Below are 56,432 nucleotides of genomic sequence, written 5' to 3'. Positions count from 1 at the left end.
TATCACCCAGGCGGTGATGAAACTCCTGCACAGTTGCGCCAGCGTATCGCTAAGACGACAACAGTTTTACCACCCCTAAGCGAAGATTCTTTCTTGTGTGCTTTCAGCCATATCTTTGAAGGTGGCTATGCAGCAGGCTATTACAGCTACAAGTGGGCTGAGGTACTCAGTGCTGATGCTTTCGCCGCTTTTGAAGAAGCCGGTTTAGAAAATGAAGAAGCAGTCCAAGCCACAGGTAAACTTTATCGGGATACGGTGTTGGCACTTGGTGGTAGTAAGCACCCAATGGAGATATTCAGAGCCTTCCGGGGACGCGAACCGAGTACAGAGGCTTTGCTGCGGCATAATGGTTTGTTAAATACAGCAGCTTAAGAAGCTTGTAAATAAGTTTTAGATTGGGATACCCGATTTCTTCAAAGAAGTTGGGTATCTTATTATCAAGTATCAAAGACTCGTCCACGAGTATTAAAGACTCTCGCGCGAGTATCAAAGACTCGTCCGCGAGTATCAAACACTCGTCCACGAGTATCAAACACTCGCCCACGAGTATCAAAGACTCTCGCGCGAGTGCTTCAAGGAGTGAGAACCAGAGTTAGTAGTGCGAATTTTGGAAAATTATTGCAGAGTTTATGAAAGAAAAGGCGATCGCTTAGAATGGAGGTAGTTGTGAGCGATCGTAGGCAGAAGCAACTATGATTGAATCAGTCTTACTAACCTAATTCGCGTCAAAGATGACAGATATTTCTCAAACCTCTCGACTTCAACAGGCGATCGATGTTGCGGAAGCCTTATCGTTAGAAGAACAGCAATTATTGCTAGAAATTCTATCAAAACGCTTGCATAAGAAACAACGTCAGCAGCTTCTAGAAGAAGTCCAAGAAATTCGCCAAGAAGTTGCAGAGGGCAGAATCAAATATGGTTCTGTGAAAGACTTCTTAGCCCAGTTAGATACTTGAGAGAAATTGCTTGGAGTCCAATCTAAGTCTGCTTGTTTAATTGGCTGTACTGCTGACATATTTATTAAATTTCCACTGACAATTCTGGATTAAAGTAATTATTTGGTTCATCTGGATAACCACGGGGATTGCAAATAACGCGAGTTAATCCAATTTGATAATCTAATTGATTGTGAATGTGACCATGAATCCATAATAATGCTCCAGATTCATCAACTAAAGTATCAAGACTTGAAGCATAAGCAGCACTTAAAATATCTTCCTGATATTCAAAAGGTATAGACTTTATACTAGGAGCATGATGACTAATAATTACACTTTTACCAGACAAGCCAGGTAATGTATTTTTTAACCAACTTACTGATTTTTTACAAATTAGGGCTGTGTCAAGAGTTCTTAACCGTGAGTATTGGGGACTTAATCTGATTTTCTTGTAATCATTCATGACTTGACTAGCTTCTACACCTGCCATCCGTGGCTCACCAAATAGTTTAAAATCAGTCCATAAAGTACAACCTAAGAAATTTACACCTTCAATGGTAACTAAATCGTTTTCTAGAACATGAACATTAGTTCCTAATGAATATTCTTTCAGCTTCTCTACAAGTCTTGGATAAGCACTTCCATAATATTCATGATTGCCTAACACGTATATAACTGGTCTATTATAAATATTTTGAATTGCCCATTTAATTCCTCTTTCTCTTAAATTAATATCTCCAGCCAAGACAACAATATCAGCATTTATATCAGGAATATTAAATGGCTGAAATTCCAGATGCAAATCACTTAATATGTGAATTTTCATACTACTGATTCTAACTACAACCCATTTCCAATCAAAATAAAAGCTGACCAATAATAAGGATGATTAAACTCACCATTCTTACCCGTTAACAAAGCAATTTGCGCCTTTTGCAAAGCCTCAGCTTTCGTAATTTTTCCAGATTTTAACGCTGCATAAAACTCATTCATTAATGCTTGTGTACCGCCATCAGATACAGCCCATAATGAAGCCATAGTTGCTTTAGCACCTGCGAGTTGCATCTGATATCCTAAACCCAGAATTTCTTGTCCATTAGCTGATTTTTCTCCTAAAGCAGTTTGGCAAGCACTCAACACCACTAAATCGACATTTGACAAAGACCAATTTTCAATGTCTCGTAAAGTTGCACGTTCGCCATCGCCAAACACAATAAATGAATCTTCTGGAGAACCATTTACAAGTTTGCCATGTGTCGCCAAATGCACAATTTTGTAATCATTCATTTGGGGAATTGTCATTTGCGGGTTGAAATCTTTGTCTAATACAACTTTGCTACCTGGCAGAATTTTTGCTACGTTTTCTACTTCGACTTTGGCAAATTCTAAACCACTAAACATCTCTTGCCGTTGACCGACTTTGACTGTATATTCACCTTTAGTGAAAGCAGCAGCTAAAGCATTAACAGAAGTTTGAGGTTGATTAACTAATTTTGTCAAACTGGCAGCAGTGATATTATTAACTACAAAGCGTTGCACTAACCAATTCTGCCCATCATATAATGCTGCTAAAGGCACATATCTCAGCTTGCCATCGGGAGCATAAATTATAGTTTTAGCATCAGCTTGTTTTAAGTCATTTTCTATAGGTTTAATCAGCCAGTTATATAACTTGTTAGCTGGTGCTTTACTATTTTTGTAAGGAACAAGTACTGCTTCTCTAAATTCATCAATTGCTTGGTTTAACTCGGCTGATTTCACTGGTACAGCGCGGTGAATTGGCGGCGCGTCAGCCGAGACTACAACTAATTCTAATCTGTCATCTAAAACTAAAGGATAAAGCAACACAGCTTTTTGATTTAACTGACGTAAGTTATCTCTTAAAGAATTGAGTTGACGTAAGTTTAAATTTTCCTGTCCCGATGTGGCGGATAATTGTTGCACTAACGCGACAATAGAGGGACTTTTAATAAACTTGTTAAACTCGGCGTTAGTATTTTGTTCGAGTTTCACCAATTCAGCGATGCGTTTTTCTTGAGTTGCGGTGCGTGTTTGCGACGGAATTTTTCTTAGGGTGGTGAGTTCTTTACCAAGTGCGATCGCTTGCTCTTGAATTGCACTATACTTCTGAGATATTTCCGCTTCTTGTGGTTTTAACGGTAATTGTGCTGCTTCGGCTTTGGCTACTACAGTTGTACTTCCCCGTTGATTATTTCTATTTGTGACTTTTGGTGTACTAGTACCGGGTTTACCAATATAGTCACTAACTTCCTGAATTTTCAGCAAATCTAAAACTTGTTGCGCTTCCGCCGGACGATTTTGTTTGAGTAATAAATCAGCTAAACGGCGATATCTTTCCGAGACAGTTTCGGTGTAAGATTTTTGGATATCACTAGGCACAACTCGTAAATTTTGCCGAATCGTTTCGGTTAAATTGACTGATTGTTTGTAAAATGCGATCGCTAGTGGTGGTTGATTCCGTACAGCTAGTACATCTCCTAAAAATTTCAGCGTTGCAGCTTCACTAACTTTATCTTCCACTTCTCGATGAATAGCTACTGCTTGCTGATATAGCCCTAAAGCTTTATCGTATTGATTTTGTTTTTGATACACTTGCCCTAAGTTACTAATTGTTACGCCTTCGCCAGTGCGATCGCCAACTTCCCGATAATTAGCTAAGGCTTGCTGATTAAATTCTAGAGCTTGGTTATAGTTACCCAAATTTTGGTAAACACGCCCAATATTATTTAGTGCTACGGCAACACCTAATTTATAGTTATTTCGTTTGTATATATCTAAAGCTTGTTGATATAACTTGAGTGCTTGCTCATACTTACCCAAACTAAAGTAAATCTGTCCGATATTATTAAGATTTAATGCTGCACCTTGAAATTGAAACGCGTCTTTACCAAAAGCATCGCCAACATTAGCACGGCTGGTAAGTTGTTGTAAAGCTTGAGCATTTTGACCGAGAGCATTATAGAGTAACTTTATGGCTTGCTCATCTGTACTTTTGTACTCCCCAGTGCCAAGTTTTTTATAAATATTTGTAGCTTTCTCGGCAAATTCTAACGATTTTTGATATTGTCCCAAGTTGAAATATACGCCTGAAATATTATTAAAAATTGCTGCTTGTGTACCATAAAATGCAGAACAGCATTCTTGTAAATCTTTTAATCCTTGCTGATAATTGTCAAGTGCTTGAGCATAGTTGCCCAAATTGAGATAAACTATACCAATGTTGTTTAAAGTTTGGGCAGTACCGCTTTTATCGCCGTTAGCTTTTTGAATTGTCAAACTTTGTTGATAAAACTCTAGAGATTTAGAATATTTACCTGTGCGGAAGTAAACTGCACCAATATCTGTTAATAAATTAGCTTCGCTATTTGCGTAACTATAACCTTTAGGGTTAGCTGCTTTTAATTCTTGCAGAACTTTCAAAGCTGGTTGATAAAATAAGAGTGATTTTTGATATTCTCCGAGATTTACATACACTTCTCCGATATAGGATAAGGGTATCCATTCGTTTTCTTTGTCGCGGAGTTGGCGGCGAATATCTAAGCCTGACTGAAAAAATTCTAGTGCTTTAGTATACTCTCCCTTTTTCAGATGAATGTATCCAATATTCACCAGGCTGTTAGCTTCTCCTGCTTTAGCACCATATTGTTTAAATATTGCTAACGACTTTTGAAATAGTTCTAAACCAGCTTGTAAATCATCTAAACCAACTAAATCTTTATAAACCAGCCCCTCACCTTGATTATTTAAAGTAATGGCTTCGGTGATGCGTTCTTCGGCTGTAGGTGTTGGTGCTTGAGCAATACTTTGTTGCGAATAATACAATACTAAAGCTGGAGATGCAAAAGTCAGCAGGATAGTTGTAGCTATTTGAGGAAATTGCATAAGCACAGATTTTTAGTCAGTTAAATAGTTGTAGTTTATTGTTCCCATAAACATAACTAAAGATATAATTGGAAATTTATTATCTGATAAAGCTAAATTTTTTTTAAGTGGGCGATCGCTCAAAAGAACAGTGGTATAATTGCGCTAATTTATGAGATATCTTTGCAATACTTAACTTGCCTCTAATGAACAAAAGTTAATATAGATTAAAAATAATAAATAACATCATATTTTATAAAGTTAACTGAGATAAATTGAGAGTAAGCTTAATTATTGAAGCCTAGTTCAAAGTTTAGAGATAGGTACAAATTAAGGGAAATTTACTTAGTATATTTAAGTAATAAATACTAGGAAATGAAAGTTGATTTGTACCCATTTACTTAACTAGTGCAGTTAGGCAGAAATAATTACAGTCTGACAAAAAATCAACTTTTAATGTGAATTTCTGCGTAGAGGCACTAGGTTATTGAGCAAGACGTTGACAATTCAACTGAGCCAATTACTAAGAGCAAACACTCTTCTCAACATTTACAACAAGAAGCGACAATGATAGAAAAAATTTTGCTAGCGGTTTCGGGCTTAGGTCATGCAGAAGAAATGCTCAAAACCTTGAAAGAAATCCCATCCATTCATCGTGCTAAAGTTACAGTTCTGCACGTTGTCCCTCCCCAAAGTACTGCTGCCGCCATGACAGATAAATGGGAAGAAGGTGGTAAAATCCTCGCTAATGCTATTCAGTCTTTGAATTTAAATCCTAGCGAAGTTTCTTCGATTTTACGGCAAGGCGATCCTAAAGATGTCGTTTGTCAAGTAGCCGATGAAATTGATGCTGACTTAGTCATCATGGGTTCACGCGGACTCAAGCGTTTGCAGTCAATTTTGTCAAACTCTGTGAGTCAGTATGTTTTCCAATTGTCTTCTCGCCCCATGTTGCTGGTTAAAGATGACATTTATGTTAAACGAATTAAGCGTGTAATGGTAGCACTAGACAACTCTGATGCAGCCAAACACTGTTTAGATTTAGCTTTATTCTTACTAAAAGATATTTCAGGTAGTCAATTAATTTTGACTCACGTTAATACAGATTTGCGCGGCAAAACCTCAGAAGTTAGTGAAATCGTCCCAGACAAAGATCCAGTTTTTGCACCAGCCTACGCCCAAGCCCAAAAATATGGTGTACAAACTCGCTGCTATACCAGCAGTGGTAAACCTGGTGAAGAAATTTGTCGCTTGGCAGAAGAATTGAACGTAGACTTGTTATTACTTGGTTCTCCAGATCGTCGTCCATCCGTAGCTAAGAGTTTTGTCGATTTAGACAGACTCATTGGTGCTTCTTTGTCTGATTATGTTCGAGTGAATGCGACTTGTCCAGTACTGTTGGCACGAACCACTGCATAGTGGTAAAAGGGGCTAGAGGTTAGAGGCTAGAGGCTAGGAATTTTTCTAGCTAAACCTACTTACCGACTTGTGGAAAAAACCCACAGCAAACATAAAAAATTTTCTTTTCTAACCCCTAGCCTCTCAATACGGTTCGGTTAAAGGGGAAAGGTAAAGGGGAAAGGGGAAGAAAAAACCTTTAACCCTTACCCTTTAATCTTTTCCCCAAACCAATTCTTAGTTCAAAATGCTTATCCGAACCGTATTGCCTAGCCTCTAGTCTCTAGTCTCTATTTGCTTAAATTTAGCGGTTGATAAATAAAAACCCCTGCACCAATGGTGTAGGGGTTCTTTATATAATGCACAAACTATTAACTATCTTTTTTACCTTCGCGGCTAGCGGTTTGAATGTACAGAATTATTAAAAATACAGAGGGAACGAGTACGAACAGAATGCTCGCCACGAACCCTAAGTCATTAGTTTGCATGGCAAAAAAGCCTCTCTATAATTTCCAGTCAACAATTTTAGAATAGCATCATCGATGCCCGTGTTAGCCTTATTTTTTTACTTCTTATGTCACTAGTTAAGGTTTAGTAACTACGCTGACAGGGCCATGTACTAAGGTTTGGCAAGCTAGGCGGTAATTATCTGGCTTTTTCTTTAATTTGCGGTTTTCAAAGTCTGTACGGGGTGAAAGATTTTCTAAGCCTTCAACTATCTCTACAACACAAGTACCACACTGACCATAACCGCCGCAATTGGTCATTTTGCCAATTAATTTGTATATATCTATGCCGTTTTCTACAGCTTTCAGCCGCAAGTTAGCACCATTTGCTGCTATTACTTCCTTGTCTTCTTTGACAAACTTGATGTTACCCATAGCTAGTTAATATCCTTGTTGACTGTACAACACTCGGTTGGCAAGGCTAAGTTTTAATTAGGCTGTATAAACTATATTACTTAACTTCTAGTTATTTGTTACAAATAATTAAGAAACATCAAGTATTAGTAATAAGTTATTGCAAAAAAAAATAGGACAGGTAAAACACCTGTCCTAGCAATTGAAAACTAGTTAACTTACCTAAATCCGACAGCTGCTTGCCACACAAAAGCAAGTAACAGGAAGAAAACAGGAATTACGGGGAGAACGTCTACCAGAGGATCGAAAATCTGGTAAGCTTCGGGCAATTTAGCTAATAATAATGCTGCTTCCATGTTCGTTTTAATCCACTCTATCCAACACAGCTTTCATAATTGAGATGTATCTTAACATGGTTTGGGCATTGGCAATTAGGCAATAGGCAATAGTCAATAGTCATTGGTTATTTGTGCTTCGGCTTCGTTTTCAGGGTTTAGCCAATGACCAAATTCTTCGACAAAGCGATCGCTTAATATTGCTTCACGAATTTTTTGGGTAAAGCGAATTAGTTCAGTAATGTTGTGAATGCTTAATAAGGTATAAGCTAAAATTTCTTGCGATCGCACTAAATGCGAAATATAAGCACGACTGAAATTTTGACAAGCATAACAAGGGCAAGTTTCATCCATTGGTGAAAAATCTTCACGGAACTTAGCATTTTTTAAATTCCAGCGTTCACCTTGCACGACGGCTGTACCATGTCTCGCCCAACGAGTCGGAATTACACAATCAAATAAATCTACACCAGAAGCGATCGCGATCGCCATTTCTCGGTAAGTTCCTACGCCCATCAAATAACGCGGCTTGTGTGCTGGTAACAACGGTGCTGTAGTTTGCACAATCTGAGCCATTAAATGAGTTGGTTCTCCCACACTCACACCCCCAATGGCGTATCCAGGCAAATCTAACTTAGCCAAGGACACCGCCGCCTGAGAACGCAAATCTAAATACACACCGCCTTGCACAATTCCAAATAAAGCCTGATCTTGACGTTGATGTGCATCTATACAGCGTTCTAGCCAACGATAAGTCCGTTCAGTTGCAGTTTCTACTTCTTGGCGAGTTGCAGGGTAAGGGGGACACTCATCAAAAGCCATGATCACATCTGCACCCAAAGTATTCTGAATCTCGATAGAACGCTCTGGGGTTAGCTTGATAATCTGACCATCGTGAGGTGAGCGAAATGTCACGCCTTCTTCCGTAATTTTCCGCATCTCGCTCAAGCTGAACACCTGAAACCCACCAGAATCAGTCAGCATCGGCCCGTTCCAGCCCATAAACTTGTGCAACCCACCGCCACCAGCCACAATCGCTTCTCCTGGTTGCAGGTGGAGATGATAGGTATTGGATAAGACCATCTGCGCGCCAGTCTCTTTTAACTGAGCAGGCGTTACGGTTTTGACATTAGCCAGCGTCCCCACTGGCATAAATCTTGGGGTTTCTACAGGGCCGTGGGGAGTGTAAAATACCCCGGCTCTAGCTTTTGTTTGGCTACAGCTAGCCAGGGATTGAAAAGAAAAATTATAGCTCAAGGTAAAACTAAGGCGATTTTAATAATTGATGGTCATTTGTTATTTTTCATATCATGTCTGGTTAATTAGTTATATTTCCCAGAATCATTCCACCCCACCCCCTCCCCGTAAACGGGGAGGGGAGACAAAGCGTAGCTGTGGCGGGGTGGGGTTTTTCGAGTTGAGTAAGTAATCAAGCGAACACGATATCATTTGTCCTTGATATTGCAATTTACCAGATTTTTTAGTCCATACAGGCGAACTTGGCTTATCTGCAAGATAAACAGCAAATTCTATTTGCTGGGGTTGAATTTTACAAATGAAAAATGACCAATGACAATTTTATTTCTCTAGGAGTAATACAAGAAATAAATGATCCAAAAGCTGAGATACTGAGACAAACAATTAGCTTGCCATATATTTCATGTTCCCAGAATCTCTCATCCAACTAACTGATGACCTGAAAAGCTTATATATAAAGACAGAGCAAAAACTCAAGGGAAGTTATCAAAGATAATTTATGGCACAGAGGATAGATTTTATTGATTTCATTACTGAAGTTTTGCTAAGTGCCGCTCCAGCTTTAATTGCTCTGGAAAAAATTACACCATTATTACCAGACGCAATGATACTAAAATTCCAAAAAATAAAAAATAACCAAGACAGTATTTGCGATTGGCCATTAAAGCAACTTAAAGCTGTAAAGTGTGCAGAATTTTCGTGTTCAGCACAAGAGATGTCTAATGGTGAAGTTGTTCCCTATAGCGCGTCATATAGGTTTGTTAGAAACCGACAAGTGCTGTTAAATTGCCATCCAAATTTGCTATTTCCTCGTCCAAATTTATAGAGGCTTTTACAATAGAACCATCTCTTTTTACAGCCCCGCAAGATAATATTGTAACATTTGAAACATTTACAGCACAATTTGTAACAGATGATGCAAAATTACCACCGTTATACCATACTAAAGCACCATCGTTGTTTATTATACTTTTACCTAAATCTATGGCACTTATTTTTAGTTGTCCTGTGCTGCTATAGCAGTAAGCTTGCAAAATAAGTCCACCATGCCTCTCACCTTGCAAATTGCCGATGACCAGGGAAACAGTAATATTTAGACACGACGCTGTAAAACCACCTCCTGCTAACGCGATATTTTGTTTGAAAAGGATTGGTGTTACGACTAGCGAAAGAATAAATATGTACTTGGTGAATTTAAACATTAGAGAAAATCCTTACTTTAGGCTGGTTTAAATGCCTTAATTTTCTTACTTCTATATGCAGCGATAATTATCGCCAAAAAGAATGCTGAGGATGATTTGAGGTATTTGCTAGAAAACAGTACCACAAAACCTACGCTGCTAACGGTAAACTGTGACAACATATGCAGCCTACATGAGTTGATGAATAATTCCAAGGATGAAGACTAATTAAAATATGCCTACACAAAAACAAATAAGAACTTTCTTCATTCTCTGCTATAGAAATACTAAATTGTATCTACCCATATATTGATTCTATAATCTCGACAATTAACAAATCGAAAAAAACTATAACCGCAAAGTTTGCTAGACAAGTAGTTTCTCAAGAGTTGTCAAGTAAGCTTGAGGATTGCGACTGCTGGACATTTTATTTTTTGGAACACCCTAGCTAGGACTTAATTTTACAAATGACCAATGACAATTCTAAAAACAATCAGAGCAGTCATCATCAATTTCTGCATCCCATTTCGCTGAGAGAACTTGCTCCATCATCGCTTCAATCGCACTGACATTGTAAGTCTTGTCTCTACGCTCTTGTAACGGCGTAGTGCGGGGAATGAGGCGTAAACACATTCCTTCTTGGATTAAATCAAAACAGCTTTCTTGTGGCGATAACTGTTTTAGTTCTATGTAATCAAAACTATAAACATTCAAGTAAAGCGCACTGTTCGCCACTAGTGTAGAACGTTGGGGATTGGCGAATACTTCCATCACATCCCCTTCACCCTCGCTCACTACCTTGTCTTCGTGGGTGTAGATGTAGTGGACTCGACCTAAATCAGCCAGTAATCGCTTCATGTCGAGCTTATTTACAATCACGCCCGTGTTAACAATGCACGGCGCAGGTATCCTGGTGTCGGGTAGATGATGACTCATAGGAATATTAGCGAGAGAACATAGGTGAGAACGTAGCTAAAAACCCATTTGAATAGCTTTTTAGTCCCCTACATTTAAAAAATATCAATTTTAGGGCGCGATCGCTTCAATACTCTAAATTAATTTTAGTAGCTAATGAATACAAAGCATTTCTATCTTAATCTTACCTTGATAAATTGATTATTTTATGTTAGGATCACGCCCTAAAAATTTATTTAGACGAAACCAGCATAACAAAATTTGAGCGAAGAGTCTCTAAATTAAAATCTATCTTAGCCAAAGTTTTAAACTTTCAGAGTTACGCTTTAGCAATAATTGTCTGGGTTATCCCCTAAATATCTACTTGATTATGACGAATTTTTTACAGAGTTGGAAATTATCTCTGTATAATTGCGTAGCTAGTATAATATTTTATACGGTTATTCCTGTACCTTATATAAATGGTTTAGATTTCAGAGGAGTGGCACATCTAGCCCCAGTAGTTGGGTTACTAATTGGGTGTATTTTAGGGTTATGTGATGCAGGCTTAAATTATTTAAATGTATCAGTATTAACTCGTAGTGCTTTATTAGTGTGCGCCTGGATTGCGATCACAGGAGGGTTACATTTAGATGGTGCAATGGATACTGCTGACGGTTTAGCAGTAGGAAATCCCGAAAAAAGATTGGAGGTCATGGCAGATAGTGCCACAGGTGCATTTGGAGCAATGGCCGCGATCGCCATATTATTGTTAAAAACAGCAGCCTTAACAGATATTGAATCTCACCGTTGGTTGGTATTAATGGCTGCTTGCGGTTGGGGACGTTGGGGACAGCAATTAGCAATACTTCGATATCCTTACCTCAAACTTACAGGTAAAGGTGCATTTCATAAACAAGCTATTCGTTCTTACAAAGATGTCATCCCATCATTGCTGTTGTTGATTAGCTTGAGTGGCTTACCTTGGCTATTGAATAGCCAGCAGCTATTTTTCGCACTCTTCATGATACTTGCAGGAAGTGCGATCGCTTTTCTCACAGGTGCCTGGTTTAATCACAAACTAGGTGGACACACAGGAGATACATACGGTGCAGTCGTCGAGTGGACGGAAGCTTTGCTTCTCTGTGTGTTGACTAGCTTTTAGGTGTTGGGAAGATATAAGGAAGACAAATGACTATTGACTCTACTTAATTGGTTGTAACTTTGTCACCTTTAGTTTAAAGTTACCAACTCCAGTTTCGCCAAAAGACCGAACGCGAATCACATAAGTCCCGGTTTCGTTGATGCGGGTGAATAGTAAGGAATTGCTAGTACCATCGGGGCCATCATCATTTTCTGCTAATGTCGAGCCATCAGGCCCTAATAAGGTAATGATGCTGTCAAAGTTTTCTGACGATAAATCAACCGCTAGATTATCACCCTTAGTCAATTTAACTACGTAGTCACGGGCAAATCCACCCTGTCCTGTGGGAATATCTTTTTCTGATAGCGTATCGGACAATTCAGTCAGACTACTTAAAGGAATTGGACTATACAACTTATTTTGAGCCAATGCTGCTGTTGTACTTGTAGCAATTGCCAAAAAAGAAGCAGGAACAAGGATGATCTGTTTAAAACCCGCCGCAAAAGCTTTACTCATAATCTCAGACAGTTTTCCCACAACACAGGGTAGTATTGGCTTTATTATAGATTCGTCAAGCATGGCTCGCCTATGAATTAGTCTGCTGGTCTTTAATAGCGATCGCCACTGCTGCTAACCCTAAGACTGCAATTCCAGATTGGCGAAATGTTTGCACAGCAGACTTGGTAGTAGCACCAGTAGTGTAGATGTCATCTATTAATAACACCGGAACATCTGGATGATGACTGCGGAATTTTTGCCCAACTGTAAAAGCTTCAGCTAAGTTTTTTTGTCTTTCGGTCATCGATAAACCAAACTGTGCTTTCGTTTCGCGTACCCTTGACAAACCGTTTGGTTGTAATTTTAACCCTGTTGTTTGGCAGAAGCCTTGGGCGATTAATGCTGCTTGATTGTAGCCACGTTGCTTTTGTTTTTGCGGGTGGAGAGGAATGGGTATGACAATCGGTTGAGTATGACGATGCGGCGAGTTGATTAACCATGATTCTCCTAGCCATTCCCCTAAAATTTGACCAATTTGTGGCTGATTTTCGTATTTCATCACAGCGATCGCCCGTTTGATTGTACCGCTATACACACTCCAACCAAATACAGGTATTTCACCTCGCCAGGATGCACAGGGGTTTTTTTGACCGCAATTTTTTAGTTGTCTGGTACAGTATTCACACAAAGCAGTAGATGTACTACGCTGACACAAAGGGCAATGAGATTGTAAAAACAGGTTGAGAAAACCTTGAAAATTAGGAGTCCAAGAAGGCATTTAGGATTGGTTGAGGTATTTCACGTAAACGCGATCGCACCTGGCTGTTTCCACACCTGTAGCTGGTTGATAGCCGTTGCTTTCGTATAGCTTGACGGCTTCTACTAAAATGCTGGCTGTTTCAATCCAGATTTGCTGAAAACCCCGATTTGCGATCGCTGCTTCTAGCTGTTGTAACAAATATTTCCCTAAACCTAAACCTCTAACACTAGGGAGAAGGTACATTTTGCGGATTTCGACAGCTTTTTCACCACGCTGTATTGGATAGTATGCCCCAGTTCCGACTATTTGGCTTTGGTGTTCAATTACCCAAAACTCCCCTCCTGTTTCTAAGTAGCACTCTTCAACTTGCAGTACATCTCGGTCAGCACCTTTGGGTTCCCAACCCAATCCGTATTCTGATAATACATAACTAATAACGGCGGCCGCTCTGGTGCGATCGCCTTTTTCCCAGTTACGAATCAAGAAATCTTGATAATTTTCTCTCATTGGGATGTGTGGGTGAGGTTTGTACAGAAAACTCTTCTCTTTCTATATCCCAATTTACCTACTGAATCGCAACTCTGGCAGAGAGAAACTCAAAAAAACTATGAATTGAGATTAGTTGAACAATCAGTAGTTAAAAAATCTAAAAAACCATTGTCCTCGTATTTTAGTATCTTAATAGCTCAAGTTAACTCAGGTTTGTACAGAGAAATTTTCTGGATCTATATCCCAATTTACCCAGCGTATCGCCTCTCTAGCCGATGTTATTCCAGGCGGTACTCTTAATGTATGTATTCTACCTGTGCTAGGGCAAGTCATCTTTAATAAATGAATTGGTTCGACATCAACATCGGCATCGATGCACAGTAATGTGTATTCTTGCCAAGAGTCGAGGACTTGCGCTTGTAGTTCTTCACAGATGCGATCGTAACCTATTACCTGAATTAACACTCGTCGTACTTCGGCATTATCTTCTTCTAACAGCCATTGAGGTTGCCATTGTGAGAAATGAAGTTTGCCATATTGCTCAGGGATTTTGACTCCGTGATAATAGTAACCAGTATGCCAACCATCAGCAAATTGTATTGCTGGTTCTGCTTCGGCGTGTAATTGGTTGTTGCTGTCTAGAGAGATTTTACGTGGGCGATCGCACACTATACAAACTTTCTCGAAAGCAAATATCCAACCGCAATTTTCCAATAGTTGATTTAGGCATTCCAATGCTTTTTGTTCTTCTTGATCAAGTTGATAATTAAATTCTTGAACTATAAATTTGGTTGTACCAATCATCGCCAGCAATTGTTCTGGTTTGATATTACCTTGCCTTAATTTTAGACTATCATAATCGTCTAATTGCTTATCTAATAGTGACCATATTTCCGTAGCAATGTTATTTTGCGTTAGGCTATTTTGAATATGTCTATATAGAAAAAATTTTAATGCTGGACTCAATTCCCGGCACATAAATTCATGGATCACTCCTCCTAGTCCCTTGCCCCATTCTTTAGATTCACACGGATAATTTATATGCACCAGAGGAGTAGTGTAAAAAATAATTTCAGGTTCTTCCAAACCCATATAAGCATAAACATTTTTAACTGCTAATATGCTTTTTTGTTCATCAATTTGTGTAGTAATAATCCTAGAAAATTTGATTTTAAGTGATGACCATATACTCGATTCTAAGATTTTTGGTTGGATAACTAACGAACTTAGTTTTTTCAAACCAAATAGTAACCTTATATCTGAAATTTGATTACAAGTTATATATAGCCTAGTTAGTTCTTTCAATTTCGATATAGGACTCAGATCTGAAATTTTATTTTGATTAATAAATAACTCGGTCAAATTACTCAGATTAGAGATAATATTAATGTCTGAAACTTGATTGCTGGCAATATCCAATCTGGTCAATCTTTTCATTTCAAATATTGGCTCTAGGCTTGAAATTTTATTGCCAAATAAATCTAATTTAGTTAGATTCGTCAGTCCAGACAAAGGACTTAAATCAAAAATTTGATTGCGATGGAGATGTAATGCAGTCAGATTTGTCAGTCCAGATAAAGGGCTTAAATCGGAAATTTGATTATCATACAGACGCAGTACGGTTAAATTTATTAGCTCAGATATAAAACTTAAGTCTAGTATTGGAATATGCGCTAGATGCAGTACCGTCAGGTTGGATAAAGCAGACAAGAAATTCAAGTCTACAAAGTGTTTTTCACTGATATACAGTTCAGTCAGGTTAGTTAGCTTGGCGAGTGGACTTAAATCTAAAACTTTATTATAAACAAGACGCAGTACAGTCAGGTTGGTTAGACTACTCAGTGGATTCAAGTCACAAATACTCTGTCTGTAAAAAATTAATTCTGTATATTTTGATAGTATCTTCTCTGCTTCATAGCAATCAGAAGTACCAGCTTTCTCTAATAACACTTCAACTGTATGCCTTGCTTCTTCTGAAAGGCTATCTTTGTGCAAACACCAGTCAGCAAAGCGGCTAAAGGTTTGTTTCTGGTTTGGTTGTGGTTCAGTCATTTAGATAATTCCTGGGAATAAAACAGGACTTACGCAATAACTCTCTCAAACTCTTATAACTTCGTGTCCTTCGTGTCCTTCGCGTCCTTTGTGGTTCGTTTCTTCATACTTTTGTGTAAGTCCTATAAAACTTTAATTTAGCCTAACTGTGCTAGTATATTTTTAATAAGTTATGAGTTACGTAACTCATAACAGTGCCTTTGTTATGACCATTCACTATGTCTTCGTCAGATGAATACCCTAAATATAAAGATAAAAGGACGGAGAAATTTGCTTTAGGAGAAAGGGTTAAGGAATTTCAATCTTTTGAAAGACAAGCACAAAAACGACTAGACATTCTAGAAGCAGCCCCGAACAAAGAAGCTTTGATGCAACTACCAAGTAATCGGTTTGAGTCTTTGGGAGGCGATAGGAAAGGTCAGTACAGTATCCGAATTAATGACCAATGGAAAATTTGCTTTAACTGGCCTGATGATTTTCTTAAGCCCTTCAACATCGAAATTACAGATTATCACTGAAGGAGAGTGAAATGGCACGTGTACCTATCCACCCAGGAGAAATTCTTGCAGATGAAATTGCAGAACTCGGTATGACTGCGAGTGATTTAGCCCGTGTTCTCCATGTTCCTAAAAACAGGATTACCGAAATTATCAATGGAAAAAGAGGGATAACAGCTGATACTGCTTTGCGATTAGGTCAATATTTTGGGACTGGTGGAGAATTTTGGCTAAATCTTCAAAAAAACTATGAGTTGAGGTTAGCTGAACAAACAGTAGGTAAAGAAATTCAAGAAACTATTATTCCTCGTGTTTTAGTATCTTAATTGATAAAGTTAGCTCAGGTTTGTATGGCAGCAAAGGATATTTTTCATGATGCAGTCAGACGGGCGTTAGAAAAAGAAGGGTGGTGCATTACTCATGATCCTCTATTTCTCCGTTTTGGCGGGTTGGATATGTACATAGACCTCGGTGCAGAAAAAATTCTCGCGGCTGAACGAGGTGAAGAAAAAATTGCTGTTGAAGTCAAAAGTTTTGTCAGTCCATCTGCTACAACTGAATTTAGTACGGCTTTGGGTCAGTTTCTCAAATACCAGCTAGCACTGGAAGAAGAACAACCACAAAGACTTTTATACTTAGCAGTTCCTTTTGATACTTATCGTTCCTTTTTTACTTTAGAACTACCACGCTTGTTAATTCAACGCTACCAAGTGCGATTGATTATTTTCTCTCCAGAAGAGGAGGCGATTATTAAATGGCAAAAGTAGAACAATACCGTCAAATCATTCAAGAACTTTTACAGGCTTACAGCGAAATCAAAGCTAGTAACGAAGAAGTCGAAGCTGAAGTAATTTTTGATCAAGTGCGCGATCGCTATCAACTAGTTCATGTAGGCTGGTCAAATAAACGACGTGTATATGGTTGTGTCTTACATCTCGATATTAAAAACGAAAAAATCTGGATTCAGCACGATGGTACTGAAGGCGGTATTGCTGATGAATTAACTAGCCGGGGTGTACCTAAACAAGATATTGTCCTGGCTTTTCACTCTCCTTTTAAACGGCAATTTACTGAGTTCGCTGTTAGCTAACTGCTCTAAATACATTCAGTTATTGTAAAGTTGCAGCAAAACTCTAATTTGTCGTTACTAAATTGCTGAATATTTCAATCAAATTCCCATCAGGATCACGAAAATGGGCGGTACGAAGTCCCCATAATGGACGATCTAAAGGTTGGGTAACAACGATGGCGTTAAGTTCTTTGAGTCTTTCAAACACTTCATCAACGTTATCAACTGCAAAAATCAAAGCCATTTTGTTTTGACATTCCAAAGCTGAAGGTAGATAAGCACTAGGAATTGCTTCAGCCATGAAATCTTTTCTAAATAATGCCAACTTAAGGTAGCCTCCAGTATTTAACTCGGCATACCCACTATTTTCATCACCCCAATCAATCGCAAAGCCTAGCACATCACGGTAGAAGAGAAAACAATCTTTGTAGTTGTTTACTAGCAGCCTGATATGTGTTAACTGAAGCATGATAACTATGATAAGTTTTACGTAATTATACTGTTATTATGTCTGAGGCGACTGGAAGTTGTAGTTAATCTTTTGGAGGCTAGAGGTTAGAGGCTAGGGGCTAGGTGTTACCTCATATAATAGGCAACTGCTATATATGAAGTATCCTAACTATGAATTCTAGGTTCTGGATGCAAAGTTGCTAGTAGCTCACTTTCCACAATTGCTAATTCATCAAGTCGCTGCATCACAACTTCCCTGTCGAAATAAGTGTCTGCTAAAACCCAGTATGTACCAAAATGGCGTGCTTCTGATGCCATTAAGCCTTTATAAAATTTAGCTAATTCTGGCTCAGGGCAATATTTAGCTAACAGTCCGAGGCGTTCGTGGCTGCGGGCTTCGATTAATCCTGTGACTAGTAAAGAATCTAAAAAGCGGTCGGGTTCGTTAGGACGGACAGCAGCTTTTAAACCTGCACCGTAGGGAGGTGGTGGTAAAGGTGCTAGGGATATGTTGCGGCGTTCTAGCCACTGGTTAACGAGTTCAAAGTGTTCTAATTCTTCACGAGCGATCGCGGTTAATTCTCTTACCATTTTGGTATTAGAAGGGTAGCGAAACATAAAATTTAACGCCACACCTGCTGCTTTGCGTTCGCAGTGCGAATGGTCAAGCAAGATAATATCTAAATTTGCGATCGCTTGTTCTATCCAAGCATCAGAGGTGGGCTGCTTGAGGGCGTTGATAGTCGGTAAAACGGAACTAAGCACAGGCTGACAAAACTTAAATAATTACAAGATGCTGAGTATCCCAGCAAATCGATTGTAATGGCGAATGAGGTGATTTAGTGTAGCGATCGCCCAAGAGGCGGATATAGGACTCATATTTGATTTTTGGAAAAAATCAGTACATTTCTATCTGCCTTCTTTCCTATTGCCTATTGCCTATTGACCATTGACTAATGACCAAAATAAGTAAATCACCAAAGCGTAGTAACTTTCCTGCTTTAGTATTTATGCCACATGGTTGATATTTATCAACCCTCATTACTCAGGAATAATTATCTACCGCTTTGGTGCTTTTTGAGCGGATATTTCCGCCATAAGGGTAAAAGTAAAGGGCTTTAAAAGCATATAATAGGCATCGGGAAATTATTGTATCAGCCCACACAGTTTTCTCAAGATTCTAGACTTAATTTTATTAGTGATCCCTGTGTCATGAAATTTTAATATTATTGCAAATTTACTAATGTAAAATTTTATTAACTATTAGATATTAATTAATACTTAATAAAAATTTTTACAAGTAAATTTTTGGTTAAAATTACACAGTATTCTACCAATCAATTGGTTGGCGATCGCGGAAAAATCCCCCAGTCGTGCCATTGTCTGGAAGTGTTGCCAACCATACAGTTGTATCAACTCCTTGTTCTGGGGTGCGTGGTGCATTTGCGCCGCCCATGTCAGTTTTTACCCAACCTGGACACACAGAATTAACTAAAATATTTGTGCCTCTTAATTCACTAGCAAAAATTCTGGTAACAGCATTTAAAGCTGTTTTAGAAATGCGATATCCAGGAGAACCACCCTCCATATCAGTTAGCTGTCCCATCCCAGAAGAAACATTAACTATTCGTCCGTAATTCTGTTCTTTCATTAATGGAATTAAAGCTTGAGTTACACGTACAACGCCATAAACATTTGTATCAATTGTTGTTTGCAAAGTCTCAATTTTGGTATCCAAAATACTATTGTTACCTGATTGAGCATCAATATAAATAGCTGCATTATTGACCAGTACATCAAGTTTGCCAAACTGCTGACGAATAAACTCAGCTAGATTCCGGCTACTGTCATCACTCGTAACATCTAGAGGATAAGAAATTACATCTAATCCTTCAGCCTGTAACTTGTTAGCGGCTGCTTTACCTTTACCTTCATCCCGACTAGTAAGAATTACTTTATATCCTTGTTTAGCCAACTGACGAGAGGCTTCAAATCCTAGCCCGCGATTTCCACCAGTGACGACAGCAACTTTTTGACTTGTATTCATGGTGATTTTCTCCACTTTTTCTGGATGCAGCTGTTTTAAGATACTAGAAGTGGATTGAAGATCACACCCATCGTTTGGCGGAATCTAGGTAAAGTTAAATCTGCATTAATCCCCAAACCACCCCTGCTGCAACTAAAGGCACACTCAGGTTATCTGTACCGTGGGGTGATATTGCTTCCACTAGAGTTGCAAAACCAGCACTGACTAACGCTGTTAATAAAGCCCTTTCACCACTAACAGACACAGATAGAGGGCTAAGGAATGAACCAGGTAAAAACAGCAGTACCAGAAACATTGCTGTTGCACTAACCAAGAACATTGCTAGCGAACCTTCCCAAGAACGCACAGATGAACCTACTTGATATTGATGTTGTCCGAAACTTTTGCCAATTAATGCAGCTAAAGCATCGCCCCAAGTCATCGCCATAATTCCAGCTACAGCAATGGGGACATAATCAACTGGGCCATCTGGTCGCCAGAATAACCCAAAAAGTACTGTTATGGAAATTGCAAAATAAACAGTACCTGGGGAACTATCATCAGTATCCATTGCACCGATAACTCGATAACGGTAAAGCAGATAGTTGATCCCAATAAACGTAGCAAAAGGGATAATACCGATTTGCCAATGTTTAAACAGCAGCAGTACGCCAAAAGCCCACATCCCCGCACTAATATGAATAAACTTACGGGTTAAATCTGGCTTGATACCAAATAGCCTACGCAGTAATTCAGCAAAAACAAGTAAGCTAATGGCGTAAGTGTAAGATGCTAATAATCCGATAAAGTCACTGTTAGTCATTATTTAATTGGATGCGCCGAGACTCGATATTTTATAAATTATTTCAACAATGCCCCAGTTTACTATTTGAACTGTTGCAAAATCCTGTAGAAAATGCAAATGCTTACCGATTTGATTGTGTAGCTGTTAACAGTCAACAGCTATATAGCAACCCTAAATAAAATTTAAACAAATTTATTGCCTATTGCCTGTTGCCTATTTTCACTTTGGTCTTTCACTGTTGCGTTTGAAATTTTTATCCTGCAAAGATACACTGCCGATACCTTGCAGAATACCACGACCGATTAAACCTAAACCACGGCCGATGACTTGAGTTAAAACGAAGACAATACCACTCCCTAAAAAAGATAGTAGCGATTGTAGACGTGGAGCGATCGCATCCCAGAATTCTAGCCCCAATGTGACAAATAAAGGAATCCCTGAAAGCTTTGCCAATTCTGAGTTACGAGGAGCATATATCGAAATTTTAGCAATTCCGCGTGGTGCTAAGACAAATAACTCGTAGCGGCTTTCAAAAATTGCTTTCCCTTCATTAACATAATTATTTAAGCGGTATTTCCATGATAAGTCATTTCTAAAGCGTTCAATTTCTCGTGTGGAAATTAATTTGCGATTGTAAAAATTTTTTTTAATTGTTTCTACATCTGCCAAATAATTTAATAATGGTTGTACCACTCCGTTAGCAACCTGAATCAACAAATTTTCTAAAATGATTAATGCCTGGGTTTTAGCTTCATAACTATCTGCTGGATAAATATTGTTATCTATATTTAAATCATTTTGCCTTAATAAATAAGCCAATAAATCCACTACAAAAGGGATTTTATTTAATATATCATTTTGAATAACTTTAGGATTTTGCAGTAATACATTTATCACTGCGATATTTTGCCTCCCGACTTGCACCTGAGAAAATTTACCAAAAAAATCAGTAATCGTTGATTGCCATAAGTCAAATAATATAGTACTTTTAAAACCTTGTAATTGCTCAACTGTAATTTGAGTAGTTCGTAGTTCATCTAGTTGTTTTGCTAACTTTTGCAGAATTAGATAAAGTAATTCGCGTTTTTTATCTTCACGTAATATGTCAATTTCTAAAGGAATATCTGTAACATTTTCTAAAGAAAATTGCAGCTTATTTATACAATCGGCAAACAAGGTAGATTGCAAAACTATTGAGTTAGTTAGAGGTAGCGAAGTTAGCTGCTGTGGGGTATCTGTGATGAGGATAGAAGTATTTGCTGAGGGAATAACTGGTAATTGTTGAGGAAAGGAAGTAAATTGCTGTTGTTGCCTTTCTTGGGCTGAACTTAATAAATGATTGAGTAACCAACGTGCAGCTAACAGTTCTCGCCGTTGTCCAGCTAGAACTGCTCGGTCTAGAATTGGTAATCCTGGTATTTGTAATTGTGCTGTTACTTTTGTTAGAAAAGTGTTAATGTAATTAATCCCAGACAAACGTAAATTCTGCCGCAGTCCAAATAAAGGTAAGTTAGAGTCTAAAGGGCTGAGAGGTTGTGGAAGCTTGATATCTACTATCCAATGCGAATGTCCAGCTACTATTTGTTGTATGACATCGATTAGTTGAGCAACGGGAGTACCTTTAGGACAGTAACCTTCTACACCGGCTGCCTGTGCTGCTGACAAGATTCCCGAATCTTGGACAGAAGTGAGAAGTAAAATTGGTAGTCTAGGATAGACAGCTTTTAGTTGGCGACAGAGTTCTAACCCTTCTAGATGACTGTCAATTGAGCGACCATTTACTAATTCCAAAACTACGAGATTTACTTGATTAGAGTCTTGTTTGGCCAGTTCTGCTAATATTTCCAAGGCAGCAGTATCTGATTCTACTTCTGCTAAGACTTGCAAATTAGGCATTTCTTCCAAAGCTACCCGCAGTCCTAAACGAAAGATGGGGTCTTGATCAACTAGTAATAATTTTAGAGGGCGATCGCTCATAATTGGCTTAGATACTAAGCGTATTCCTACCCATTGTTACCTGTTTTCGTCAACTCATAAATGAATCATCATTACATAGGCAGACTTTTCAAGTGAATCAACTTGGATATGGCTGAGGTTTAAAATTACCTATCCTCAGAATAATGAATTGGATAAGAGACAAGTGTTACTCACTTCTTACTCGACATTGCGGTGTTTATTTTTTGCATAATTGATTGCCATCATTCAAGGCTTTAGTAACCTCAGTCTGAGTGCTAGCTATTTTGTAACTGTCTAAGACTTACGGAAAGGCAAAGCAACAGTAATCGCTATCTTATTCTTTCCACGAAGGTTGGTAATCAAACAGCCATTTAAACTGCAAGTCAGCTAACCAAGTAGGAGTCAGTTTGTAAATCCAGTTGCGGAGAAGACACCCTATAGCAGAGTTAGTTTGTCCAAGCTGACCAACTTGCCGAGAAGTAGTAAATACACGAGTTACGCGTTGGCTACGACTACTTTCAAATTGACGTAACAGCAACGCAATTTGATCAGGGCTTGCTGCATTAGCCAGCAACTTGACCAGTTCAAAAGCATCTTCTATGGCCATACAACCCCCTTGTCCGAGATTTGGTTGGACAGGATGGGCTGCATCTCCGATTAAAGTTGCTCTTCCTTTGCCCCAAGAATTACCTAAAGGTTGACGATCAAAAATATCATCTCGATAAATGCTTTCGTTTTCTAATACTTTGAGGATAGAAGGTACAGGTTCAGCATAATCTGAAAATATTAAATTCAAAGCATTTAAAGCACCCCCAACTGAATCGTCATTTCCACCCTGTTCGCTATTACTGAAAGCATAAAAAGAGAACTGCCCTCTACCCACATCAAAATATCCAAAGCGATTTCCTTGACCCCACAATTCCATCCAACTATATTCTTTATTCAATGGAAGACTTGAGCCGTTGAATAAACCTCTCCAGCAGCACATCCCACTGTAAACTGGCTCCTCTAATCTTTGTTGCCCAGACAAACTTGCACGTACTCGTGAATAAAGACCATCTGCACCTACTAATATGTCGCCGTCTGTTGTACTGCCATCTTGAAAGTAAACTCTTACTCCATCTTCAGTTTCTTCAAATTTCTCAAAAGTCTTATCAGTATGTACTATTTCTGACGGTAATGCTTCATACAGAATTTGTTGTAACTCTCCCCTGGAAAGACATACACCTAAGTCTTCTTCGTCAGCCATTTTTGGGGAGCTAATGTACAGTGGAGTTCCATCTTTGCTAGAAAAAGCACCCTTGAAGATTGTGCCACCCTGGGCATAAAAGCGTTGGTAAATTTTACCTAAATAAAGAAGTTGATAAACTCGTATGGCATTTCTTTGAATGAATATACCGCCAGGACCAGAAAGCATTGCATCTAGTTGACGCTTCTCGTATACCTCAACTTCAATATTTGCATCTAGGCAGGCGCGAGCTAAAGTTAACCCAGCAATTCCACCCCCAATTACAATTACCTTCGATACAGAAGGTTTGATTGCTTTCCCTAATGTTTGCATCACTTGTTTTAAATGGGTTGGGATATTTGTTGAAGATTATAGTATTATTGCATACAGTTTATCCTGCTATTATTGCTGCACTTAAATCAATCTCTATAATTTGAAGGCAATAGAGAATAGGGAATAGGCAATAGATTTGTTTGCCAACCATTTAGGGTTGCTACAATTGAATACTTATTAAAATATCTTCACAAGTTCCTCAAATTTAAGAGCTACGTTAAATTTGATAAATCAATGTGACATAAGTGATTGTGCAATCGCCCTTGAGGTCACTATGAGCAAAATAATTTTCATCAGCATTGCTGTTGTCCTAGTGCTGGTTTTCTTGAGTTTAGTAATTTTACAAATTAAACATAAACAAGACGTAAGCCAGATTGAAAAACTCCTGCAATCTGAGCCGACACAGCAACATTTTACAGAGGACATGGTTGCAAAACTGCCCGAACCTGTCCAACGTTATTTTATCCGGGCGATCGCTCCTGGAACTGTTCTTGCTACTTCCGTCCGGCTGGATATGGAAGGAAAATTTAGGTTAGCTCAAGACAAGCCCTGGTTGCCTATGCAAGCGCAGGAAGTTCTGGCTGCCAAAGGGTTTGTCTGGAAAGCAAAAATAGGCAGTGGATTATCGCAATTTCAAGGGGCTGACTATTATTTCAATCGCTCAGGGCGAATGCAATTTTCAATTATAGGATTAGTGCCGATTGTAAATGTGCAGAACCCCAACACACTTCGGTCTGCTATTGGGCGATTCGTTGCAGAGTTAATGTGGTTGCCTTCTGCCTTGTTACCACAACAGGGTGTGCAGTGGCAGGCAATCAATGACCACACTATTCAGGCACAATTGAAGGTAGATGATGAGCCTGTTACCCTTACATTTGTGATTGATACTAACGGCAGACTTTTAGAAGGTTACGCACTACGCTGGGGAGATTATACCAAAGACAAGAGTTGGACTTACATTCCGATGGGCGGCAAATGCTATGCAGAACTCACCTTTGATGGTTTTACAATTCCGGCTCAAGTCGGTGTGGGCTGGTGGTTTGGCTCAGAAAAATATTTTGAATTCTTTCAAAGCTCAATTAAAAACGCCCAGTTTAAAGATGATTGAGAAATCGCCAAATATGTTGAAATGTAATTTGTGGCTGTTCTATTTGAGGTGCATGACCGCAATTTTTCACCTTGATTAGCCGAGAATTGGCAATATCTTGCTGAAATTTTTCTGCGTCTTCTGGTGGCAGCATATCATCAGCTTCTCCCCATAATATCAGTGTTGGTTTATCAACCTGAGAAATTGAATCTGCCAATTCACTATAACCACCAGATTTAACATAAGAAATCATAGCATCATGCCAACTAGGCATTTCTTGGTGCAGCATTGCACACTGAATAGCAGAAATTATTTTTGTCTCGAAATTAGGTAAAATATTTACGATATTTAATGCCAAAATATGTCGTTGACGTAAGTATTCTACAGCCAAAAAATCAAAAGGAGGAAACAAATATCTGGTAAAAGTAGGACTAGAAGTATAGCCTAAACTATTAATCAATACTAGCGATTGCACAGCTTCAGGATAAGTGAGAGTAAAGTCAATTGCTGCTGCACCTCCCATTGATGCACCTACGAGTACGATAGGTTGATTAATTAAAGTTTTCCAAAATTTGTAAAGGTGAATTTTGATTACATCTGGGCTGTATGAGATTCCTTTTGGCCTTTGTGTAAAACCAAAACCCAATAAATCTACAGCCCATGTTTCATTTTTAGCGGCAAGTAATGGCAACAGAAGTCGAAATTCTAAGATGGAACTGTCGAAGCCGTGCAGCAGGAGAATTGGTGTTCCTCTGCAACCTTTGTGAGTATATGTTGTGAGGATTGGCTTTTGGCTAAAAGAAGTTGCCAGGGCAATTGTTTCAATACTTTTAACGAAAGCGATCGCCTCTGGATCTTTAAGTTGATTAACTTGTGATGGCAGAAAATTGGGCAACATTATATTTATTTACGAATGATTTAGGAATGCTATATGGCTCAGAATATTATTTTTTAAGTTGCTGATACTGAAAAATTGAAATTTCAACCTATAATATTTTTTTGAACAAGTATATATTAATTGCCGAGGCTGCTATGACAAAAGAATATATGGAGTCTTTAGAATTATTGGTTGATAAATTAACTTTAGCCGCAGTTTTAGAAATGTTAGAAAGAATCTCCCATAAAAAAGCGGAAAATTTGAGAACTCATTGGCAAGATGAAAATTCTGCCAAGCTTTGGGATAAAGCAGCTAGACAAATAGAACAAATAAATATTGATGTTTAATCTAGTAATATAGTTTTCTGGAAAAGAAGTTGGCAAGAGTTGTATCTGGTTTGATAGAAGTTATCTCAGATTTGGCACAGTGATTGGGATGTTTTTTAAAGCGATCGCGCAGTTCGTCAAAATCAATGATAATTTTAAACTGGCTTAGGTCGAGGAAATTTAGCAGGCGGTATAAATTTCATCACTGGGACATCCTTAAGTGCCTTTTGCATAAAATCCTTCCACACAGGAGTAACCATACCTCCACCTGTGGCACCACTGGCTAATTGTTTGTTATCATCTCTGCCGACCCAAATAGCAGTAGTTAACTGCGGTACAGAACCAATAAACCAAATATCCTTTTCAGAAGAAGTTGTACCTGTTTTACCAGCAACAGGCCTACCTATTGCCGCACCTCTACCAGTTCCTTCAGTAACTACAGTTTGCATCACATCTAACAAGGCGGCTGATGCCCAAGGGTCAAGAACTAGCTGAGGTCTAGGAGTATTGTCTAACAACACATTGCCCCTACTATCACTAATACGGGCAATAGCCGTTGGCGGTGATTGCCAGCCATAATTAGCAAAGGTGGCATAAGCACTAGCCATTTCCAAAGGTGTTGCACCAATTGCGCCTAATGGTAAAGAACTGACGGCAACCATTGGACTTTTAATTCCCAAAATCCGGCAAGTATCGATAACTTTATTCATGCCGACAGCTTTGCCAATCTTAATCGCTGGTACATTTCGAGACAATGCTAAGGCAGTACGAATCGGCATTGCTCCCATAAAGCCGCCATCATAGTTCCGTGGATAGTACCAACCATCACCATCTCTATAGCTAACTGGAGCATCAACTATCGTTGTATTTGGTGTAAACTTGCCAGTAGCAAAGGCAGTATAGTAAACAAATGGCTTAAATGAAGAGCCTGGTTGACGCTGTGCTTGAGTTGCCCGGTTAAATTCACTCGTTTTTGAATCTATCCCACCCACTAGGGCTTTGATAAAGTGTGTGCGGGGATCAATAGATACTAAAGCCATTTGATTTTTATTTAACCCCCGTCCTTCAAGGGTTTTATGCCATTGCTTAATAGTTGCTTCTGCCATAAGTTGGAATTTGGCATCTATTGTAGTTTGTACCCGCATTCCACCTTTGAGCAATGCATCTCGCCCAAACTTTTTAATGATTTCCTGGGCTACGGTATTGGTGACATAAGGAAGGGCGCTACCTTGAAATGATCTGATTTTGCCAAGCTTGATTTCTTGCTGGAGAGCATCATAATATTCTTGCAGGCTAATCCATTTCATTTCCAGCATCCGTCCCAGAACTTCTTTTTGTTTTTGTTTAGCCAGTTTCATGTTCACAAACGGACTAAACTCCTCTGGGGCTTGAATTAAACCTGCCATCATTGCAGATTCGCCCAGAGTCAAATTTGCGGCTGATTTATCAAAGTAAGTTCGGGCTGCGGTTTGTACACCATAGTTATTATGACCCCAGTACACTTGATTGAGGTACATTTCTAAAATTTGGTCTTTAGTAAGAATTTGCTCTAACCGAATTGCCAGTACCGCTTCTACTATTTTTCGAGTAAAAGCACGCTTCTTAGATAGAAATATATTTTTCACCAACTGCATGGTGATTGTAGAACCCCCCTCCCGAACACCACCTGCTGTCAAGTTGACTATGGCAGCACGTCCAACAGCTGCGGGGTTAACACCGTAGTGATGGTAAAAGTTACTATCTTCACTTGCTAATATTGCTAGTTTTAAAGAAGGGGAAATTTGATCTAGCGGTACAATCTTGCGGTTGGCTTCTCCATGTATACCTGTTAAAAGTTTACCTTTAATGTCATAGATATAAGTTGTTTCTTCTGGGAAGAAGTTTCTTAATTGTCTGACATCTGGCAAATTACGAAAACTAACTGCTAAACCTGTCAATCCTCCAGCAAGAACAGAACTTGTCAGCATAGTAATGGATAAGAGAGTCACACCCGCTACTTGACTTACTTCTTTCCAAAACTCGAAGTTAGATGATGCTTTGTGAGTTTCTGGCTGCTGCTTTACTAAAAGTTTTGACGAAGACACGGATTTGTACCCCCGTACTTATAAATAAAATTAAAATTTATTCCTGGAAATTTCGCCCTACAGCTTTAGGCACTATTACTTTGACAGTGGCGAATATAAATAAATAATCTATCTTTGTGTAGAGTTTAATGGAGTGATGATGACAAGTCTTCTACTCAAAGACAGAAATTATCCCAATTCAAAAAATGTTTGCGACAGATAAACCCACCCGCCCAACGCCGTGGCATAAGGGTTGGGGAGGGGTTTATCTATTTGTTGCATTCTTTGTTTATTGGTATTAGAGCCAATACGGTTAGGTTAAAGGGGAAAGGTGAAGGGGGAAAGGGTCAGAAAAAACCTTTAACCCTTACCCTTTAACCTTTTCCCCAAACCAATTCTGAGTTCAAAATGCTTATCCGTACCGTATTGGTATTAGAGCAACTTGTCAGGGGTAATAGGTAACTCACGGATGCGTTTACCTGTAGCATGATAAACTGCGTTAGCGATCGCAGCTGAAACTCCGGTAATTCCAATTTCACCTACGCCCCGCGCCCCGCCTGGGTTGAATTTGATATCAGGTTCGCCAACAAACGCTACTTGAATCCGGGGGATGTCTGCATGGGCAGGATAGTGATAAGTAGCTAAGTCGTAAACCACAGGATAGCCAATATTAGGGTCAAAATGGCATTCTTCCATTAAGGCTTGACCGATACCCATAATCACGCCACCGCGTACCTGAGAGGCTGCTGTTTTGGCGTTGATGACTTTGCCAATATCCATTACCGATACCCAGCGTGTTACCTTTAACCGTCCAATTTCTTCGTCTATACTGACTTCACAAAAATGTGCGCCCCAAGATTGAAACGCCCACTTCTTGGCTTCGTCACCCGGTGCAGAGGAGGCGGTGGCTTCAAAAGCGGCCCTACCAGACTGACGCAGATTATTCAATGCTTCTTGTGCAGTTTCCGCCTTAGCAGTTTTGAGAACTTCCTTGCAGGCTGACATCACTGCTGGGACAAGCGATGCTGTCATCTGGGAACCACCAGCCAAGCCACCATCAGGTAATAACGAGTCACCCAGTTCTACCTTCACCTGTTCGACGGGTAAACCGAGAACTTCAGCAGCCGTCGCCGCCACAACGGTATAAGCACCAGTACCCATATCATTGCCGGCTGTGAGGATGTGGGCTGTACCGTCTGGAAGTAAACGGGCTTTGACTGTGGCTTTACCTCTCATTCCAGGGAATGTGGCGGCGGCCATGCCCCAACCGACCAGTTTACCGTCACGGGTGAGCGATCGCACTTGTTTTGGTCTATCTTTCCAGCCAAATTGTTCAGCACCGACGCGCAAACAGTCGGCGAAATGCTTGGCTGAAAATGGTAAACCTTTACGCTGATGTTCTTTGGCTTCGTTTTTCAGCCGCAGTTCCACAGGATCAAGCTTCAGTTGCCAAGCTAATTCATCCATTGCTGACTCTAACGCCCACATACCTGGGTTTTCCCCAGGAGCGCGCATAAATGTGGGTGTGCCTACATTCATGATTGCCAGTTCTTGGTTGAGCCGCAGGTTTGGTGCTGCATACATGACTGGCGTGATATTAGTACAAGGTTCGGGGAACACATCTACAGGGGAAGTAGAGGATTTTACTTCATGGTCAATCACAGTCAGTTTGCCATCCGCCGCTGCTCCTAAACGTACAATTTGCTCAGTTTGGGAGCGATGTCCGGCGTTGGCTGTCATTTGTCGCCGACTGAGAACAACTCTCAGGGGGCGTTTGATTTGCCGCGCCGCCGCTGCTGCTAGAACACCGTGCGGCCAAGGAAAAGCTTTGGAACCAAAGGCTCCTCCTAGGAAGGGTGTAACAATCCGCACTCGCTCCGAGGGTAGGCCAAACAGTTCTGCATAAGTGCGCTGAGTACCCATCACCCATTGGCTAGGCTCATAAATTGTCAGGGAATTGCTATCTTGCCAATGGGCAATAATGGCGTGGGGTTCCATCGGCGCGTGCAGTTCCGTGGCAGTCTTGTAGGTAGCTTCAATTTTGGCTGTGGCATTGTTCAAGCCTGCGGTATTGCCTTTCTCAAACTTTAATTCTTCACCAAATAAGGGTGGTGCTTCTTTATAGTTGGCTTTTTGGGCTTCTACCAATGGCTTTTGGGTAGTGTATTCCACCTTTACCAAATGGGCGGCATCACGCGCCTGCTCGAAGGTATCCGCTACTACCAAGCCAATAATTTGACCGCCATAGTGAACTTTGTTATCTGACAACGGCAACCGCGCCTCGTAGATTTTCGAGGTCATGAAGTCGTTAGCTGGCTTAAATATTTTGGGCGGGTTTTTGTGCGTAAAAACATCAATTACCCCTGGTGCTTTTTCTGCCGCACTAATATCTATACTTTTAATTTCGCCATTAGCAATGCTGGCGGTAATCAAATATCCGTGAACTAAACCAGGAATTTGATGTTCTGCGGCATAGATGGCTGTACCTGTCACCTTGGCGCGACCATCTTTGCGATTAACACCCGTTCCAATTACTTTATTCATAAGCTATTGCGCCTACAAGTTGCACTCAAATTGTGAATAAAAGACTCAAACTATCTCCTCAGCCCCCCTGCCCCTCTGCTCCCCCGCTCCCCCGCGGCCTAAACTACAAATTAGGTGTTTAGCTGACTACCCCGCCTCCCTTGGCAGAAACGGTGAGGGCGCGACGAATTGCCCGCTTGGCTAATTCCACTTTGAAAGCGTTGTAGCTCAGAGGTTTGGCTTGCTGTAAAGCGATTTCTGCTGCCTGTTGAAAAGTGCTAGAGTCTGCTGGTTTACCAATCAAAAATTTTTCGGCTTCTGTGGGTCGCCAAGGTTTGTGAGCTACGCCACCCATTGCTAAACGCACATTTTTAATTTGTTCGCCTGCCAATTCAACAGCCGCCGCTACGGAAACTAAGGCAAAAGCATAGGAAGTGCGATCGCGTAACTTCAAATACACTCCCGATTTGGCAAAGGGTATTGGCGGTAAAATCACAGAGGTAATTAATTCCCCTGGCTCCAAATTGGTATCTCGCTGGGGTGTGTTTCCTGGTAGCCGATGAAACTCTGTAAATAAAATTTGTCTCTGCCCTTTGGGGCCTGCTACTTCCACCACCGCATCCAAGGCAGCCAGGGCAACATTCATATCAGAAGGATTAACTGCTACACACTGGTCGCTAGCTCCCAAGATGGCGTGCATTCGATTAATACCAGTGGCGGCTGGACAACCTTGCCCTGGTTGCCGTTTGTTACAAGGAAAGGCAGTGTCATAGTAGTAGGGGCAACGGGTACGTTGTAATAAATTACCACCGACGGTGGCAACGTTACGAATTTGTTGTGATGCGCCCGAAAGAATGGCACGGGCTAAGATTGGATAATCTCGGCGCACATCGGCATTATCTACTACTGCTGTATTACTGACTAAAGCTCCTATACGTAAACCACCATTAGACAGCCGCTCAATGCGCTTCATCTCTAGGCGGGAAATATCAATTAGTTGCGATGGCTCATCTAAAAAAACTTTCAGGCGATCGACTAGATTTGTCCCACCCGCGATAAATATTGCGTTATCATCTGCCGTAGCTTTCTGCACTGCTTCTTTCACAGAGGTAGCGCGGGTGTAAGCAAAGTTTTTCATACTAATGTCTCCTCTGGTTCACTCAGCATCAACTCGGCAACTGGAGAGGGTGGTGTTTGTCCTGCTGCCTGCTGCACGGCGGCAACGATGCCGTTGTATGCACTGCATCGGCAGAGATTACCACTCAGCCGTTCTTTGATTTCCGCTTCTGAGAGTTCAGCTAGTTGCGGCGGCTGAGTTAAATCTGGAGTCACAACGCTAGCGCAGCCGCGTTTGATTTCCTCAAGTAAGGCAACTGAGGCGCAAATCTGCCCTGGTGTACAGTAACCACACTGAAAACCATCGTTTTCGATAAAGGCAGCTTGCACTGGATGCAGAGTATCACCCTTGGCTAACCCTTCAATGGTGACAATTTCTTTGCCTTCTTGCATGACAGCTAAAGCGAGGCAAGAATAAACACGCTCACCATCAATTAACACAGTACAAGCTCCACACTGCCCGTGATCGCAGCCTTTTTTACTACCTACCAGTCCCAGGCGATCGCGCAACGCATCTAAGAGCGTCACACGCGGCTCAATTGTCAGACTTTGCTGTTTACCATTCACATTTAATGTAACTTTCATACCATCTTCAGTACTTTGAGGGCTGTCTTTTGCAGTGCTGGTCTGATTGAGTAATGAAGGTGCTGCTATAGCTGTACCTGCTGCGGTTATTGCTTGTCCTAAAAACCCACGCCGAGATGTTTTTCCCCTGCCTTTTTTATCATTTTCCATTATTTTTACCTCTGGAGTAAAAAGGCTTGAATCGTAAAAATATGAACGACTTACATTGTCCTTTTAATTTTCAACCAACCTACATTATTAGTTAGCAGAAAACTGATAATTTTTGCTAAGACATACTTTCTACCTCTGACAAGCTTCAAAAATTTATTTCATCCATTTGTATGTAGATAACCAAATTCCGCAATCGATAATGTTTATTTTAACCAAAGTAATTTTTATTTAATCATAAAATTTTTTCTCTTTGAATTTCGCTAATTACCTATTATAAATATGATTCAAATTAATATTTTTATTTCTCAAGGTAGTTGTTATTTTTTGTCAAATATGCATATAATTATAATTATTATTAATTTGCTTGGTTAATAGGTTATAAATAAAATAAAACTTGTTCTAGCTGGAAAAACTATTTTCACTTGTAACTCTCATTAAAAAATGCAGAGCCTAGTTAACAGCTTCTAAAGTTAGAATAAATAGTTCAGTAGGTAGATAAAAACAATATAGGACTCATATTAGATTTTTGAAAAAATCGTACATTCTTAACTGCCTTCTTTGCTATTGCCTATTGCCTATTGCCTATTGCCTCTTCCCTATTGCCTGTCTCTATAAGCAGTTTGTAAATCAAATAGGATTGCTATATATGAACGAGTTACAGAATATCTTGCAAGCATTTACACATAGCCAAGAGTCTGGACAACGTACTGCTTTAGCAACGGTAGTACAAACAAGTGGTTCAGTATATCGCCGACCAGGAGCGCGAATGCTGCTAGTTGAAGATGGACAGATGATTAGTGCAATTAGCGGTGGCTGTTTGGAAGGGGATGTTTTTGAACGATCGCAATTGCTCATGTTTGAAGGTGGTAAGCCGATGCTGGTGAGATACGACACTACATCAGGTGAAGACATCGTATTTGGCTTTGGTTTGGGGTGTAATGGCGTTGTCGATGTTTTGATTGAATCTTTAGGCGATGAAACTGCTGTCAGTCAAATGTCTTTCATTCAGGATTGTTTGCAGTCTGGGCAAGTGGGGGCGATCGCTACTGTATTTAGAATAGAGGGAGCATCAGATCTTACAGTGGGTTCTCGACTGATGTTGAAATGGGATGGCACTGTTATCAATGGGATTGCTAATGCTGACATTGCTCAGAGAATAGAAACAGACGCTCATCAGACACTGAGGAAAAAACAAACTCGCGTACAATCATATACCCTAAAACAAGGACGAGTTGATGTGTTAATCGAGGTAATTCAGCCATTAGTACCACTACTCGTATTTGGATCTGGATATGATGCAGTTCCCGTGGTGCAGTTGGCTAAATATCTGGGTTGGCACGTGACTGTTATTGATGACAGACCAGGGTTTTTGAATGGCGATCGCTTTCCCCAAGCTGACCAAATTCTCTTGTGTGAACCTGATAATCCCGACTCATACCAACATTTGCTGACACCGCAAACGGTAGCAGTTGTGATGACACACCGTTATCTGAGCGACTTAGCATTTCTCAAAACTCTCATTCCGTCACCAGTGCGTTACGTGGGCGTGTTAGGGCCAAAACGCCGGATGCAACAATTATCGGATGATTTAGCCCAAGACAATATCTTGCCGACAGTTGGACAAAAACAACGAACCTATAACCCAGTGGGATTAGATATTGCTGCGGAAACACCCCAAGAAATCGCGCTTTCCATTGTGGCAGAAATTCAAGCAGTGATTAGTGGACGTTGTGGTGGTTTTTTGCGCGATCGCGTCGGTTCGATACATTCCCCCCTAGAGCAACCATGTCTGACATTGGTATCATAATCCTGGCAGCAGGTGCTTCCACAAGGCTTGGTCAACCGAAACAACTCCTGACTTACCAAGGTAAAGCACTAATTCGACACATTGCAGACATAGCAATTCAATCTCAGTGTCAGCCAATTGTTTTAGTCTTAGGTGCTTACGCCGAAACCATTAAATCTCATCTGACGAATCTAGATATCCACATCATTTACAACCAACATTGGTCAGATGGGATGGCGAGTTCTATCAAGTGTGGACTTAACGCTATTCAAGCTATTTCACCTAATATTGAGGCAGTTGTGCTGATGTTGTCCGATCAACCCTTTGTTTCACCTAACCTAATTAAAGAACTGGTTGCAGAATATCAAACTACAAATTCTCTGATAGTTGCCTCAAAATACGCTGATATAGTTGGTGTTCCTGCACTGTTTCATAAAACGTTATTTTCAGAACTAGCACTGCTTCAGGGTGATATGGGTGCGAGAAAAACCATTCGTCAGTACTATTCCAACTGTGTCAGCATTCCTTTTGCTGAGGGAGTCATAGATATAGATACCCTTGAAGATTATGAACAACTTCAAGAACATAGAGGCAACATTTACTGACTTAGCACGTGCCTTTTCGCAAACCAATTAAATAATATAGCTGTTCCGACTCCCCAAGCTGCATTAACTAGTAAACCTGTAATCATCACTCCTGGTTTCCCACCTCCTGCGATCGCTTGACCTTTCAATGGGGCCACAATAAACCAAGCAAGCAATGTCGGTGCTACAGCCCCAAAAATTAGCGATGTTAGCCAATAGTTTCTATTCACTGAAGATCGCAGTGTCACAGCCGCCCAAACTAATCCCCAAATTCCACCCCAAAAAGCCGCCGATAGAAATTGTGGTACGCCAAAAGGCTGTGTAGGTGCAGTTTGATAGGGTGGACGAGGTGCAAAGTTAATTGCATGAAGTATTGCTAGAACACCTTGGTGAAATACCAGCACAGCAATAAACCCAGCAATGAAGGCCAGCCCAAATCGAAATAATCTTGCTTGTTGAGTCATCTAATAGCTTGCTTTATGGGAATGAATTGTGATAAGTTGCTAATCACAGTTAAGTACACTAATTATATCAACTTATAGTAGTTTAGTTAATAACTCAATCACCAAAATCAGCAATAATAGTTAAAAGCTGAATACAAAGTATTATCAAGCTTTTTATGCCAATTCAAACTGTCGGTATTTTAAGTCCAGGTGATATGGGGCAGGCTATAGGATCTGTTCTCCATCAACATGGATTAAGAATTATTGCTGCTCTAGATGAGCGCAGTCCCAGAACAAAGCAATTAGCAGCCGCCGCCAATATCCAAGATGTGGGTTCTCTCACACAGTTGGTAATTGAATCTGACGTAGTGTTATCAGTTTTAGTCCCCGCCGCTGCCGCAGAGGTAGCCCAGCAAGTAGCTGAGGTTATAAAAAATGTAGGCAAACAGATTCTTTATGTCGATGCTAATGCAATTTCACCCCAAAAAGTCAAAAGTATTGCTCAAATAATAGAATCATCGGGTGCAACATTTGTCGATGCTTCCATCATCGGCCCACCTCCCAGAGTTCCCGGACGCACTCGCATCTATGCTTCTGGCAAACAAGCCGCAGAGTTTCAACAACTGAGTAATTATGGCTTAGATATCCGAGTCATTGGTGATGAAATTGGTCAAGCTTCTGGGTTAAAGATGTCTTACGCCGCCCTCACCAAAGGATTAACAGCAATTAGTACAGAATTATTGATTGCTGCTCATCGTTTAGGTTTGGACGAGCAACTATGGAAAGAAGTATCTCACAGCCAGCCAGCACTTGCTAGTATCCTGCTTCGTTCCATTCCATCTATGACACCAAAAGCACATCGTTGGGTAGGAGAAATGGAAGAGATTGCAGAAACCTTCAAAGAAGTAGGTTTAACTGAGCGTATTTTTTACGGTGCAGCTGATATTTATCGTTTAGTAAAAGATACCTCTTTGGGTCAGGAAACACCAGAAGAGTCTAACCGAGAACGTCAATTGAAAGAAATCATTACCATTCTTTCTGACGAAACTGCATCAAACTAAAACTGTAACGTCATTCAGGTTCAATCAAGATGAGTAAAATTCGTGCCGTTGTTGTTGACCCTAATGTGTCAGGACGTTTAGCACTGCGTGATGTAGATGCACCCACCTCTGCTGCGAATGAAGCAGTTATCCGAGTAGCAGCAATTTCCCTCAACCGGGGAGAAGTCAAACGTTCAACCACTTCTGTGAGTTATCAAATTTTGTAAATTCATGGACAAATTGAATTTAGTTATTTTTGATTGTGATGGTGTTCTTATAGACAGTGAGACAATCGCAAATAATATTTTGTTGGAAATGCTCACCGAACTAGAAATAGTTCTGACTATAGACGATGTGTTCGATATTTTTGTAGGCAAATCAATGTCTCAATGTGTAGAAATAATTAGAGAGCAGTTTGGTAAATATCCACCAGAGAACTTCACTAATGAGTTTAGACAACGAGTTCTGCAAGCTTTCATAACAGATTTGCTACCAATAAAAGGAATACATGAAGTTTTAAGTAAACTAAATTTGTCTTATTGCGTTGCCTCAAATAGTAGTCATGATTGGATAAATACAGCTTTAGATGCAACAAAATTATTGCCTTACTTTTCAGACAAAATCTTTAGCGCAAAAGATGTTCAACGAAGCAAACCCTATCCAGATGTATTTTTATATGCAGCTAAAAAAATGGGATTTTCACCTAAAGAATGTGTGGTTATTGAAGATACGCCAACAGGTGTGAGAGCAGGAGTTGATGCAGGTATGACAGTATTTGGGTATGCCGAACTAATTCAGCCAGAAAAATTACGAGAAGTTGGTGCATCTGTTGTATTTAATGATATGAGACTATTGCCCAAACTTCTAGAGCAGCAAAATCAACATTTTCTTAACAGTGCCAATTAAAAGCATAAGACTTCCTAGACACTGTAATGACAAATAGTAATAATTTCTGGAATAAATTAGATCAGTTAGTAACTACTAGCAATATCAAAATTGAGCGTCCTCAAGGAAGCAAACATTCCATATATCCAGCTTTCATTTACCCCTTAGACTATGGATATTTGCAAAATACTCAAGCTGGAGACGGAGCTAATATTGATGTCTGGCTGGGGAGTTTAGCTAGTAAGAAAATAACTGCCATTATCTGTAGTGTTGATTTGCAAAAACGAGATACAGAAATCAAAATACTTTTAGGCTGTACATCTGGTGAGCATCAAGCCATCTTGAATATTCACAATACAGGTGAGCAGTCAGCAATATTATTAGTTCGTACAGAGTCTATAGCGATTTGATTTGAGTTAATCTCACGACTCTGCATGATACTAATTCAGATTTTTCTCAAATATCCAACAGGTAAATAATTATGAGCTTAGACCTAAAACTATCCGGTAAAACAGCAATTGTCACAGGTGGAAGTGCAGGTATTGGTTTAGCTACTGCCAAAGCCCTCTATAGTGAAGGTGTAAATGTAGTAATTGCTGCTCGTAATCAAGAAAGATTAGAGAAGGCTGTAGCTGACATCCAATCGTTACCTACCCCTGGGGCTAAAATTCTTTCTGTTAGTGCCGACCTCACCCAAGCAGAAAGTATTGATCAAATTGTTTCTACAACTCTGGCACAATTTGGTCAGATTGATATTTTAATTAACAATGCTGGTTCAGCCCGTGCAGGGTCATTTTTAGAATTGGGTGATGATGCTTTTTTAGATGCTTGGAATCTGAAATTATTAGGCTATATCCGATTAGTTAGAGCCGTTGTACCACATCAAAAAAATCGGGGCGATGGGCGAATTGTTAACATTATTGGTGGTGCAGGACGAACACCTCGTCCGAACTTCCTCCCTGGCGGTACAACCAATGCTGCTTTATTGAACTTCACACGAGGAATTTCTAAAGAGTTAGCCCATTACAATATTCGGATTAACGCTATATCTCCGGGTTTGACTGGGACTGAACGCGCCGAACGTTTGGCAGAACAAAATGCTCAATCTCGTGGTGTGAGTGTAGAAGAAATTAAAGCAGAATCTTTGAAAGCCATACCTTTGGGCAAAATTGTCAAGCCAGAAGAAATTGCATCACTCGCTTTATTTTTAGTTTCTGACTTGGCTTCTTCTATTACTGGGGCGGAAATTTTGGTGGATGGTGGTACTACTCCTGGTGTTTAATCAATCAATGTCAGTATAGTATGCCTGGGAGTAGTCGCTGCTGTCTCTGGTAATCTTGCAAAGCATGAAAAAATGGTAGATGTTAAAAACCATCTACCATCTTCCTATATAGGACTCATATTTGATTTTTAAAAAAAATCAGTATATTGTTACCTGCTTTCTTTACTTTTGCCTCTTGCTTGACTACACAAGTATGTTCATTAATCAAACCGGATTCCTGGCTTAGTCTACGTACCTAAACACAGTTCCTCTATTAGAAGTGCCACCAGCAGAGGCAGTTCCATAAAATGCACCATTGGAAAGTTGAATTAATGTGGAGTTCGGCGTTGCTCCATTTGTCCCATTAAAGCTAAATAGCAAACTAATGTTTCCACCAGCCAATCGATAAATAGCTCCTCTGTTGTTTGCACCACCTGTAGAAGCCGTACCGTAGAAGTTACCATCTTTTGCTTTTATGAGTGCAGCTGTAGGGTTGGCTCCATTGCTGCCATTAAAGCTGGCGACTAAAACTGGTGAACCACCGCCAAGGGGAACTCTGAATATAGCCCCTCTATTACTGGCTCCACCTAGATAGGTTGTACCGTAGAGGAATCTATCTGATTCAATTAATGCCGACTGGGGACTTTGACCATTGGAACCACTAAAGCTATATGAAGTTAAGACTCCTGTAGGAGTTAGCTTAAACACTGTACCTCTATTACTTGCACCACCTGCTGAGGTGGTGCCATAGTAGTTTCCATCACTTGCCAATTGCAACCTTGCTAATGGAACTGCTCCGTTTGTACTGTTGAAGTTGACTACAATCGTCGGCGTACCCCCAGTTAAGGGAACCTTAAATACAGTTCCTCTACCATTACCTCCACCTGCGGAACTTGTCCCCCACAATAAGCCATCACTACCGGAAATCAATCTTCCTGCTGGGCTGGCTCCGTTAGTGCCATTAAAATTTGCCAGAGTTGTCACAGTTGTAAAAGTTGTCTTTGCCAGTTGAAAAACTGTACCAAGATTACCAGTCCCACCTGTAGAGGTTACTCCATAAAAATTGCCATCACTGGCCTGAAATAATCTCGCTATTGGGTTAGTTCCATTAGTTCCATTAAAGTTAACCAGTGTAGTCAAAGTACTAAAATTAGCACCTGTTAATTTGAATGCTGTTCCTCTATTTTGCGAACCACCTTCGGAAGTAGTGCCATAAATACTGCCATCGGTTCCTTGAAGCACACCTGCTTTTGGACTAGCACCATTAGTCCCGTTGAAATTTATAACAGTCGTTAATGTTCCAGCAACAGCTTGTGGCAAAGGCAATACTAATGGAGACGACAGCACAGCCAACGAAGTTAGAATCAATACTTTATTCTTGCTTTGAGTTAGTTGGCAGAGATTGATTTTTTTCATATTTAACTCACAGAAATGTAGTAAATACCGAAGAGTTGCTTTTACAGGTTTTGTTATGGCTACTGCTGTTGACACTAATTGGTAAAACTAGTGTGTGTTAAAGGAACTTGGCGGGCGGGATAAATAGCAAGAATTAAGGGTAAAAGGTTTTTTACCTTCCCCTTTACTTTTTTCTTTTCCCTGCCACAACAATTTTGGCTTGTAAGACTACAAGGTACTAAAAAGTAGTACCTTCCTTTCTTCAAGTCCACTTAAAACATAGATAGTTCTTTACCTTGCTGGAAAATGATTCAGAAAGGTTAGCATTATCTAAGCAATAAAACTTGTATTAGCACTGAAGCTGTACATAAACGAATTCCGCTTGATAGCATAATTGATTGCTTATATATTAGATGTCGCCATCAACACTAAAAATATTAAATTGAATTTAAATTTATTCATAGAAAAATGTTTAATTATGGCAAATTATTTAGCCAAACTACTTTCCACAAAGAAAATTTGGCTAATTTCTTAATTAAATGCTACTTACAATACCCAGGGCGAACGCATCTAAATATAGTACAAGAATACTAAATTCAGAAAAAAAGTAGTGATAGTGGGTGACATATAAGTAAACATTCAAACATTGATGGTAGAGTCATTGTAAAATTAGTAATATTGCCCTATTTCGTGTGAAACTCAAGCCCAAAATTACTATTGCTGACCACTTCGCACAAATGTCAGACCCACGAATAGATCGTACAAAACTGCACAAGTTAATTGACATTCTCACTATTGCAATCTGTGCTGTGATATGTGGAGCAGACAGTTGGGCGGCAATTGAATTGTATGGTTGCACGAAATATGAGTGGTTAAGAACGTTTTTGGAGTTACCCAACGGGATACCGTTTACTGGATGGACACCATAAAACATCTGCCGCAGCGCAGACCAACAAGCCACTAAATTTAGTGTCGTTTTTGGCAGTTGGTGAAAGTCTGGCATCTGAAGAGGAAATCAAGTTGGCTCTGGCTTATCTTACTCGATAAGAGTACGCCTGCTGATGCTCCTACTGCTCTTACTCCTGCTGTTCTGGTAACTACTGCACCCCTCCGCTTCGCGCCAATCCCTGCTCTGCCACTTACTAACAATTCTCAATAGCCCCCTCCAATGTCCCCTTGAGTGCTTTCCGAGCCAGCTTCACGTAAGTCTTCACTGTCTCAGGTTTCATCTCCAAATCCAGTGCGATCGCCCCCAAAGACTCCCCATGTTCTCGACGGGCCAGGATAGTCGCCCACGTCACAGCAATCCTATCTGTGCGCTCGCCGCCCTTGCGTTTTCGTTGGGCAGCGAATATCTCGGTCAGTTCTTCAATCCTTTGAGCCAGCATATCTGCAACCAACTGCTCGGCTGTAGCTGACTTTTGCTCCACTAGCCAACCAGAGCGTGTCTGTCCCAAGCCGAAGGTTGTCTTATGCCCTGTCCCGCAGTAAGGTGCAAGCCTGAGCAAAGTATAGAATAGCTGGGTGAATTCCGTATTTGCCAAAGCTGCCCTGCTCAAACCCAAGGATATGGCTCCAGTAAATCCAGTGACCGACCCTTGCTTGCCTGCTGCCACCTTCATCGATTCAAGACGGTGCTGGTGAATGATGACGCTTTCATCAATCCACTTCAGAAAAACCTCTTGTTCTACTGGCTGCTGCGAAAAATCATTCCATCGCCGTAGATAGCTGTGGAACAAGTTTTCTGGTACTGGCAGTGGGAAGTGATGACCCTTACGGCGAAAGCTGGTCGGTGAAACAAAGCTTAAGTCTACTACAGATTGTTCAATGGGCGATCGCAGCAATTGTGCATAAGTCGTGGGAAGATGGGCAATACTCACCTGCTTGTCAATGCGTAAGTTATGAAATAGTGATGTGATTTTGAGTGTGCAGGCTGGGAGAGTGCAGATTAACAAATTGCCACCAGACATATTACAGGATTTTGAGAGTGCTAACAGTAAACTTGATGAGGTTTTAGAAAGTAAAAAACAAGCAGCAGGATTTCAAAGATAAGCGATTGTTAGCCTGATAGTAAGCATGATTATGACAGCATAAAGCTATAGGGAAGTGGCTGTCCGATTGATCAACAAACCTATCAGCAAATACAGCATAATAACACTGCTAGCTGATGAGGCAATAAGTCTAACACTGTTATATTGAATCAGTTTCCGGATGCCGCCTTTATCGGAGTATCCTTGGTGCTGGAGTCGATTATGAATTGGAACAGCAAATGTGAGGCTGGTGATCATAATTGATGCGTTCAGCACAAGCAACATAAGTATCCAGCCAAGTTTAACTTCTACTGGATGTACAAATGCCAGTAGCAGTGTACTTAGCATCAGCAATGTGTAAGGTATGTAGATAGTAAACGGGAGCCTGCGTTCATATTCTTTGTGAAACGATATAAACTCTGTTTGCCCAACCCAACCAAAGAGTGGATAAGTAGTGACCTGTGTGTACCAATGCAGAGCATTGTTGAAAAATGTTGCAGAAGCTGTAATCACGAAAACAATAATTTCTATGTTCATGATGTTTAATTTCCTATATTACTTATAAATGCAAATCAATTAATGGCTTGTGAGGTAATAGAAATACTTACCAAGCCGCATCAGTCAAGAACATCTGCTGTCTGCTGGAATCATATTCATATAACCCCAAAACAAACTTGCGTTAGGAGTCAACATCTTTGAATGTCGGTGGCTTCCATGAAGCGTTGCTGGTCGCAACACGTTTTAGCAGTCTATTCAGAGTCTGTTGTTCTTCTAGTGTTAAAGCAGCGAAGAATTGTTTTGCTGCTTCAATTGATGCAGATTCTGCTTGTTGGAGTCGTTGTTTGCCAGTCTCTAAAAGATGAACTTCATAGGCTCGGCGATCGCTGGAATGAGGTCGTCGTTCAATTAAGCCCTGCTGTTCTAGGTCATTGAGCAAAGTAACCATGCTAGCTTTATCAACACGAAGTTTGTCACCTAATCGTGCTTGAACCATTGCACCTTCAGCAGCCAGTAATTGGAGGATAGCAACCTGAAGCGGGCGTAGATTTAAGGGAGTCATAGCACGGGCATAAAACTGTGCGCCAAGTTCACTCACCCAGTGAAGTACAAAGCCTGTCCAGTGACTTAGAGATTCTGGCAAAGGCTCCCAGTCTAAATCGCGTCCACTAAAAGTATGGGAATTAACTGATGGGCTTTCCCGCTTTGTTACTTCAGCAGATTGCTTGGAGGATATTCGTCTCTTCATAGAACCAAAAACGCTTGCTTAAACAAACGTTAGCACAAAAAACGTTTGTTCAACAAACTACTTGTAGTTCACCTCCTACTCGCTGGATTTGTCCTGTTGCCAAAGCGTAAAGGGCAGCGATCGCTGGATTACAGAAGATGCAAAATCCCATGCCTTCATCTTTGAGTGCATGATGTCCTGGTGGTCTGGACAAAACGAGTCTTATGCTGTAGGCGCATCCTAGATTATTCTCCTGTAAAAGTGACAGAAAAGGGTTAGTTTCACCATTAAGAGAGCCAACTTTTCAACCTAATAGCGCAAATGGAGGTTCGTTAGTTCCTTGGATGAAAGGTATAACAGAATTACAGATGCACTATTTTTAATTTCTCTCGTCGAGTTTAAGGAATTGCATTCGATTCATTGGGGAATTGAATCTTCGCATCGAGCCATCAAACAAGTGTGTGGAATTGAGCTATTCATGGTGAGGACATCTGAGGCAATTAAAACTCACTTTTTTAGTGCTATCCGTGCCTTCACACAACTAGAATTAATGCGAACCGAGGAGTTAATTGAAAACTGGTATGAAGTCCAGAGAAATTTGTCTCTTCAGGTGGCTCGTGACTTCATTCTGGAACATCTTGAACAAAAGATGGGCTTGATTACACATAGTCAGATTCCTGTCAATGCGTACGTTCTGTTTATCCCCAACTTTCTTTTCACGTACCCCATCGCCAACAGCCACATCTTTTTATACTTAAAAAGCCCTAATAACAATTTAGGGCTTGGTTTTGTATGCGGTTTATTAAATGTCAGCAGTAAAAATTTTGCTAGCGGTTTTCTATACAATTAATCATCCCTGAATTACTTGGTTAAAGATAGTCGGGAAACTACCCATTGTTTACCCATTTTTTCTAGAACGACGAGCTTTCCGGGGCGGAAGCTGAATCTGATTTAAATGTGTCTAAGCAGGAAATTGCGGAGGTTTGTAACGAGTTGAGGCGGTTGCAGATTAACCAAGAGCCTTGCTTGTGTGTGATTAAAATTTCCGATTTTGCAGGGATATCGGCTTTATACCTTACTCACTTGCTGTTTCTACAGGTGTGGTAGATTCTGGAATGGGATTTGGGGATGAACCAAAGGCAACCCGTAAAAAAGGTGGAGCCAGAAAAGTTGTCAGAATTACCATGATAATAATTGACACCTCCAGGGGCTTATCCAAAATGCCGCTAGCTGATCCGATGCCAGCAAACACTAGACCCACCTCACCTCGCGGAATCATCCCAACCCCGATCGCCACTCGATTGATGCCGGGTTGTCCAAACACCGCCCAACCTGTGATCAGCTTACCAATAATTGCCACTCCCATCAAAAAGACAGCAATCAATAGTCCTGCCCGATTCTCCGGTACCGCCGGGTTCAAAACACCGAGGTCGGCACGCGCTCCCACTGTCACAAAGAATATTGGTACCAGTAAATCGGCGATAGGTTTGATCAGTTCATCTAACTCGTTTCGGGCATCGGTTTCATCAAGTACCAAACCCGCAGCAAAGGCACCCAAAATCGCTTCGAGATGAATGGCGTTGCCTAAAAATGCCATAAAGAAAGCGAAGATGAATGCTGGAATCACAATATTTCCACGGGTTTTGAGATGCTCTACGATCGCCACAAAACTTTTGTTAAAGACACCCCCCAATAAAATTGATCCAATCAAGAATGCCGTAGCACTGACAATCAAGTAGATGACATTGGCAACATCAATCTCACCAGTTTTGGCTAAACTGGCGACTACAGCCAAGACAATAATGCCGAGGACATCATCAATCACCGCCGCGCCAACAATGATTTGCCCTTCTTTGGATTTGAGTTGACCTAACTCTGACAAGACTTTAGAGGTAATGCCAATACTCGTTGCCGTTAACGCGGCTCCTGCAAAAATCGCTGGGATCGCTGCGACATGAAAGAGTATCATTAACCCTGCCGTACCTGCCGCAAAAGGTGCCGCGACTCCGACACAGGCGACAACCGTGGCTTGAATTCCTACTTCCTTCAGTTGCCGCAGATCGGATTCCAGTCCAATTTCAAACAGCAGAATAATCACACCGATTTCAGCTAGAACCGAAATCACTTCACTTTGGGACTCAAAAATTCGGGTCAGTGCATCCGGTGTCAATTGATTCAATCCTTGCAACGCCGTCATAATCACCGAGTCAGAGGCAGACAGCCCCCCTTCAGGAAAGATCACCAAGTGCAACGCCGAAACGCCGACAATCACACCGGCGACCAGTTCTCCCAGGACGGGCGGAAAATCCAATCGCCTAGCGATCTCTGCGCCGAACTTGCTGGCCAAATAAATCACCACCAGCGTCAGCAACACGCCAGACAGAATAATGGGTGAATCCTCAGCAACAACAGTCGCCAAGAATGGTATCGGAGCCATAAGAGCGGCTATCCCCCCACTGAAAAGAGGCAGAATATTGGACAAAATCATGATTTAAAGCAATGAATGTTAAGGGTTTGAGGCAATACTGTTCGGTTAAGCATTTTTAACTTGACGTGAGTTCGATGAACCTCTCCCCAACCCCTCTCCGACCCGGAGAGGGGCATAAATCTTCCTAGTTTTGAACGAAAAAACAAGTTTTGAAAGCCTCTCTCCTTGCAGGGGAGAGGTTTGGAAAGGGGTTTTTAACATCCGTCGAACTCACGTTAACTTGTAATCTGGTTTTGGGAAAAGGTTAAAGGTTTTCTTCTACTTTTTCCCTTTCCCCTTTCCCCCTTAACCGAAAGGTATTGGGGTTTGAGGAAGTTATAAAACTGCAGGGGGAATGAGTTCTGCGCCAGGATCAACTTCCGGCGGACACAAAACACGCTCACTTAAAAGCCGAGGTCATAACCTTGGCTTTTAACCCGGTTCTGTCACTCTGAGAAAATAAAAATCAAAGCCAAATTTTCAACTGTAGATATAACGAGCATTTGAGCGTTTATTTTCTAATAAAATGGCTGTAATCAAGCTTTTTTAGCAAAAGTCTTATGATGTAAGCATCCTAGATTATTCTCCTGTAAAAGTGACAGAAGAAGGTTAAGTGAGCGTCGTCTCAATGCAACAGCCGTCTGACCCACAGAAACTCGCACTAATGTCTCGCTGGTTCCTTTTATGGCGCGTCCTTTCGACTCAACAGCCGTCTGGCCCACAGAAAGTTCTCCCGTACAGTACCTCTGCTTCACAGATATAGATAATGCCCGCATAATCGGTGAAAAAATTGATTGCGACCTGATCCGCAATCTTCTCTGCCATCTCCCGATTTTCGGTGAGTACCTCGAACTTTACATTTGAATCGGTGTCGGCAGTGTTGGGTTTACCTGTAGAGCGCACGTTGCGACTGCCTTTACCGCCAGTATCTACCACCGTATAACCAGTCGCCCCAACTTCATCAATGATCTTGGCAACCTTTTTTAGCAAAACCTTTTCCGTGACTATGACGAGCTTGTTGGCACGTTTGCCCATGTTGCTTACCTCCTTAAATTATGTACATTGATCTACTTGGTCTGCCCGTTCAAGGGAGCGCTGACAGACCGCGACTCGTCTGGGATTAGCCGCCGAGCGCCTGGGCAAGCCCGATGAAGAACGGTATACACAAGCCGAGCGCCACTGGCGTACCGACGGCTGTGGAAGCGCCTATATAAGCTGAGGGATTGGCTGACGGGATACCGGCTCGCAACGTGGGTGGCCCTGAGATGTCTGAACTAGAGGAAGCAATGACAGCCAGAACCACGACACCGCCCATGCTGAAGTTCATCGTGTAGTGGGCAATCATGCCGAGACCGAAGGCAATTAACCCATGCACAAACGGTGCCACCACACTATACACGACGTACCACTGGGCTACCTTACGTAGTTCGCCAACCCTTGACCAAGCTTCCATACCCATGACCAGCATCAAGATTGAAAGCAAGCCGCGAAAGGCGGGATCGTAAAAGCTTTTATAGACACTTTCCGGGCGGGTGAACAGTCCCAGAGCAAGGCCTAACAACATTGCCGATAAGGCAGGCCCCCGGAGGCTTTCCTCGATGATCGGCCATATCTTGACGCGATTATCCCCATCCTCCTTCTGCTGGCTAAGATACTCCTGCCGGCTGCTAGGATAATCTTTTTGATCGGGATAATCGCCAGCCGCAACGAGCTGCTCGCTGAAAGACTGCTGCACAATAGAGTAGGCTGCTTCTTTACGCTTCTTCTTGTTGATGTAAATGTTAGCCACAACAATCGCAGTTACGAGCGCGGGGATATCCATAAAGGGATAGAGTGCGCCAGCCCAGGCCTCGTAGGGAATTTTTTGTTCTTCCAGTAGTGTCAAGGCGGCAGCCATAGTAGAGCCACTCACTGCACCAAACAAACCCCCGGTCGCAATCGCATCTACGGTTTTGACCTTCGGCAGCTTGGCTAATGTATAGCGTGCGATGAATACAACAACAATTCCTACTATTACGGCAGATGCTGCGGGTAAAACCATATCCGCCAGGTTGGAATTGCGGATCGCAATTCCACCGGTCAGACCGATTTTGGTGAGCAGCATGAAGACGATGATCGTACAAATCGCCTCTGGAATTACCAATTCGCTACCAAGGGCGGCAATGACCATCCCACCAATCAAAAAGCCGAGTGTTGGGGACTGCAACTGCTTAACGAAGTCCATTAAAAAAAAGGACAAAAAATCCACGAATGCCCCCTTCTCCTCGGATGACGAGTATTGCAATAAATGAACTAAATGTAAATGAACCGGAGGTTATTGAACCAGATGACATTGGTGATTACCATCATGGAGGTCAATGAACGGTATATCAAACAAATTAGAAACGACCCTTTTCATAGAAAGGATGGGTTATAGATAAAAGTCGGCTGGAGAATGGAATCTAACATCTGTGATCGCGTACTCAAAAAAGTCTCAAAAACAGACTGACGAACGACTTCAAGTTTTGAAAAACTAAATCGTAATAGTTAAATCATTTTGATATTCTTAACTTTACGCCACTCTGGATAGTAATATTTACTTAGTGATCAAGAAAAAAGTTTTTGTATACATAGAAATTCTTCTATGGTTTTTAGATCACTGATACCGCGAAGCCATCGCCAAGCATAAAAATGCTCTCAGCGTAGTCCGTTCAATAAGGAGAATTGGGATCTGTTGGGACAGCCGTTTAAATAATTTGATTTGCTATTGTATTTTTATGCGAGGTAAATCAAGGTTTATCTCAAGAGCAATGGAAAATTCATTGCGTCCGCTTTGCGCCTAATTGCCCATCACAAAATCCTATAGAAGATATTTGGTTACAAGCAAAAACCTGGATTAGACGTTTTTGCGCTTTAATTCCAACATTTTCTCATTTAAAGTGGATGTTTGAATGGTTTCTCCGAAACACTACCTTTGATTTTATGTCTCTCCAGATGTACGGAGTTTTTTCAGAAATCAAACACTAGTCCTATAGTAGTAAGAGAATAATAGACTAAAATTACTGCAATGCAAAATGTCAGTATACAAAATCTTGTTTTTTTACAATAATCCCCGATAGCGGATAAAAACCAAAACCACCGCCCAAGACCCCAGTGCAACTTTAATTGCAACTAATATATTTAATAACGGAAGAATTCCTCCACTAACAAGTGCGCCCATCTCTCCGTGTGGTAACTCCACTCCAGCTAGAGTTAATACTGCTAGGACAATAAAAACGAGAACAGAAATTTTCTCCCATGTAGCGGCTTGCCATCGCTGGTAAATTTCTTGCATCCACTCTGGTGATGAGGTAATTGCAATCAGCCCAATTGCTGTTCCGCCAGCAACTCCGGCAGCAAAACCACCGCCAGGGCTAAGATGTCCGCGAATAGCTAGTTCAATACTGACCAACGCGGCAATAGTCGCTCCCAAACGCGCTAGGACAATAGATGGTTGATCGGTAAAACTATAAATTGTGGTAGAAGGCTTTTCATTGGCTAACAGAAAGTAGACACCCATAATGGCGATTGTAAATACCACTACTTCAAAAATAGTGTCATACAAACGATTTCTGAGAATAATGACTGTGACTGCATTAGGTATACCACCATCTTTGACGATTGATTCCACAATAGAGAAATCCGGTAGCACTGCGGTTGAATTTGGTAAAATGAGCATTTTCACAAACAGTGCTATCCCTGCTGCAATGTAAATCCATTTCATAAAGACCTCGGAGAAACCTTATCTGCTGTTGGGAAGGGAGAAATAGGCTCTTCACCTGAATTCGGTATATTTATATAGGTAAGGGTTGTTGCTGGTGACGTAAGTTCAGTTTGCATAATTTCATATATGCGTTTTACCCTAATAGCAGTGTGATATTGTTGATTTTCATCGTTGCTTGTTGCATAATCTGACTCGGTGTGTTCACGTCTAACACAGGTTGCATGGACTTCTTTATCCATCAACGCCTGCTGCAAGGCTTGGTTATTGGAGTAGGGAACTAGTTCTAGACGCATTTGGCGTTTGCCAAAAATTGTGCGTAATTCATCTAACAGTTGCCCAAAATGCTGTTCTTCCTCTGCCTCGTTTTTGATTATGCCAAGACGCATCACCATTGATGAACGCACTGCTACTGCATAGAGCGTAATTGCCAGCATTGTACCTACTAATGCTTCTGTTAGAGCAACATCTGGTGCGCCTAAAACTGCATATACCATTGCCGCAACTGCACCTAAGATGCCACGAATAACTAGCGCATTGTATGGATTGACTTGAAATACCACCATGCAAGCAGACAAGGGCAGGAGCGCAATGATGATATACATATAGCTATCATTCATAATTACCCTCGCTACTAGAACAGTAAGCCAATACATATCCCAGCACTGTGTTCCAGATTGCTAGGGAGATGAGAGCCAGGATGAGTAGCGGCCATTCGCTGGGTATCTTCAATAACAACCCAATAATGATGTTCATCGATCCCAGGGTATCAGCAACAGAAAGACTATGGAGCTTAAACAATAAAGATCGCTTGCCGAGTAAGGAAGGGGTTCCCCAAAACCAAAAGATGAGTCCTAAACCTATACAGACATAACTGAGAAAGTCAATCATACTTCATTTATGCGTTTAATTATATGGGCGAGCAACATCAATCCAGCATTCCCAACACTGAGAATAATGACCCCAACAACACCAATCATCCAATCATCACGTAAAACAGATACCACTAAGATTGTGATAGAAGTTTTGGTAGCAAAACTGGCAAATGCCAACATTTTTTGCCAAATATCATCATCTTGCCATGCTTCATACATGGGAATGAGCATTGCCAAAATCATGGCAATTAATACCAAGTTCAGAATCATCCTTTTCTCCTCCGACGTACCCAATGTACTTCGTACCAACCTTTTTCGTGATATTTCAAAACAATGGTTTTAGGCGTAAAGGTAATCAAGAAGATATCCAGAAATATCAACCCTGGCGTGCGTCCTGGTTTCACTCGTTCCATTGTGATGTCTTCGTGTTTATGCGGTCGGAGGATGATTTCAAATGCCTCAAGGTAAGCCTTAGGGATTGCCACTATCACTTCACCCAACACACGCAGCCAATCTTTTAATGATCCTCCTGCTGTGTAGCCGCCAGGTAATAAAAAAGCAATACCAACACCAATAATGATATTTGCCACACTGAAATTGGCAGTGAGCAGAAACCAAATGACCAGTCGCAGTATGAGATTTAGATACCCAACCATGCAAATCCCTTCCAGAATAGCAGGACTAAAATCAGACTCATGACACCGATTAGATGATCAAATTGTTCAAGCACACGCGGCAGCTTGATAAATGAATATTTAAAGATAATCATGTAAGCTATCCACCCGATAGCGATGGTTGCCAAGGGCTTAATAACATTTTCCAGGCTATATGCTTCGTAATAAACAATATTAGCCAGAAACAACCCACCAATTAAGAGGATAATGGCAGCCCAAAAACCGGGCTTGACATTGATATTGTCGCTATTGCCGCCACGAGGCAAAAATATGAATTTAGCAAAGGATATTGCGGTTCCCAAAGCGGCAATATTCATGGCGATCGCTTGCCAAGGTAATAGATTCTTGGATGTCAATACTTTCGCCCCAAAACCAGACAACAAGGGAAAGCCGGAAATCGAGAAGCTGGCCATCACTAAAGCAATCCAAATTGGGGTAGCAATCGCTTGATTTTGCAGTTCTTTAAAGTTTCGACTTGGCAATACTCCTGCAATTAAAAACAACGCAGATTTTACAAGTCCGTGGGTCAGGGCATAAAAACCACCCACAACCGGGGCAGCTAAAATAAACCCTAACTGCGAAACCGTATGAAATGCCAACATCCGCTTAGTATCTTTTTCAAAGACTGCATAGAACACTCCCAAAATTGCCGTGCCTACGCCAAAGGTTCTCACTATCGGGTCAACCTCTGCCACCATTAACGCACACCGCACTAATGGATAAACCCCAGCTTTCACAACAACTCCTGATAGCATTGCGGATACTGGCGTTTCTGATTCGGAATGGGTCAACGGCAACCATAATCCTGACACAAAAATTCCTCCTTTTGTCAATAATCCTAAGAAAATCAGCGCAAGTGCCTCTGGAGGTGCGACGCGCAAACCAGCAAAACTAAATGAATGATGCGCTTGATACACCAGCACCGCGCCTACCAGATAAAAAAGCATGGCAACATTGCTGACAAATAAATAGCGTAAGCCCACCCAAATCGAGCGATCAGTCCGGGGATAGGCAATCAACAAAAACGCAGCAATACCACTCACCTCTAAAGCCACGTATAAACTGATCAAGTCTGAACAGACAAACGCGGCATTAATACTGCCATGCAAAATAATGAGTTGTGAGTAAAAAAAGGCTCTTTTATCGCTGTACCAACAGTAGAGAATGACGGCTGCTGTTACCAACGCATTAGTTAATATAAAATAGCCGCTAAGTTGATCGATTGTTAAGAGAACACCGAAATTATCGAGTAACTTTAGTGTTAGTGGCGGCTTGAAAAATAGCTGCAACGCATATCCTACTGAAGCAAAAGCCACACATAAAGCGAGATATTTATCAAGTTTGGGAAGTAGATAAATAACGAACCCTAAAAAAAATGGTATTGCAACCCAGGCGATCGTAATGGTAATCATGGCGTATTGTTTTTCTCAATTTCGCTACTTTCTAACGTTGGATTATCTCGTGCCAATTTCATTACACCGACCAGCATTAAGGACTGAATCGAAAATCCGATGACAATCGCCGTTAATATTACTGCTTGAGGAACAGGGTCAGCGTATTTGATATCTTTGACGTTAGAAATAATTGGTGTGAACAAACCATCTCTTGATGCAATTAGTACATAACAGGCGATCACCCCTGTACTCATAACATCCATAGAAATGATTTTCATCATAAGATTTTTTTTCAGGATAATGCCAAAAAATCCACAAAATATCGTTGCAAATATGCAAGCTTCTAACACGGTAGTTGCCTATTCTATAAAGAGTAAAGGTAAAAGAAATGTACTAGAGTTGTTGGGAAATAACTTAGAGTTGGGTTGAAATTCTGTGACCCCTGTGGTTTTTGATGTAATTTTTATGCTGCCATCAAGTAGAATGCTACAGGCCCAGCACCAGAAGCAACACCGAATGCTAATGCTAATGGCAAAAAAACGATCGCGGCAGTTAAACCACCGAATATATCGCCTCTTAAGTTTCTAAAATGAATAATATTAGTCAGAGACATCTTGGGTTCTAGTTACAAAAGCGCAATGCACAATTTGGGTTCATCAAAACGCTAACTACTTTGAATAAATAATGCTCATATTTTATGAGTAGGAAAAACTCAACAAAGAAAAATTTAATTCTTTGCAAAGTAGTAGGCTTATAAAGTTTTTTGGATGGAGAATTTGATGACAACATATCTCCCATAAAGTTGCTTGTGGGTAGAGATAGTTGATAAATCGATCAAAAAAACTTGTAAGTTCTACAAGTTTTTTTTAATTATGTAATTTAATACGATTATTAATAGTTTACAACCTTGTATACCAATAATCTTCATTAATAATTTTGAATATTAAATAAAAATTAAATTGTTTACATAGATAAAATACTATAGTATCCGGCTAGCTTTGAAGCAGTTTAACTAAGCCGAAAAAAGTCATTTATATTTCTATCGTAATTATAAATAAGCGATATGGAAAGCGTATAGCAGAATTTTTAGAAGTTGTAAAGTAAATCAACTCCCTGACTCCGGTAGCGTATTTTAGTAGATTTTGGTTGACTTTCTGACGGTCGAAGCGGTTTTGATAAACCAATAGCCAAGTTAGTAGTTTGCTGGCTTCTTCTCTATCCATGTCAATAGTCATATGCGTATAAAAACTTTTCTTTCTCTCTCAACCCAAGGGACGAGAGTTTTACTTCACAGGCGCGATCGCATCAGCGCAATATATTCGGATTCTTTGGAGGAGACAGTCAAAAATCGGTTGCAGTCGTTGGGGAAATTGAACCGTCCTTATCTTACTGCTGTGGAAGAGAAGCTGTTGGGTGTTTTGGAGTTAAAGATTAGATATTAATACTTGTTAAATAATATTTGGCTGTCATGATCGTTCCCCTCTGGTTGAAATAGGCTATTTATGTAGTATTAAAGGGATTGACCCAGATGCCAAAAAAGAGCCAGAGCAAATCTAAGGGCAACGCCCCAGCACAAAACTCTATTGGTTCGCGCATCTTGGAAGCACTTACCGAAGATGAAATTTCCCAGCTACTCGATGAATTATTTATTGTTTTATCCGACGAGCAGCGAGTCACTGCATTTGCTCACCTGCAAGCAGATACCCAGGAAACTTTAATTCAAATCATCACGCCACCTCAAACAGTAGAACAGGTAAAAACAAGCAATATTCGGCTAACTTCCTTAGCAAAATTAGAGCAAACTTGGTCGGAATTATGGAGAGAATGGAATCAAATTATTTGGCAAGCATCGCAGGAGGAAGGGAAATATATAGTCCAAGAAGTACGCTGGGAAGAACCTTATTTTGATGATTGTACTTTTGTGGAAGATTTAGAAGCAGTTGCACAAAAAATGAAGCCGTTGGTAAAAACAGCTTTTGAGAATGGCTTTAGTAATGACGGTGGTTTTGCAGCCAGTTTGTTATCAGCAGAAAGCGAAATCGCTGATGGTATACCCGACTGGATGGAAATTGCTAACGGGATTCATTTGGAAGGAGCGACGACAAGCTGTTTGTTGGAGTGGGAATGGTTGTTGGTACAGTCACAAGGACAAGATGGGTTCAAATTAGCTCAAAAAGTGAGGGAATGGGAGTCAGAATTTTCTGATACCAGTTTAAATGATGAAACTGTAATTGATTTCTTCTGTAATTTACCAGATGTTCAAAAAAAAATAATTTTAGACGGGATGACAGCCAATAGAGGAGTTGAAGAGTGGAAGTCGGAACTAGAAAACACTTATTCCTATTGGCATATAATTTACATGGAATTGATGCAGCAATTCGCAACACCAGAGATATATTTGAACAATCTCAGGGCTACTATTTCCCAACAATGGCAAAATGGTTTAGCTGTGATTGAGGATTTGTTGAGTAAACAGGAATATCGAGAAAGTCTCACAGTAATTCAAGAGACTTTGGATGCGTTGTTAAAAAACAAACAAGATAAAAATCCCTGGATACCAGAAAATTCGTTGCTATTTGTTGTTGTGAGTGAATTTTCTTACGAGCCTAGTAATGGGGAAAAGCAAAAGACTTTACTTCGATATTATCAACAAGCTGTTCGAGAATTGGGAGAAATAGAACGAGCAAATGCTTTGGAGATTCAGCAGATTACTTTTGAATGTTGTTACGACTGGTCGAGTATGTTCAAAGCTTTTGCTGAGATACCAGTTAGTAAAAATACTCAGCAAGCTTTATACACATCTTGGCGTGAATCAATAATTAAACGTAGTACACCTTACAGATACTCAGATTTTTATAGAAATACAAAACCCGTAGATAGTTGGTGGTTGCATTGGTTACTCGATAGTATTACGACAGAAGAAAAAGGACATACTTGGTTTAGGCAACAAATTATCGAGTGGTTGGAGAGTTTACCTGAAAATGAGACGCAACTAGGTGAGGAATATGGTGTTTTGCATTTGTTAACAAGAGATTTGATCCAAATAAAATACCAGGGAAAATCCCCATTACCTAAATTTCATGAGATTGTGATTCAACCAAACCAACTATCGACACCGGATGAAGTTTCTAGGAGAAAGTATCTCCAAGAATATGCACCGCCCGATTTGTGGGAAAGAGTAATGGCTTATTGGCAAGCAAACTTACACAATTTCGTACCATTACCAGAAGCATCCAAAAGCTCAGATTATACGAAAAATGCACAATGGATGTCTGCCTTAAAGGAGTTAGCCCCAGAGAATTATGATAGTTTGTTGTCCCACTGGAAAGTCCAGCACAAGCGACGACCTAATCTGTGGAAAGCGATGAGAGAGTTAGGATTGACGTAAAATCACCAGATAACGGGAAACGAGGTAATGATTTTAGCAGGAGCCAAATCTATAGATGTATTGGCATAGATCGGAGGTAACAAAACTGAAGTTTCCATAGAAACCTACCACTGTAATTGAATTGGGCCACCAAACTTCCGCATCTCGGCAAAAAATTGTCCTTGCGCTCCGCCATCTGGTAAGGTTGCTAAATAGACAGCAGTTTCGGCTCCTTCTTCGGCTGTAAACGGTGCATCATCACCTCCCATATCGGTTTTCATCCAACCAGGAGAATAGGCATTAACGAGGATATTATCACCCTGGAGTTCCTTTGCCAGAAGCACAGTTAGCCCGTTTACACCAATTTTAGAAAGCCTATAGGAAGGAGCTAGTGGGTAATAATCGCTGGCAATTGTACTCAAAGATGCCATTTCCGTAGAAACATTGACAATCCGACCATAGTTATTGATTTTCATCAAAGGTATTAA

Annotated in this window: 60 protein-coding genes and 6 pseudogenes (1 of these 66 running past the window's edge); 24 read left to right on the top strand and 42 right to left on the bottom strand. The window is 40.6% G+C overall.

The annotated features are described in order from the left end of the window. Together H6G76_RS23150 and H6G76_RS23145 are read left to right on the top strand one after the other, a co-directional pair. Positions 1–372: the 3' portion of a M3 family metallopeptidase gene (locus H6G76_RS23150; RefSeq protein WP_190706121.1), read on the top strand. Its footprint begins 1,734 nt before the window's first position; only the last 372 of its 2,106 coding nucleotides appear in the window; its start codon lies beyond the left edge, outside the window; it ends in the stop codon at positions 370–372. 359 nt (positions 373–731) lie between these two features. Next, a complete protein-coding gene (locus tag H6G76_RS23145; RefSeq protein ID WP_190706118.1) occupies positions 732–956 on the top strand; it encodes a hypothetical protein in 225 nt (74 codons plus the stop codon). A gap of 64 nt (positions 957–1,020) precedes the next feature. Here the strand turns inward: H6G76_RS23145 and H6G76_RS23140 are convergent, their stop codons facing one another. Together H6G76_RS23140 and H6G76_RS23135 are read right to left on the bottom strand one after the other, a co-directional pair. Next, positions 1,021–1,764, bottom strand: coding sequence for a metallophosphoesterase (locus H6G76_RS23140; protein WP_190706114.1), 744 nt, complete (start codon positions 1,762–1,764; stop codon positions 1,021–1,023). Positions 1,765–1,778: 14 nt separating this feature from the next. Then, positions 1,779–4,841 (bottom strand): tetratricopeptide repeat protein, encoded by a 3,063-nt coding sequence (locus tag H6G76_RS23135; RefSeq protein WP_190706112.1) that lies wholly within the window; start codon positions 4,839–4,841, stop codon positions 1,779–1,781. A 546-nt stretch (positions 4,842–5,387) separates the two neighbouring features. Here H6G76_RS23135 and H6G76_RS23130 point away from each other — a divergent pair. Further along, positions 5,388–6,239 carry a universal stress protein gene (locus tag H6G76_RS23130; protein WP_190706109.1) on the top strand — a complete coding sequence of 284 codons (852 nt, stop codon included), beginning with the start codon at positions 5,388–5,390 and terminating at the stop codon, positions 6,237–6,239. Between the two features lie 350 nt (positions 6,240–6,589). Here H6G76_RS23130 and psbM read toward each other — a convergent pair whose 3' ends face one another. From psbM to H6G76_RS23105, 5 genes are all read right to left on the bottom strand, one after another. Beyond that, a complete protein-coding gene (psbM, locus tag H6G76_RS23125; protein ID WP_190706107.1) occupies positions 6,590–6,706 on the bottom strand; it encodes a photosystem II reaction center protein PsbM in 117 nt (38 codons plus the stop codon). Positions 6,707–6,802: 96 nt separating this feature from the next. Continuing rightward, a complete protein-coding gene (locus H6G76_RS23120) occupies positions 6,803–7,099 on the bottom strand; it encodes a 2Fe-2S iron-sulfur cluster-binding protein (RefSeq protein WP_190706104.1) in 297 nt (98 codons plus the stop codon). Between the two features lie 197 nt (positions 7,100–7,296). Beyond that, complete coding sequence (locus tag H6G76_RS23115; RefSeq protein ID WP_006195022.1) at positions 7,297–7,434, bottom strand: photosystem II reaction center protein K; 138 nt, start codon at positions 7,432–7,434, stop codon at positions 7,297–7,299. Between the two features lie 93 nt (positions 7,435–7,527). Beyond that, on the bottom strand, positions 7,528–8,670 hold the full coding sequence (gene tgt / locus H6G76_RS23110) for a tRNA guanosine(34) transglycosylase Tgt (RefSeq protein ID WP_190706102.1): 1,143 nt from the start codon (positions 8,668–8,670) through the stop codon (positions 7,528–7,530). Between the two features lie 761 nt (positions 8,671–9,431). Continuing rightward, the gene (locus H6G76_RS23105) at positions 9,432–9,872 is read right to left on the bottom strand and encodes a CVNH domain-containing protein (protein ID WP_190706099.1); all 441 of its coding nucleotides are present in this window, start codon (positions 9,870–9,872) and stop codon (positions 9,432–9,434) included. Positions 9,873–10,086: 214 nt separating this feature from the next. Between H6G76_RS23105 and H6G76_RS38275 the strand changes: the two genes are divergently transcribed. Further along, the gene (locus tag H6G76_RS38275) at positions 10,087–10,164 is read left to right on the top strand and encodes a DUF6888 family protein (protein WP_397333663.1); all 78 of its coding nucleotides are present in this window, start codon (positions 10,087–10,089) and stop codon (positions 10,162–10,164) included. 170 nt (positions 10,165–10,334) lie between these two features. On the opposite strand, the gene H6G76_RS23100 is transcribed toward H6G76_RS38275, so the two are convergent. Beyond that, a complete protein-coding gene (locus H6G76_RS23100; RefSeq protein WP_190706097.1) occupies positions 10,335–10,787 on the bottom strand; it encodes a hypothetical protein in 453 nt (150 codons plus the stop codon). 349 nt (positions 10,788–11,136) lie between these two features. Here H6G76_RS23100 and cobS point away from each other — a divergent pair, with 349 nt between their 5' ends. After that, positions 11,137–11,910, top strand: a complete 774-nt coding sequence (gene cobS / locus H6G76_RS23095; RefSeq protein ID WP_190706095.1) for an adenosylcobinamide-GDP ribazoletransferase — start codon at positions 11,137–11,139, stop codon at positions 11,908–11,910. 39 nt (positions 11,911–11,949) lie between these two features. On the opposite strand, the gene H6G76_RS23090 is transcribed toward cobS, so the two are convergent. The 4 genes from H6G76_RS23090 to H6G76_RS23075 form a co-directional block, all read right to left on the bottom strand. After that, entirely contained in the window at positions 11,950–12,405 is a 456-nt protein-coding gene (locus H6G76_RS23090) for a PPC domain-containing protein (RefSeq protein ID WP_190706142.1), read from the bottom strand. 70 nt (positions 12,406–12,475) lie between these two features. Then, complete coding sequence (locus tag H6G76_RS23085) at positions 12,476–13,165, bottom strand: ComF family protein (RefSeq protein ID WP_190706093.1); 690 nt, start codon at positions 13,163–13,165, stop codon at positions 12,476–12,478. Continuing rightward, positions 13,166–13,654 (bottom strand): GNAT family N-acetyltransferase, encoded by a 489-nt coding sequence (locus H6G76_RS23080; RefSeq protein WP_190706091.1) that lies wholly within the window; start codon positions 13,652–13,654, stop codon positions 13,166–13,168. Positions 13,655–13,843: 189 nt separating this feature from the next. Next, complete coding sequence (locus tag H6G76_RS23075) at positions 13,844–15,688, bottom strand: leucine-rich repeat domain-containing protein (protein ID WP_190706089.1); 1,845 nt, start codon at positions 15,686–15,688, stop codon at positions 13,844–13,846. Positions 15,689–15,906: 218 nt separating this feature from the next. Between H6G76_RS23075 and H6G76_RS23070 the strand changes: the two genes are divergently transcribed. The 4 genes from H6G76_RS23070 to H6G76_RS23055 are packed head-to-tail and all read left to right on the top strand — an operon-like array spanning position 15,907 to position 17,275. Further along, on the top strand, positions 15,907–16,206 hold the full coding sequence (locus H6G76_RS23070) for a type II toxin-antitoxin system RelE/ParE family toxin (RefSeq protein ID WP_190706087.1): 300 nt from the start codon (positions 15,907–15,909) through the stop codon (positions 16,204–16,206). Between the two features lie 11 nt (positions 16,207–16,217). Then, positions 16,218–16,511: a HigA family addiction module antitoxin gene (locus tag H6G76_RS23065; protein ID WP_190706085.1), complete on the top strand. Its 294-nt coding sequence runs from the start codon at positions 16,218–16,220 to the stop codon at positions 16,509–16,511. Positions 16,512–16,535: 24 nt separating this feature from the next. Further along, positions 16,536–16,952, top strand: a complete 417-nt coding sequence (locus H6G76_RS23060) for a XisH family protein (protein WP_190706082.1) — start codon at positions 16,536–16,538, stop codon at positions 16,950–16,952. Continuing rightward, positions 16,940–17,275, top strand: coding sequence for a XisI protein (locus H6G76_RS23055; protein ID WP_190706080.1), 336 nt, complete (start codon positions 16,940–16,942; stop codon positions 17,273–17,275). The genes H6G76_RS23060 and H6G76_RS23055 overlap by 13 nt, the downstream gene beginning before the upstream one ends. Before the next feature lie 43 nt (positions 17,276–17,318). On the opposite strand, the gene H6G76_RS23050 is transcribed toward H6G76_RS23055, so the two are convergent. The 4 genes from H6G76_RS23050 to H6G76_RS23035 form a co-directional block, all read right to left on the bottom strand. Continuing rightward, complete coding sequence (locus H6G76_RS23050) at positions 17,319–17,726, bottom strand: VOC family protein (protein WP_190706140.1); 408 nt, start codon at positions 17,724–17,726, stop codon at positions 17,319–17,321. A 143-nt stretch (positions 17,727–17,869) separates the two neighbouring features. Continuing rightward, positions 17,870–18,469 carry a tRNA-(ms[2]io[6]A)-hydroxylase gene (locus tag H6G76_RS23045; protein WP_190706077.1) on the bottom strand — a complete coding sequence of 200 codons (600 nt, stop codon included), beginning with the start codon at positions 18,467–18,469 and terminating at the stop codon, positions 17,870–17,872. A gap of 565 nt (positions 18,470–19,034) precedes the next feature. After that, positions 19,035–19,751: an SDR family oxidoreductase gene (locus tag H6G76_RS23040; RefSeq protein WP_190706074.1), complete on the bottom strand. Its 717-nt coding sequence runs from the start codon at positions 19,749–19,751 to the stop codon at positions 19,035–19,037. A gap of 94 nt (positions 19,752–19,845) precedes the next feature. Beyond that, entirely contained in the window at positions 19,846–20,553 is a 708-nt protein-coding gene (locus H6G76_RS23035; RefSeq protein ID WP_190706072.1) for a diacylglycerol/polyprenol kinase family protein, read from the bottom strand. An 11-nt stretch (positions 20,554–20,564) separates the two neighbouring features. Here H6G76_RS23035 and H6G76_RS23030 point away from each other — a divergent pair. After that, positions 20,565–20,681, top strand: a pseudogene (locus tag H6G76_RS23030) (DUF2887 domain-containing protein); the annotation flags it as partial. Between the two features lie 73 nt (positions 20,682–20,754). Here H6G76_RS23030 and H6G76_RS23025 read toward each other — a convergent pair. Together H6G76_RS23025 and H6G76_RS23020 are read right to left on the bottom strand one after the other, a co-directional pair. Further along, positions 20,755–22,512 (bottom strand): DUF3685 domain-containing protein, encoded by a 1,758-nt coding sequence (locus H6G76_RS23025; protein WP_190706067.1) that lies wholly within the window; start codon positions 22,510–22,512, stop codon positions 20,755–20,757. A 313-nt stretch (positions 22,513–22,825) separates the two neighbouring features. Next, positions 22,826–24,052 carry an FAD-dependent monooxygenase gene (locus tag H6G76_RS23020; RefSeq protein ID WP_190706137.1) on the bottom strand — a complete coding sequence of 409 codons (1,227 nt, stop codon included), beginning with the start codon at positions 24,050–24,052 and terminating at the stop codon, positions 22,826–22,828. Between the two features lie 274 nt (positions 24,053–24,326). Here H6G76_RS23020 and H6G76_RS23015 point away from each other — a divergent pair, with 274 nt between their 5' ends. Then, positions 24,327–25,160, top strand: a complete 834-nt coding sequence (locus H6G76_RS23015; protein WP_190706064.1) for a DUF6920 family protein — start codon at positions 24,327–24,329, stop codon at positions 25,158–25,160. Here the strand turns inward: H6G76_RS23015 and H6G76_RS23010 are convergent. Further along, positions 25,147–26,037: an alpha/beta fold hydrolase gene (locus H6G76_RS23010; RefSeq protein ID WP_190706062.1), complete on the bottom strand. Its 891-nt coding sequence runs from the start codon at positions 26,035–26,037 to the stop codon at positions 25,147–25,149. The two genes, H6G76_RS23015 and H6G76_RS23010, sit on opposite strands and share 14 nt — an antisense overlap. 134 nt (positions 26,038–26,171) lie before the next feature. Between H6G76_RS23010 and H6G76_RS23005 the strand changes: the two genes are divergently transcribed. Beyond that, positions 26,172–26,363 carry a hypothetical protein gene (locus tag H6G76_RS23005; RefSeq protein ID WP_190706059.1) on the top strand — a complete coding sequence of 64 codons (192 nt, stop codon included), beginning with the start codon at positions 26,172–26,174 and terminating at the stop codon, positions 26,361–26,363. Between the two features lie 134 nt (positions 26,364–26,497). Here H6G76_RS23005 and H6G76_RS23000 read toward each other — a convergent pair whose 3' ends face one another. The 4 genes from H6G76_RS23000 to H6G76_RS22985 form a co-directional block, all read right to left on the bottom strand. Next, on the bottom strand, positions 26,498–28,426 hold the full coding sequence (locus H6G76_RS23000) for a transglycosylase domain-containing protein (RefSeq protein ID WP_190706056.1): 1,929 nt from the start codon (positions 28,424–28,426) through the stop codon (positions 26,498–26,500). 411 nt (positions 28,427–28,837) lie between these two features. Next, positions 28,838–30,949 (bottom strand): xanthine dehydrogenase family protein molybdopterin-binding subunit, encoded by a 2,112-nt coding sequence (locus H6G76_RS22995; RefSeq protein WP_190706054.1) that lies wholly within the window; start codon positions 30,947–30,949, stop codon positions 28,838–28,840. A gap of 118 nt (positions 30,950–31,067) precedes the next feature. Next, positions 31,068–32,066 (bottom strand): xanthine dehydrogenase family protein subunit M, encoded by a 999-nt coding sequence (locus H6G76_RS22990; protein ID WP_190706051.1) that lies wholly within the window; start codon positions 32,064–32,066, stop codon positions 31,068–31,070. Then, positions 32,063–32,779 (bottom strand): (2Fe-2S)-binding protein, encoded by a 717-nt coding sequence (locus H6G76_RS22985; RefSeq protein WP_190706048.1) that lies wholly within the window; start codon positions 32,777–32,779, stop codon positions 32,063–32,065. The genes H6G76_RS22990 and H6G76_RS22985 overlap by 4 nt, the downstream gene beginning before the upstream one ends. A 646-nt stretch (positions 32,780–33,425) precedes the next feature. Between H6G76_RS22985 and H6G76_RS22980 the strand changes: the two genes are divergently transcribed. Both H6G76_RS22980 and H6G76_RS22975 read left to right on the top strand, forming a co-directional pair. Next, positions 33,426–34,586 carry an XdhC/CoxI family protein gene (locus tag H6G76_RS22980; RefSeq protein ID WP_190706044.1) on the top strand — a complete coding sequence of 387 codons (1,161 nt, stop codon included), beginning with the start codon at positions 33,426–33,428 and terminating at the stop codon, positions 34,584–34,586. After that, complete coding sequence (locus tag H6G76_RS22975; protein WP_190706041.1) at positions 34,565–35,170, top strand: NTP transferase domain-containing protein; 606 nt, start codon at positions 34,565–34,567, stop codon at positions 35,168–35,170. The genes H6G76_RS22980 and H6G76_RS22975 overlap by 22 nt, the downstream gene beginning before the upstream one ends. On the opposite strand, the gene H6G76_RS22970 is transcribed toward H6G76_RS22975, so the two are convergent. Continuing rightward, the gene (locus H6G76_RS22970; RefSeq protein WP_190706038.1) at positions 35,164–35,613 is read right to left on the bottom strand and encodes a hypothetical protein; all 450 of its coding nucleotides are present in this window, start codon (positions 35,611–35,613) and stop codon (positions 35,164–35,166) included. The two genes, H6G76_RS22975 and H6G76_RS22970, sit on opposite strands and share 7 nt — an antisense overlap. 155 nt (positions 35,614–35,768) lie before the next feature. Between H6G76_RS22970 and H6G76_RS22965 the strand changes: the two genes are divergently transcribed. The 5 genes and pseudogenes from H6G76_RS22965 to H6G76_RS22945 all read left to right on the top strand — a co-directional run bounded on the left by H6G76_RS22965 (position 35,769) and on the right by H6G76_RS22945 (position 38,799). Next, on the top strand, positions 35,769–36,653 hold the full coding sequence (locus tag H6G76_RS22965; protein WP_190706035.1) for an NAD(P)-dependent oxidoreductase: 885 nt from the start codon (positions 35,769–35,771) through the stop codon (positions 36,651–36,653). 29 nt (positions 36,654–36,682) lie between these two features. After that, positions 36,683–36,838: pseudogene (locus tag H6G76_RS22960) on the top strand (alcohol dehydrogenase); the annotation flags it as partial. Between the two features lie 25 nt (positions 36,839–36,863). Then, on the top strand, positions 36,864–37,538 hold the full coding sequence (locus H6G76_RS22955; protein WP_190706032.1) for an HAD family phosphatase: 675 nt from the start codon (positions 36,864–36,866) through the stop codon (positions 37,536–37,538). 26 nt (positions 37,539–37,564) lie between these two features. Then, complete coding sequence (locus H6G76_RS22950) at positions 37,565–37,927, top strand: inorganic pyrophosphatase (RefSeq protein ID WP_190706030.1); 363 nt, start codon at positions 37,565–37,567, stop codon at positions 37,925–37,927. A 71-nt stretch (positions 37,928–37,998) separates the two neighbouring features. Continuing rightward, positions 37,999–38,799, top strand: coding sequence for an SDR family oxidoreductase (locus H6G76_RS22945; protein WP_190706026.1), 801 nt, complete (start codon positions 37,999–38,001; stop codon positions 38,797–38,799). A 222-nt stretch (positions 38,800–39,021) separates the two neighbouring features. Here the strand turns inward: H6G76_RS22945 and H6G76_RS22940 are convergent, their stop codons facing one another. Next, positions 39,022–40,194: a choice-of-anchor tandem repeat GloVer-containing protein gene (locus tag H6G76_RS22940; protein WP_190706023.1), complete on the bottom strand. Its 1,173-nt coding sequence runs from the start codon at positions 40,192–40,194 to the stop codon at positions 39,022–39,024. A gap of 671 nt (positions 40,195–40,865) precedes the next feature. Here H6G76_RS22940 and H6G76_RS22935 point away from each other — a divergent pair. Next, a pseudogene (locus H6G76_RS22935) lies at positions 40,866–41,081 on the top strand (transposase family protein); the annotation flags it as partial. A gap of 234 nt (positions 41,082–41,315) precedes the next feature. On the opposite strand, the pseudogene cas6 reads toward H6G76_RS22935, so the two are convergent. The 4 genes and pseudogenes from cas6 to H6G76_RS37245 all read right to left on the bottom strand — a co-directional run. Next, a pseudogene (cas6, locus tag H6G76_RS22930) lies at positions 41,316–42,074 on the bottom strand (CRISPR-associated endoribonuclease Cas6); the annotation flags it as partial. A 195-nt stretch (positions 42,075–42,269) separates the two neighbouring features. Next, on the bottom strand, positions 42,270–42,740 hold the full coding sequence (locus tag H6G76_RS22925; protein ID WP_190706017.1) for a hypothetical protein: 471 nt from the start codon (positions 42,738–42,740) through the stop codon (positions 42,270–42,272). A gap of 142 nt (positions 42,741–42,882) precedes the next feature. Further along, positions 42,883–43,449 carry a MarR family winged helix-turn-helix transcriptional regulator gene (locus tag H6G76_RS22920; RefSeq protein WP_190706015.1) on the bottom strand — a complete coding sequence of 189 codons (567 nt, stop codon included), beginning with the start codon at positions 43,447–43,449 and terminating at the stop codon, positions 42,883–42,885. 49 nt (positions 43,450–43,498) lie between these two features. After that, complete coding sequence (locus tag H6G76_RS37245; RefSeq protein WP_397333660.1) at positions 43,499–43,642, bottom strand: hypothetical protein; 144 nt, start codon at positions 43,640–43,642, stop codon at positions 43,499–43,501. 126 nt (positions 43,643–43,768) lie between these two features. Between H6G76_RS37245 and H6G76_RS36665 the strand changes: the two genes are divergently transcribed. Next, complete coding sequence (locus H6G76_RS36665; protein ID WP_199337493.1) at positions 43,769–44,278, top strand: transposase; 510 nt, start codon at positions 43,769–43,771, stop codon at positions 44,276–44,278. 225 nt (positions 44,279–44,503) lie between these two features. Here H6G76_RS36665 and H6G76_RS22905 read toward each other — a convergent pair whose 3' ends face one another. From H6G76_RS22905 to H6G76_RS22895, 3 genes are all read right to left on the bottom strand, one after another. Continuing rightward, positions 44,504–45,865 carry a cation:proton antiporter gene (locus H6G76_RS22905; RefSeq protein ID WP_242056492.1) on the bottom strand — a complete coding sequence of 454 codons (1,362 nt, stop codon included), beginning with the start codon at positions 45,863–45,865 and terminating at the stop codon, positions 44,504–44,506. Between the two features lie 732 nt (positions 45,866–46,597). Next, entirely contained in the window at positions 46,598–46,930 is a 333-nt protein-coding gene (locus tag H6G76_RS22900; RefSeq protein WP_190706011.1) for a P-II family nitrogen regulator, read from the bottom strand. 85 nt (positions 46,931–47,015) lie between these two features. After that, a complete protein-coding gene (locus H6G76_RS22895) occupies positions 47,016–48,143 on the bottom strand; it encodes a sodium-dependent bicarbonate transport family permease (protein ID WP_190706010.1) in 1,128 nt (375 codons plus the stop codon). A gap of 503 nt (positions 48,144–48,646) precedes the next feature. Here H6G76_RS22895 and H6G76_RS22890 point away from each other — a divergent pair. After that, positions 48,647–48,901, top strand: a pseudogene (locus H6G76_RS22890) (IS630 family transposase); the annotation flags it as partial. Between the two features lie 73 nt (positions 48,902–48,974). Here the strand turns inward: H6G76_RS22890 and H6G76_RS22885 are convergent. The 9 genes and pseudogenes from H6G76_RS22885 to H6G76_RS22845 form a co-directional block, all read right to left on the bottom strand. Further along, entirely contained in the window at positions 48,975–49,637 is a 663-nt protein-coding gene (locus H6G76_RS22885; RefSeq protein WP_190706008.1) for a Na(+)/H(+) antiporter subunit B, read from the bottom strand. After that, positions 49,634–50,254, bottom strand: coding sequence for a DUF4040 domain-containing protein (locus H6G76_RS22880; protein WP_190706006.1), 621 nt, complete (start codon positions 50,252–50,254; stop codon positions 49,634–49,636). Before H6G76_RS22880 ends, H6G76_RS22885 begins: the two co-directional genes overlap by 4 nt. Continuing rightward, positions 50,247–50,525: a monovalent cation/H(+) antiporter subunit G gene (locus H6G76_RS22875; protein ID WP_190686662.1), complete on the bottom strand. Its 279-nt coding sequence runs from the start codon at positions 50,523–50,525 to the stop codon at positions 50,247–50,249. Before H6G76_RS22875 ends, H6G76_RS22880 begins: the two co-directional genes overlap by 8 nt. After that, positions 50,522–50,779 carry a hypothetical protein gene (locus tag H6G76_RS22870; protein WP_190706005.1) on the bottom strand — a complete coding sequence of 86 codons (258 nt, stop codon included), beginning with the start codon at positions 50,777–50,779 and terminating at the stop codon, positions 50,522–50,524. The genes H6G76_RS22875 and H6G76_RS22870 overlap by 4 nt, the downstream gene beginning before the upstream one ends. Continuing rightward, the gene (locus H6G76_RS22865; RefSeq protein ID WP_190705987.1) at positions 50,776–51,165 is read right to left on the bottom strand and encodes a Na+/H+ antiporter subunit E; all 390 of its coding nucleotides are present in this window, start codon (positions 51,163–51,165) and stop codon (positions 50,776–50,778) included. Before H6G76_RS22865 ends, H6G76_RS22870 begins: the two co-directional genes overlap by 4 nt. Then, the gene (locus H6G76_RS22860; RefSeq protein ID WP_190705984.1) at positions 51,150–52,595 is read right to left on the bottom strand and encodes a cation:proton antiporter; all 1,446 of its coding nucleotides are present in this window, start codon (positions 52,593–52,595) and stop codon (positions 51,150–51,152) included. Before H6G76_RS22860 ends, H6G76_RS22865 begins: the two co-directional genes overlap by 16 nt. Continuing rightward, positions 52,592–52,927 carry an NADH-quinone oxidoreductase subunit K gene (locus H6G76_RS22855; RefSeq protein WP_190705980.1) on the bottom strand — a complete coding sequence of 112 codons (336 nt, stop codon included), beginning with the start codon at positions 52,925–52,927 and terminating at the stop codon, positions 52,592–52,594. Before H6G76_RS22855 ends, H6G76_RS22860 begins: the two co-directional genes overlap by 4 nt. A gap of 134 nt (positions 52,928–53,061) precedes the next feature. After that, a pseudogene (locus tag H6G76_RS22850) lies at positions 53,062–53,190 on the bottom strand (SulP family inorganic anion transporter); the annotation flags it as partial. Between the two features lie 418 nt (positions 53,191–53,608). Continuing rightward, positions 53,609–53,812, bottom strand: coding sequence for a hypothetical protein (locus H6G76_RS22845; protein WP_190705976.1), 204 nt, complete (start codon positions 53,810–53,812; stop codon positions 53,609–53,611). Here H6G76_RS22845 and H6G76_RS22840 point away from each other — a divergent pair, their 5' ends adjacent. Together H6G76_RS22840 and H6G76_RS37240 are read left to right on the top strand one after the other, a co-directional pair. Next, a complete protein-coding gene (locus tag H6G76_RS22840) occupies positions 53,813–54,019 on the top strand; it encodes a hypothetical protein (RefSeq protein ID WP_190706145.1) in 207 nt (68 codons plus the stop codon). An 86-nt stretch (positions 54,020–54,105) separates the two neighbouring features. Further along, positions 54,106–55,965: a hypothetical protein gene (locus H6G76_RS37240; RefSeq protein ID WP_242056491.1), complete on the top strand. Its 1,860-nt coding sequence runs from the start codon at positions 54,106–54,108 to the stop codon at positions 55,963–55,965. A 104-nt stretch (positions 55,966–56,069) separates the two neighbouring features. Here H6G76_RS37240 and H6G76_RS22830 read toward each other — a convergent pair. Next, positions 56,070–56,432 (bottom strand): SDR family NAD(P)-dependent oxidoreductase (locus tag H6G76_RS22830; protein WP_190705975.1); only part of this gene is annotated, 363 nt, incomplete at its 5' end.

The sequence above is a fragment of the Nostoc sp. FACHB-152 genome, assembly GCF_014697475.1.
In the GTDB taxonomy this organism is placed as follows: domain Bacteria; phylum Cyanobacteriota; class Cyanobacteriia; order Cyanobacteriales; family Nostocaceae; genus Nostoc_B.
The sequence above is the reverse complement of the archived record's forward strand: the minus strand, read 5'-3'. Positions and strand labels throughout refer to the sequence as shown.

Bases quoted from the DNA above. Each gene is read 5' to 3' on its own strand.
- H6G76_RS23145 (WP_190706118.1), top strand. From the start codon at position 732: ATGACAGATATTTCTCAAACCTCTCGACTTCAACAGGCGATCGATGTT.
- H6G76_RS23140 (WP_190706114.1), bottom strand. From the start codon at position 1,764: ATGAAAATTCACATATTAAGTGATTTGCATCTGGAATTTCAGCCATTT.
- H6G76_RS23135 (WP_190706112.1), bottom strand. From the start codon at position 4,841: ATGCAATTTCCTCAAATAGCTACAACTATCCTGCTGACTTTTGCATCT.
- H6G76_RS23130 (WP_190706109.1), top strand. From the start codon at position 5,388: ATGATAGAAAAAATTTTGCTAGCGGTTTCGGGCTTAGGTCATGCAGAA.
- psbM (WP_190706107.1), bottom strand. From the start codon at position 6,706: ATGCAAACTAATGACTTAGGGTTCGTGGCGAGCATTCTGTTCGTACTC.
- H6G76_RS23120 (WP_190706104.1), bottom strand. From the start codon at position 7,099: ATGGGTAACATCAAGTTTGTCAAAGAAGACAAGGAAGTAATAGCAGCA.
- H6G76_RS23115 (WP_006195022.1), bottom strand. From the start codon at position 7,434: ATGGAAGCAGCATTATTATTAGCTAAATTGCCCGAAGCTTACCAGATT.
- H6G76_RS23105 (WP_190706099.1), bottom strand. From the start codon at position 9,872: ATGTTTAAATTCACCAAGTACATATTTATTCTTTCGCTAGTCGTAACA.
- H6G76_RS38275 (WP_397333663.1), top strand. From the start codon at position 10,087: ATGCCTACACAAAAACAAATAAGAACTTTCTTCATTCTCTGCTATAGA.
- H6G76_RS23100 (WP_190706097.1), bottom strand. From the start codon at position 10,787: ATGAGTCATCATCTACCCGACACCAGGATACCTGCGCCGTGCATTGTT.
- cobS (WP_190706095.1), top strand. From the start codon at position 11,137: ATGACGAATTTTTTACAGAGTTGGAAATTATCTCTGTATAATTGCGTA.
- H6G76_RS23090 (WP_190706142.1), bottom strand. From the start codon at position 12,405: ATGAGTAAAGCTTTTGCGGCGGGTTTTAAACAGATCATCCTTGTTCCT.
- H6G76_RS23085 (WP_190706093.1), bottom strand. From the start codon at position 13,165: ATGCCTTCTTGGACTCCTAATTTTCAAGGTTTTCTCAACCTGTTTTTA.
- H6G76_RS23080 (WP_190706091.1), bottom strand. From the start codon at position 13,654: ATGAGAGAAAATTATCAAGATTTCTTGATTCGTAACTGGGAAAAAGGC.
- H6G76_RS23075 (WP_190706089.1), bottom strand. From the start codon at position 15,688: ATGACTGAACCACAACCAAACCAGAAACAAACCTTTAGCCGCTTTGCT.
- H6G76_RS23070 (WP_190706087.1), top strand. From the start codon at position 15,907: ATGTCTTCGTCAGATGAATACCCTAAATATAAAGATAAAAGGACGGAG.
- H6G76_RS23065 (WP_190706085.1), top strand. From the start codon at position 16,218: ATGGCACGTGTACCTATCCACCCAGGAGAAATTCTTGCAGATGAAATT.
- H6G76_RS23060 (WP_190706082.1), top strand. From the start codon at position 16,536: ATGGCAGCAAAGGATATTTTTCATGATGCAGTCAGACGGGCGTTAGAA.
- H6G76_RS23055 (WP_190706080.1), top strand. From the start codon at position 16,940: ATGGCAAAAGTAGAACAATACCGTCAAATCATTCAAGAACTTTTACAG.
- H6G76_RS23040 (WP_190706074.1), bottom strand. From the start codon at position 19,751: ATGAATACAAGTCAAAAAGTTGCTGTCGTCACTGGTGGAAATCGCGGG.
- H6G76_RS23035 (WP_190706072.1), bottom strand. From the start codon at position 20,553: ATGACTAACAGTGACTTTATCGGATTATTAGCATCTTACACTTACGCC.
- H6G76_RS23025 (WP_190706067.1), bottom strand. From the start codon at position 22,512: ATGAGCGATCGCCCTCTAAAATTATTACTAGTTGATCAAGACCCCATC.
- H6G76_RS23020 (WP_190706137.1), bottom strand. From the start codon at position 24,052: ATGCAAACATTAGGGAAAGCAATCAAACCTTCTGTATCGAAGGTAATT.
- H6G76_RS23015 (WP_190706064.1), top strand. From the start codon at position 24,327: ATGAGCAAAATAATTTTCATCAGCATTGCTGTTGTCCTAGTGCTGGTT.
- H6G76_RS23010 (WP_190706062.1), bottom strand. From the start codon at position 26,037: ATGTTGCCCAATTTTCTGCCATCACAAGTTAATCAACTTAAAGATCCA.
- H6G76_RS23005 (WP_190706059.1), top strand. From the start codon at position 26,172: ATGACAAAAGAATATATGGAGTCTTTAGAATTATTGGTTGATAAATTA.
- H6G76_RS22995 (WP_190706054.1), bottom strand. From the start codon at position 30,949: ATGAATAAAGTAATTGGAACGGGTGTTAATCGCAAAGATGGTCGCGCC.
- H6G76_RS22990 (WP_190706051.1), bottom strand. From the start codon at position 32,066: ATGAAAAACTTTGCTTACACCCGCGCTACCTCTGTGAAAGAAGCAGTG.
- H6G76_RS22985 (WP_190706048.1), bottom strand. From the start codon at position 32,779: ATGGAAAATGATAAAAAAGGCAGGGGAAAAACATCTCGGCGTGGGTTT.
- H6G76_RS22980 (WP_190706044.1), top strand. From the start codon at position 33,426: ATGAACGAGTTACAGAATATCTTGCAAGCATTTACACATAGCCAAGAG.
- H6G76_RS22975 (WP_190706041.1), top strand. From the start codon at position 34,565: ATGTCTGACATTGGTATCATAATCCTGGCAGCAGGTGCTTCCACAAGG.
- H6G76_RS22970 (WP_190706038.1), bottom strand. From the start codon at position 35,613: ATGACTCAACAAGCAAGATTATTTCGATTTGGGCTGGCCTTCATTGCT.
- H6G76_RS22965 (WP_190706035.1), top strand. From the start codon at position 35,769: ATGCCAATTCAAACTGTCGGTATTTTAAGTCCAGGTGATATGGGGCAG.
- H6G76_RS22955 (WP_190706032.1), top strand. From the start codon at position 36,864: ATGGACAAATTGAATTTAGTTATTTTTGATTGTGATGGTGTTCTTATA.
- H6G76_RS22950 (WP_190706030.1), top strand. From the start codon at position 37,565: ATGACAAATAGTAATAATTTCTGGAATAAATTAGATCAGTTAGTAACT.
- H6G76_RS22945 (WP_190706026.1), top strand. From the start codon at position 37,999: ATGAGCTTAGACCTAAAACTATCCGGTAAAACAGCAATTGTCACAGGT.
- H6G76_RS22940 (WP_190706023.1), bottom strand. From the start codon at position 40,194: ATGAAAAAAATCAATCTCTGCCAACTAACTCAAAGCAAGAATAAAGTA.
- H6G76_RS22925 (WP_190706017.1), bottom strand. From the start codon at position 42,740: ATGAACATAGAAATTATTGTTTTCGTGATTACAGCTTCTGCAACATTT.
- H6G76_RS22920 (WP_190706015.1), bottom strand. From the start codon at position 43,449: ATGAAGAGACGAATATCCTCCAAGCAATCTGCTGAAGTAACAAAGCGG.
- H6G76_RS22905 (WP_242056492.1), bottom strand. From the start codon at position 45,865: ATGGCTCCGATACCATTCTTGGCGACTGTTGTTGCTGAGGATTCACCC.
- H6G76_RS22900 (WP_190706011.1), bottom strand. From the start codon at position 46,930: ATGGGCAAACGTGCCAACAAGCTCGTCATAGTCACGGAAAAGGTTTTG.
- H6G76_RS22885 (WP_190706008.1), bottom strand. From the start codon at position 49,637: ATGAAATGGATTTACATTGCAGCAGGGATAGCACTGTTTGTGAAAATG.
- H6G76_RS22880 (WP_190706006.1), bottom strand. From the start codon at position 50,254: ATGAATGATAGCTATATGTATATCATCATTGCGCTCCTGCCCTTGTCT.
- H6G76_RS22875 (WP_190686662.1), bottom strand. From the start codon at position 50,525: ATGATTGACTTTCTCAGTTATGTCTGTATAGGTTTAGGACTCATCTTT.
- H6G76_RS22870 (WP_190706005.1), bottom strand. From the start codon at position 50,779: ATGATTCTGAACTTGGTATTAATTGCCATGATTTTGGCAATGCTCATT.
- H6G76_RS22865 (WP_190705987.1), bottom strand. From the start codon at position 51,165: ATGGTTGGGTATCTAAATCTCATACTGCGACTGGTCATTTGGTTTCTG.
- H6G76_RS22860 (WP_190705984.1), bottom strand. From the start codon at position 52,595: ATGATTACCATTACGATCGCCTGGGTTGCAATACCATTTTTTTTAGGG.
- H6G76_RS22845 (WP_190705976.1), bottom strand. From the start codon at position 53,812: ATGACTATTGACATGGATAGAGAAGAAGCCAGCAAACTACTAACTTGG.
- H6G76_RS22840 (WP_190706145.1), top strand. From the start codon at position 53,813: ATGCGTATAAAAACTTTTCTTTCTCTCTCAACCCAAGGGACGAGAGTT.
- H6G76_RS37240 (WP_242056491.1), top strand. From the start codon at position 54,106: ATGCCAAAAAAGAGCCAGAGCAAATCTAAGGGCAACGCCCCAGCACAA.